Raw genomic sequence first — 57,671 nt, 5'->3', positions numbered from 1 at the left:
ATGTCCACCGAGCCCACGTAGGCGCGCACCGCCATGTTCTCCGCCTCGACCACCAGAATCGCCGCCGAGGTACGCTCCGGCAGCCGCGCCCGCCAGCCCATCAGCAAGTCTTCCATGCGCCGTTGCAGCGTGGCATCCAGCGTGGTGCGGATCAGCGGTGGGCTGTTCGGCCGATTCAGGCGTCGGGCCAGCAGTGGCGCAAGGCTCGGCTCTTGTCGCGGCGCCAGCCACAACGGTTCCTCCAGCGCTTCGTCGACGGCGCCCTGCGGCCATACCTGGAACTCGGCCAGTCGCTTGAGCACCTTGTCGCGGGCCAGTTGCGCGCGCTGCGGATGACGATCAGGGCGCAGACGGCTCGGCGCCTGCGGCAGCACCGCCAACAACGCGGCTTCGGCACGGGTCAGGTTTTGCGGCGATTTGCCCAGATACGTCCAACTGGCAGCGGCCACACCTTGCAGCGTGCCGCCAAACGGCGCGCGATTGAGGTACAGGTCGAGAATCTGATCTTTCGACAAATGCCACTCAAGCTGCAACGTGCGCCACAGTTGGCGAAATTTGCCGGGCAGGGTGCGTGAATGCGGGTCGAGCAGCCGCGCAACCTGCATCGACAGTGTGCTGCCGCCGGACACCACCCGCGTCCCGCTGAGGTTCTGCCAACTGGCGCGCACCAGCGCCAGCGGGTTCACGCCGGGATGACGGTAGAACCAGCGGTCTTCATAGGTCAGCAGCGCTTCAAGGTAGTACGGCGATACCTGGGCATGAGTGACCGGGTAGCGCCACACACCATTGGCATCGGCGAAACGCCATAACGGCGTGCCGTCTTCGGCCAGCACGACACGCGCCAGATCGTCCTTGGGCAGAGGCAACGGCCACAGGCGATCAGCGAGCCAGAGCAGGGCGATCAGGAACAACATGGCGCCTGTCAGCCATTTGATTTTTTGCACGAGGCGCATAAGAAATTCAGGTTTCAACGCAAAGAGCCTTTATGATCCACGGAACCTGAATCCCTGGCGACGGCCAAAGCGGACAGATCATTTTCTTCACGACCCCAATCAGGACGTACATATGCAGGTAGAAGGCTTTTTTGAATGGCTAGGGCAGGCCATCGGCGCGGTGATTCGTTTCTTCATCGACGGCTTTGCGTGGTTGTTCAACGGGTTTACCCATGCGGGAGGAAATTTTGTCGACGGCCTGTCGCGCACGCTCGGCATGGACACCTCTCTGATCAGCATCGTCGCCCTGATCATCGGCCTGATGCTGCTGTACTCGGCCGTCCGGGCGTTCATGCGGGCTTCTATCATCCTCGGGATCATCTGGCTGGCGCTAGGCCTCTGGTTGCTGAGCTGGATTATTCATTGATGTGCTAACTCTGCCCCACCTGTGGGAGCGAATTGGACCAGCGCAGTGGGCATTTGTAGGAGCGAACTTGTTCGCGAAGGCTCTATTCCGGCCGGTACATCTTCAGCGGATGTACCGGCCCTTTCGCGAACAATGCGGATCGCTCCTGCCCGTTCGCGAAGGCTCTGTTTCCGGCCGATGCATCATCAGCAGACGTACCGCGCTCTTTCTCTGTAGGAGCGAACTTGTTCGCGAAAGCTTCATTCCGGCCGGTACATTTTCAGCGGATGTACCGGCCCTTTCGCGAACAAGTTCGCTCCTACAGTGGCGCGTTCCAATCAATTAGCGATCACTTGCCCTTCACCACCATCTGCGCGGGCGCTTCGCCCAGGGCCTGCCAGTTCGGGCGGTACATCGATTCCACCTGTGGCGGCGGTACGCGATAAGTGCCCGGTGTGACTGCGCGTGCCAGATAGAGCAGGTGCACGCTGCTGCCGTCGATGTCCAGCGCAGCCACGTAACGGTCGCCGCGATATTCCTGATGCTTGATCCCGGCGTTTTCCATCGATTCACGAATGGTTTTCACCTCTTCGCTGGCATCCTCCAGGCTGGCCGAGCTTTGTGCGAGGTTCTGGTTTTCCAGTTCCAGGCCTGCGGGCAGCAAGTCCACCACCAAGGCATCCGGCACGCGCTGCTTGGCACCGATCTCCAGATGCACCAGCACCAGTTGCCCGGTTTTCAGCGCGCCGACGTTCAAGGGCGCGCCGCTCAGGCTCAGGTATTCGCGACGGATACTCAGGTTCTCGCCACCGGCCGCAGGTGGCTGGGTTGGATAACCGGAAACGGTCAGTTGCTGATACAGCGGCTCGCTGCCTTGATTGTGAACCGTAAGCGGTGAGCCCAGCAGTGTACCGTCCAGCTTGAGACCCGGCTGTTGGTTGCTCAGCTCACGGGTTTCGGTGCCGCTGGCGATGCTCGCGGTCCAGTCCTTCTCCGGTTTGCTCAACAGGTTGCGACCCGCCAGGAACAGCGAGTTGCTTTCCTGAGTGGACAGGTAGCGGCTGGCAGCCACTTCATCCGCCAAGGCAAACAGGCGCTCATCACGCTTGTCTTTGGCGAGGTCGTTTTCTTCCAGCAAGGCCAGAATCAGCGCTTGGTCACGCAGCGAGCTGCCGTAGTCGGCCAGCCATTCGTTCTTGCGACCGACCGCCAGACCTGCGGTCAAGGCCAGATCGGCACGCGGCTTGTCGCCCATTTTCTCCAGAGCCACCGCCAGTTGCACCAGCGGCAGGCCCGAGCGCGCATCGCTGCGGCGGTCGAACAGGCTGCGCAATGCCGCCAGCGGTGCCTGTTGGCTGCGTGACAGCACCAGCCCGGCGTAAGCCTGTACGGCAAAGCGGGTATGTTCGGCGTTCTGGCTGTAATTGACCTGAATCTGACCGGCATCCTGCAAATAACGCAGCAGGCGCTCGTTGGCTTTCTTCAGCGCATCCGGTGGCACAGCGAAGCCCTGATCGCGGGCGCGCAGCAGGAAGTCGGTGACGTAGGCGGTCAGCCAGTATTCTTCGTCGCCGTCCGCGCCCCACAGGCCAAAGCTGCCGTTGTAGCGCTGCATGCCCAGCAAGCGCTCGATACCGATTTCGACTTTGCGCTTGCGTTCGGCATCTGGCTCGCCAGTCAGGCCCAGGCGCTTGAGGGTTGCGGCATCGGCGTACAGCGATGGATACAGGCCGCTGGCGGTCTGTTCCAGGCAACCGTAAGGGTAGGCTTTCAGTGCGCGAATCTGTTCGCCGAGGTTCAGCGGCGGACGGCTCGACAGCGACAGCAGCGCTTCACGACCGGCAGGTTCGAACGCTTCCAGCGCGCCTTCCGGCAGGCTCCAGGTCTGATCGTTGAGGGTGGCGCGGTAATGCTTGAGCATCGCCGGGTAGGCAGGACGCACGCCAACCGTCCACTCGCGAGTGAAGGCAGGCAGGTTTTCGCCCGGCAGGTCCAGACCTTCCACCTGCACCTTGATCTTGCCCTGGCCCAGACCACCCTGCGCCAGCACCGGCACTTTCAGGGTCACGCGCTGGCCTTGCTTGAGCTGCAACGGCTTGCTCTGATCGCCGCCGGGCATGCTCAACTGGCCTTCGGCGCTGATTTTCACGTCCAGCTTCTGTGCCTTGCCCGACAGGTTAGAGATGTCCAGCGCAATGCTGGTCTGGTCACCACCGGCCAGAAAGCGCGGTGTCGACAGCTCGGCGATGATCGGCGCGGCCACCACGGTTTTCGCCTCGGCCATGCCGTAGCGCTCGTCGGTCCAGGCCTGCGCCATGATCCGCAGTTCGCCGTTGAAGTCTGGGATGTCGACGCTGACCTCACCTTCGCCCGCGTCATTCAGCGTGACCGGGGCACTTTGCAGCGCGACGATGGTGACACTGGTGTCCGGACGTTTGCCGCCCTTGGCCAGCGCATCGCCGCCGAACGCCATGCTTGCCAGACGCCCTTGGCCGGCTTCGATCAACTGGCCGTAGATATCCAGTTGATCTGCGCCGTATTGCTTGCGACCGAACAGGCTGGCAAACGGGTCGGGCGTGGCGTAACCAGTGATATTGAGGATCCCGACGTCCACCGCCGACACCAGCACGTGGACTTGTTTGGGCACGCTGCCGTCAGCATTCTTCGCGGCAACCTTGAGGGTGAGCGGCTGTTTGGGGCGCATCTTCTCCGGCGCGGTGACGGTCAGCGCCAGTTTGCGTTGGGCGCGGTCCAGCGGCAGGTGCAGCACACCCACGGCGCGCTTCGGCGTGACATTGGCCTTGCGCTCGCCGGGACGAATCACCAGCGCGGTGACATACAAGTCGTGACGCGCCCATTGCTTGTCGAGCGGGATGTCATACGACTTGCCTTCGGCCGGTACGTCGATTTCTTTCCACCACAGCGGACCTTCGCTGGACTCGATCAACAGGTAACCCTTGCCCGCGGCGGGCGGCGTCACTGTGACCTTGGCCGTGTCGCCATCGTTATAGGCAGGCTTGTCCAGCGCCAGTTTGACCTGATCAGGCCTGACCGCACCGCCGTCGGTATTGTCCTGCCAGCGATAACCGGCCCAGAAACGCAGGCTGCTGACCATGCCGGTGGACGGATCTTCCACTTCGACGCGGTAGGGGCCCCATTCGACCGGGAAGCTGATTTTGGCCGTGGAGTCCTTGGTGATCGTGACGGTTTCCTCGTTCAGGTTGAGGAATTTCTCGTTGAAATGGTAGCTCCAGCCATCATCGGCCGAGTAGTTCCAGTAGTAGTCGCGGCGCTCACGGATCAAACGGACTTTGATGTTATCGGCGGCCAGTTTGTTGCCTGCGGCATCGGCCATGACGATTTCGAATTCGGCCGGGCCATCGCCATTGGTCTGGGCCTCGCCCTTGCCGGCTTCGTCGTCGTAGTCTTCGCCGCCCGTGGTGCTGCCAAACAGCGCCCGCACGCCGGGCAGTTGCTCGGCAGGCCAGATGGGCTGCACCAGACGGCGAGTGATCGGACGACCGCCGGACTCTTGCAGGCTGGCTTGCAGAATCAGTTGCAACGGCGATTTGGCCTCTGCCCATTCGGTCTTCACCGAGAGCGTCGAATGGCCCTCGGCATCGAGGGTGACTGGCTCAAGCTCCAGATCATGCTTGAGGTCTTGTTCGGTGATGGAGCCGAACTGGTAGCCCGGCAATTTGGCCACCGCTTCGCGCAACGGACGCACGTAAACCTGACCGGTCAGGCTGTTGCCCGAGGCAGGCGCGCCGTACAGGTAGCGGCCGGTGATGTCGAACTGCGGGTCGTCGGCGGGTGCCACAGGCGTGTCGCTACCCTTGAGTTCCAGGGCCAGACGCTCGGGCAGGAAGTCTTCGACTTTGAACTCGTAAAGCTGCGGTTTGCCGTCGCCCAGATCGAACACCAGTTGCCAGCGGCCGGTCGGCGCTTCTTCAGCAAGCTGCAAGGGGTATTGGTAGAAGCCGTTGCTATCGGCTTCCCAGACAAATTTGCGGCTGACCTGATCGTCTGGGCGGCGCACTTCGACGGTGATCGGTTGTGGTTTGACGTGCTTGCCATCGCTGTCCCGCAGCAGGCCATTGAGCAGCACGGTCTCGCCAGGGCGATACAGGTCACGCGGGCCGAAAATGAAGAATTGCAGCGGGTGTGCCTGCGGGCCGGAGATATCGAATTCGGCCAGGTCCAGCGCCGAGCTGTTCAGGCGTAGCATGCTGGTTTGTTCGTCCTTGTGCGCCAGCACCACCGCAGCCTTGGCGGGCAGCGGCAATTGCGCATGGCCATCGCCGTCGGTCTTGCCTTGGGCGACCACTTTGCCGTTGTCGTCATAGACATCGACGCTCACTTCACCGAGGGCTTTGCCGCCTTCCAGCGCCTGAGTGAACACGTCCAGACGATTGCTGTAGCGGTGGACCGACAGGCCGATATCGCTGAGGGTGAACAGGGTGGCCGGTTGCGAGTAGCTGTAAGTGCCGGACGCGCGCATTACGGCCAGGTAGACGCCCGGTTGTTGCAGCGCCTTGATACCGGCAATCGGCAGCAGCACGGTTTCACGCGTATTGCGCGCGGGCTTGAGGTCGAAACGGCCGCCGTAGACCAGATCCGCCATGGGCAGCAGCTCTTCGGAGCCGTAGCTGGACAGGCTCGACGCGCCATCCCATTGGGCGAGGAAGTTGGGCATCGAATCGGGTTTGACCCTGAAGAACTCGACATCCACTTTGTCGACATTCAGGGCAATGACCGGCAGGCCTTCGGCCAGACGTGTCGGCAACAGGCTGCCACGGCTGGCGAAGCCGACAGTGGGCTGCAGGTCGCGGGTTTCCAGACGGCTGATGTATTCGGCCGCGAGTGTAGCCTTGTTAACCGCCAGCAGACCGGCATCGACGGTCAGTACCAGCTTGCGCTGCGGCTCCAGATGGCGCAGACGCAGCTCCATGAGGTTTTCCGACAGCTCCCAGGCGCCGTCGACCTTGCCGTTCTTGCTGTCCACCAGATGCAGTTTCTCAGCGAACTTCTGCTCCGGGTCCAGCGGAACCGAAAAGCTCACCGACAGCGTACTGGCGCCGTCTACCTGGATTTCCGAGACGTCGATGACCGTCAGCTCGCGCCCGGCATAGCGCTTGCTCAGCGCGGCGAGGTCGACCGCGGGTTTGGGCTGGGCCTCGGGAACCGCTGCCTGAGTGGCAGGGGCCGCGCTCGACGCGGGTTTGTCTGGCGTCGAGGAGTCGCAGGCACTCAGCAGCGCAAGCGCGCACGCCAGAAACAATCCTTTGTTTAACATGTGGGCACTCATCGGCAACGGTAGAGAGGAGGCGACTATATAACAGTCGAGGTGACAAGTATTACTCTCGGATAGAGCAGTGTGCGCCCTGACACCTTTGGCGCGCAGAGCGTCGGCACGATAGTTAAGCTACATAGCCCTTGCACTCTGGCTACAATGCCCGCCTTGCCGGGAGTTCTCATGTCCACGTTGCTTAACGATTGGCGTCATCGCTCAACCCATCGTCGCGTCTGGGCGCTGGCGGCGCCGATGATTCTGTCGAACATTTCCGTGCCGCTGGTGGCGTTGGTCGACAGCGCGGTGATCGGCCATTTGCCGCATGCGCATCAGTTAGGCGCTGTGGCGGTGGGGTCAACGCTGTATACCTTTCTCGCCTGGGCCATGGGCTTTCTGCGCATGGGCACCACCGGTTTTGCCGCGCAGGCGGCGGGGCGCAGCGACAGTGCGGCGTTGCGGCGGATTTTGTTGCAGGGGCTGTTGCTGGCCGTTGGCCTGGCGTTACTGCTGGGCGTGATCGCCTTGCCGTTCAGCCATCTGGCGCTGGCGATGATGCAGCCGTCTGCCGATCTGCAGCAGATGACCCTGGATTTCTTCCACACCCGGCTGTTCGGCCTGCCTGCCGCGCTGGCCACTTACGCGCTGGTCGGCTGGTTTCTCGGCACGCAGAACGCCCGTGCGCCGCTGGCGATTCTGTTGGTTACCAATGTGGTCAACATCGTGCTGAATCTGTGGTTCGTCATCGGTCTGGACTGGGGCGTGGTCGGCTCGGCCCGCGCATCGGTACTGGCGGAGTGGACCGGCGTGGTGCTCGGTCTGCTGCTGGCGCGCAAGACTCTGCGCGCCTGGCCCGGTCAGATTGTCTGGTCGGCACTGAAGCTGTGGAGCAACTGGCGGCCGTTGCTGGCGGTCAATCGCGATATTTTTCTGCGCACACTGGCGCTGCAATCGGTCATGTTTCTGATCACCGTGCAGGGCGCTCGTCTCGGGGATGCAACGGTTGCCGCCAACGCATTGCTGCTCAACGGCCTGCTGTTGACGGCCCATGCACTGGACGGCCTGGCGCATGCGGTTGAAGCATTGTGCGGTCACGCCATCGGCGCTCGCGACCGCAACACGTTGCGCCGCTCACTGGCGGTGGCAGGCGGTTGGTCACTGATTGCCAGCGTGGGTTTTGCACTGTTGTTTCTGGCGGGCGGGCATTGGTTCGTCAGCCTGCAAACCGACATCCCCGAGGTCCGTGAGACTGCGATCATCTATTTGCCGTATCTGGCGCTGATGCCGTTGCTCGCCGTCTGGAGCTATCTGCTCGACGGGCTGTTCATCGGTGCCACCCGGGCCCGCGAGATGCGCAACGCGATGCTGATCAGCGCGGCGGGCATCGCGCCGGTTGCCTGGCTGGCCTCCAGCCACGGCAATCATGCGCTGTGGCTGACCTTTCTGGCGTTTACCCTGCTGCGCGGTCTGAGTCTGGGCACGATTGCCTGGCGTCTGACGCGCAGCGATGGCTGGTTCACTCACTGAGCCGTTGATTTCGCAGGCGGGTGCTTTTGCGGCGTGTTGTTGACGAACATCTCCACCTCGTCCGCAACCGGTGCCAGGCGACTCAACAGTTTGGCAAATGCGCCCACCAGCGTGCCGTGGTTGGTGCGCGAGAAGTACAGGTCGCGAACCGGCACGTCCGCCGCGCGCAGCTTCTGTGCCAGGCCGCCGGTGTTGCGTTTGGGGTTGACCAGCGTGTCGGTATTCGACGCCATCAACAACGCAGGCGGTGCGTTCGAGCTGACGTGATTGATCGGCTGCGAATCGGGCGGTGAGTCGGGGAAGAAGAACACCGGTTTCACCTCCGGATTCTCGATGGGCAGGAAGTCGTAAGGCCCGGCCAGCCCGATCCAGCCACTGAGGATGGCAGGCGATAATCCTTCTCCGCCCAGCCAGCGCGGATCAAGCGCCAGCATCGCCGCGTTGTAGGCCCCTGCACTATGGCCCATCACGTACAGGCGTCCGGGGTCGCCGCCGTAGGTTTTGATGTGTTTATACGTCCAGGCCAGCGCCTGGGCCGAGTCTTCGAGAAAGCTCGGGTAGCGCACCTGTGGATAAAGCCGGTAGTCGGCAATGACGGTGACGATACCGCGTGCCGCCAGCGCCTGGCCGACGAATGCGTAATCAGTCCTGGAACCGGTGTTCCAGCTTCCGCCATAGAAAAACACCACCACCGGCGCATTGGCTGGTTTCGATTGCGGCGTGTAGATGTCCAGCCTGTTGCGCGGGTCCGGCCCATAGCTCAGCCCGGCCACCTGGTCGACGGGGCCGTTGGGGTTCAGGGTGTTGAGCAGCGTCAACGGTGAACAGCCCGCCAGGGCTGCCAGTAACGCGGTGCTCAGCAGTGTCAGGAAAATCACTCGGATCATGGTGTGGGCTCTGACAAATGGTTCGGATATACCTGAGACCGCCGCGATACGCCCCGGTTGCCGCAGTTTTACCGCTACGTCAGCCAGAGGCATCCGGATCACCCGGCTGGTCGTTTGTCTTGCCGGTAAAGCTGATGCGCGGGCTGCTCAGCGCAATGCCGTCGTGGTCAAAGCGCAGCGTGCTTTGCCCGGTTTTCACGGTCAGCTCGCTGCCTTTGCCGATCTCTACGTGGGTGCCGTCCTGCAATTGCAGGCGCCTTTGCTCGCCCGAAATCGTCTGCCAGTCGAGGCGCATATGAATGTTGTTGCCCGGTGAGGGCTCGTCGTTGTTATGGGGCGGCTCAAGACTGGCCAGTCGTTCCCCGCTCGGTGCCTGAAGGCAGCCGGTGATCAGCGGCGGCTGTGAATCATCCTCGGCAAAGCTCACCAGCACCGGCATGCCACCCAGGCAGGCGAAGTCCAGCCCCGGCACAATGTTCAGCCAGCAATTGGCACGGGCGTGTATGTCCCATTCGAACCGCACCTGCACCCGTCCTGATGCATCGCGCCTGACGTGTTCGCCACACGGGCCCATCAGCCAGGCCCGTTGCAGTGGTGCAATCGGCGGCCTTGGCGGTCGTGCAGGCGGTGCGAAGCCGTCCTTCCCGAAGACCAGTTGATGGTGGCGTCTCGAATGGACGAAGTGATAATGGATGTTTTCGTCTGCACACAGACGATGCACCAGTTGCAGATCGGATTCGTGATACTGCACGCAGCATTCGCGCTCTCGGCACTCGGTATTCAGGTCAAAGCGATAGCCGTTCCCCAGCCCGTGTTCGTCCAGCACCTGGGCGATGATGCGCGGCGCAGTCATGTGCTGAAAGATGCGTGAGGTATAACGCAGGCCCAGGCAGCTCAACCGCGGCCCCATGGTCAGCGTGTAGTACGCCGGGCCGGGTTGGTAATGACTGCGTGTTGCGCTGTGGATCTGCCCGTGAAAACCCGGCTCGTCGTCTGTGCTCAGGTAGGCCGGTTTGTACATCAGGCTGACCAGGTCCATATCGAAGCCGTCGCCGAGAATCTCGATTTCGAACAAAAACGGCTGGCTGATGGCCTCCTTCGCACTGAATGATATGACGTCGAAGCGGCGATACAGGCGGGCGATTTCCAAACGAAAAAACGGCGCGCTGGCTGGGTCGGGCATAAAGATGTCTCTACCGGGAATGCGGTCGCGGATTCTGGCGGAGAAGGCGGGTAGCGCAGTGCGCGGAGAGGCAGAAAAGGACGTTGCCTACAGAGGGAAGAGGCGGGGGACTACGTTGGTTGAGTTGATGTCGTTATGCACACGTCTGGACTTGATACCTGCTGACTGTCTTGCCAGAGCATTGACACGGTCGTTACGAAATGCTCGTGCCAATACTCCAGCATTGGCACGAGCGTCAGGATTACCGTCAGGAAGACAGGTACGAGGAACGCGTCAGGCCCAGGCGCAGGGCGTCGAGGAAGTAGGTGCGCTCGCGTGGGGTGATCTTGGCGCTGGCGACTTTGTCCCGGTAATGGGTCATCAGTTCTTCCGGCGACAAGTGCACGTAGCGCAGCATGTCTTCAATGGTGTCGTGGGTTTCGATACCGGCGTGGTACACGCTGCCGTCCGGGTTCTGGTAGATGTTCACCGAGTCGGTATCACCGAACAGGTTGTGCATGTCACCCAGAATTTCCTGATAGGCGCCCACCAGGAAGATGCCCAGCAGATAGTCTTCACCTTCGTTCAGCGAGTGCACCGGCATGCTGGTCTCGATGCTTTGCTCGTCGACGTATTGCTTGATCTTGCCGTCGGAGTCGCAGGTCAGGTCTTGCAGCACGGCGCGACGCACCGGTTCTTCGTCCAGACGATGCAGCGGCAGAATCGGCAGCACCTGGCCGATGGCCCAGGTGTCCGGCAGGCTCTGGAACACCGAGAAGTTGCAGATGTACTTGTCGGCCAGCTTGTCGTTGAGTTCGTCGAGCACCTGGCGGTGCGAGCGTTGCCGCGCCTTCAGTGAGTTGTACAGGCGGCGGCAGACGGCGAAATAGCATTGCTCGCCCAGTGCCTTTTCCGCCAGGCTGATCTTGCCGTCGGCGTACTGGGTGGCGATGTCGCTCATGTAGTGCGTGGCGCGCCAGTAGGTTTCGGTGACCATTTCTATGTCGGTCGGGCCCAGCAGGTCAACCAGCCATTGCACGGTTTCCGGCAGGCTTTCCTTGTCGGCGATCTTCGGGACTTCGTCGTTGTGCTTCTCGACGTCAGTCACCTGAACCACCAGCATGGCGTGGTGAGCGGTCAGCGAGCGGCCGCTTTCCGAGAAAATGTGCGGATGCGGCAGGCCCTGCGCGTCGCAGAATTCCTTGAGCATGCCGACCACGACACCGGCGTAATCGTCCATGTCGTAGTTGATCGAGCTGGCGTTGCGCGAGTGCGTGCCGTCGTAATCGACGCCCAGACCGCCACCGACGTCGATGTAATCCACCGGCAGACCGAGTTTGCGCAGTTCGCCGTAATAGCGGATCGCTTCCTTGAAACCGTGCTGGTAGTCCGCCAGGTTGGCGATCTGCGAGCCCATGTGGAAGTGCAGCAGGCGGATGCCCTGATCCAGCCCCGCCTTGCGGAAACGTTCGACCACTGACAGCAATTGCGCGGCGGACAAGCCGAACTTGGACTTCTCGCCACCGGTGTCAGCCCATTTGCTCGAGGCCAGGGACGACAGGCGCACACGCAGGCCGACCTGGGGAGCCACTTTCAGCTCGGCGGCTTCTTCGATGACCAGTTCGACTTCGGATTCTTTCTCGATGACGATGAAGACGTTGTGGCCCAGCTTCTGGCCCATCAGCGCCAGGCGGATGAACTCGCGGTCCTTGTAACCGTTGCAGACGATGGTGCCGCCTTTGGGCGCCAATGCCAGCACGGCCATCAGTTCAGGCTTGGAGCCTGCTTCCAGTCCGATGGACACGTTCTGCGTGGCAATGATGTTTTCCACCACCGCTTCCTGCTGGTTGACCTTGATCGGGTACAGCGCGGTGTACTGGCTCTGGTACTCCAGACGCGCGATGTTGCTGTCGAACGCACCGGTCAGCTGACGCACGCGGTCTTGCAGGATGTCAGGGAAGCGCACCAGCAAGGGCAGCGACAGGCCGCTCTTGCGCAGATTGTCGACCTGCTCGTAGAGGTCGATCGGCGAGCTGTCCGGCCCGTTCGGGCGAACTTCAACGCGACCTGCTTCGTTGATTGCAAAATAACCCGCGCCCCAATGGCGAATACCATAAACGCTGCGGCTGTCCGCAACTGTCCACTGGCTGCCATCGTCTTTGCGTGTGCGTCGTACGGACATCGAAGTCCCCTATAAAGAAGTCGTTACGCCAGCCTGAAGCGGGCTGCGCGCAGTGTAATGAGTGGAAGTGACGATTTGATGGGTGGCTTCAGCCGCCGGACTTTTTGGCCTTGAAGCCCTTTTTGACCAGTTCTGCCAACAGCAACTCGACATGATCGCCCTGAATCTCGATCACGCCGTCCTTGAGCGACCCGCCTGTGCCGCAGCGTTGCTTGAGGGCTTTGGCCAGCTCCTTCAACGGCTCTTCGGCCAGTGGCACGCCGCTGATGGTGGTGACGGTCTTGCCGCCACGACCTTTGCTTTCGCGGCGCACGCGCGCGATGCCATCGCCTTCCGGAACGGCAGTCTGCTTGCAGGTGCAGTCAGCGACAGGTTGGCGACAGTCGGGGCAATGACGCCCTGCGTCGGTTGAAAACACCAGGCCACCGAGGGCGGCGAGAGAAGCGGCTTTTTTAGCCACACAAAATCCTCTTGTTGAGGACTGAAGACGGGTCGGGCTCATACCAGCCATCGACCGCGAAGCCCCACTCTGGCAGGGGCAGCGCTACTGTGACGGCGGGGCCGACACAGTTTGAAAAAGGTCGCGCAGTGTAACGGCAAACAGGCCGATTGCTAAGGGGCTGGAGGCGCCAATTTACTGAACACTTGCTTTACCGGACCCGGGCTTTACTAAAAATGTGCAGCCTGATCCAGATAGCGTTTCAGCGCAGCCAGCGAGTCAGGGCAGTACGGAGTCTGTTCAGCCTCACGCAACACTTCGTCGACAGGCATGAAGCGCGCCTCCAGCACTTCTTCGGGTTGCAGCGTCAGCGGCCCGTCCCACACAGCCGAAAACACCGCGCACCACAGCCGGTTGCCCGTCTGATCAAAGAAAAACTGCTCATGGGCCTGCAACGGCACGCCGCTCACCCCCAACTCTTCTTCCAGCTCGCGAGCAGCGGACTCGGCATAGCTCTCATCCGCCTGCACCATGCCGCCTGCCGCCACATCCCAGTAACCGGGGTAAATGGCCTTGCTCAGGGTGCGTCGATGCACACACAGTTCGCCTGCGCTGTTGAACAGCAGAATATAGGTGCCACGCCCGATCAGACCTTGTTCGCGCAGCTCTGCGCGAACCCTGGAGCCGAGCAGTTGATCCTGCTCGTCGACCCAGGCGATCTGCTCGGCATCCGAGGCGGCGCGGTGCGCGGCCTCGTTCGGTGGGATGGACATATCAGCCCTGGTTCAGCAACTGGCGAAGGTCGATCACCGCAGCGTTGGCCCGGGAAATATAGTTGGCCATGACCAGCGAGTGGTTGGCGAACACACCGAACGGGCTGCCGTTGAGGATAACCGGGCTCCACATGGGCTCCTGCGAGGCTTCCAGCTCACGAATGATCTGGCGCACGCTGACCGTCGCGTTCTTCTTGGCCAGTACGTCGGCGAAGTCCACTTCGATCGCTCGCAGCAAGTGCGACAGTGCCCAGGCCTGGCCGCGTGCTTCGTAGAACACGTTGTCGATCTGCAGCCACGGTGTCTCGACGATTTCCTCATCGACCTGCGGCACTTCGCCCGGCTTGACTGAAATATTGCTCTCGGTTTTCAGCGTGCTGTTCAGTTTGACCCGGCCCACGCTGGCTGACAGACGTTGCGACAGCGAACCCAGACGAGTACCGACATCGCCCAGCCAGTTGTTCAGGTTGTCGGCACGCGCATAAAACAGCGCGCCTTTCTGGTTCGGATCGGACAACCGCGCCTGATAGCGGCTCAGAGCCTTGATGCCTTCGGCGTATTGAGACTCGCTGGAAGGGAACAGCCAGGTGTCGTCTTTCACGTTGAAAAGCGGCTCGGCACGTGCCAGATCGCCATCTTCAGCGGACTGCGACTGCGAGCGGGCGAAGTCTTTGCGCAACGCACGGCTCAGGTCTCGCACCTGCACCAGCACGCCGTATTCCCAGCTTGGAATGTTGTCGAGCCAGACACCCGGCGGCAGTTTGTCGTTCAGCAGGTAGCCACCCGGCTTGTTCAACAGCGTGCCCGCCACGGACTTCAGGGTTTCGACGGTGGTGTAGCCGATGACCATCTGCTTGCCTTCACGCTCGGCGGCCGCTTGCGCGTTCTGTTGCACCGGAAACAGCGCCGGTTCCTTGCTCCAGTACCAGCCGACCAGCAAGGCGACCAACAGATAAATCAAGATCAAGGCGCCCAACGCGCGGCTATAGAACAAATTACCCAGGTACCCTCGGCGTTTGGCCGATGAGGTATCAGCGGTGCGCTCGCCCGAGCTGCCTGCGCGGTTCTTCCAATCCAGCATGGTAGGGTCCTTTCGATCTTGAGTTGAGTGCTTCACGAGTCGTTCGACCGCAACGTCATTAAGCAGTTTCAAGCTATGAGGGGCAAGCTTCAAGCTATGAGCTTCAAGCTTCAAGCTTCAAGCTTCAAGCTTCAAGCTTCAAGCCTAAAGCGAATCTCTGTAGCTTTTAGCTTGCAGCTTGCAGCTTGAGGCTTATAGCTCTTATCTATCAGTCGATTGATTTTGAGTGATGGCTAAGCGCCATCCAAATGTTGTCAAATAAGTGACTTACGGCGCGCTGCCGTCGTATCGGAGGTGCTAGCATAGCGCCATCAGCCATGCTGCTCAGAAAAACCATAGTAGTCTGAATATGACAGAGCCCGAAGATCCCAGTCGCGATCGCTTGAAGCATCACTTTGCCCAACGGGTCATTCATCAGGCACGTCAGATTCTTGAGACATGGCAACGCCTGCAAAAAGCCGAATGGTCGCTCGCTGATATGGCCGAGCTTAATGAGTCGACCCTGCGTCTGCTGCGGTTTGCCGAGCGCTTCGAGCAGGTCGAGCATGTCACCCTGGCGCACGAGATCAGTCAGGCGCTTAAAGCCGTCGAAGCCAACCGTGGTCGCCTCAACAGCAGCGCCATCACCGAGCTCAATCGTTTGATGCAGCGCCTGTCGCGTACCGGGCTCAGGCACGGCGACAGGCTTGAACAGACTTCACTGCCGCCGCTGCGCAAGCCGGTGTATGTGGTGCTTCAGGATGACGAGCGCGCCGAGCGGCTGGCCAAGCAACTGGAATTTTTCGGTCTGGCTGCGCTTTCGTTGCACCATGTGTCTGACTTCCAGGCAGCGATGGCGCAACGACATCCGGCGGCGATTGTCATGGATGTCGACTTTGGCGGTCCGGGCCAGGGTTTGAAGCTGGCATCGATCGCCCAGGAAGGGCTGGAGCAGAAGCTGCCCTTGCTGTTTTTCAGCCATCACGAAACTGATACGCCTACCCGGCTGGCTGCGGTGCGGGCGGGCGGTGAAGAATTTTTGACCGGTGCGCTGGAAGCGTCGAGCCTGCTGGAAAAAATCGAAGTCCTGACCTGTGTAGCGCAATACGAGCCTTACAAGGTGCTGATCATCGATGACTCACGTGCCCAGGCGCTGCACACCGAGCGCGTGCTGAATGCTGCCGGTATCGTGACGCGGGTGTTGATCGACCCGATTCAGGCGATGGCCGAGCTGGCCGAGTTTCAACCCGATCTGATCATTCTCGACATGTACATGCCGGGCTGTACCGGAACGGAGCTGGCCAAGGTCATTCGGCACAATGACCGTTATGTCAGTGTGCCGATCATTTACCTGTCGGCTGAAGATGATCAGGACAAGCAACTCGACGCCATGAGCGAAGGCGGCGACGACTTCCTGACCAAGCCGATCAAGCCGCGCCATTTGATCACCACGGTTCGCAATCGCGCCGCCAGGGCCCGCAGCCTGAAGGCGCGCATGGTCCGTGACAGCCTGACCGGGCTCTACAATCACACGCACATCCTGCAACTGCTGGAAGATTGCAGCTTTCGTGCGCGGCGTGAAGACAAGCCACTGTGCTTCGCCATGCTCGATATCGATCACTTCAAGCGGGTCAATGACAGCCACGGGCATCCGATGGGCGACCGCGTGATCAAAAGCCTGGCGCTGTTTCTCAAGCAACGTTTGCGCAAAACCGATTTCATTGGCCGTTACGGCGGCGAGGAATTCGCGGTGGTCATGCCGGACACCGATATCCACAGTGCGCATAAAGTGCTCGACGAAATTCGTCACCGTTTCGCAGAAATTCATTATCCCGCGCAGCCTGTCGACCTGTTCTGTACCTTCAGTGCCGGTGTGGTCTGCCTCGGCACACATGACGACAGCCTGAGCCTGGCATCCCAGGCTGACATCGCGTTGTATCGCGCCAAGCATGCCGGTCGCAATCAGGTGCATTCCTCGCTGTCGGATGCGCCTTACCAGGTGGTGAAGGCGTAACCGGTAGCGTCATCCTGCTTCACTCCTGATTTTCGATGGCGCGCTGCCGTTCTGCGGTTTTGCCGGGTGAAAACGCCAGGGCCAGTTGCGTGCGATTGTGCATGTGAGTCAGACGCAGCACCTGCGATACGTAGAGTTTTACGGTGTTTTCAGTAATCCCCAATTCGCAGGCGATCTGGTAGTTGGTCAGCCCGGTACTGACCAGGCGGGCCACATCCACCTGGCGAGGCGAGAGCTTGGCCAGCGCCATGGACATCGGCGCGTTGTCTGGCGCCGCACTGCGCGTGCGGCGCTCGGTGGGTGGCGACGATCGGCTGTTGTCCAGATTCTGGTAGAGGTCGTCGATGGACGCCGCCAGATGCTGAAGCTTTTCGTTTAGCAGGCCCAACTGTTGCCGGTTCTTCTGCCGCTCGTCCAGCGCCTCCAGCTGGAGCCGCACGCCTTCCAGCAGATCCTCCAGATTGACCGGTTTCTGGTAATAATCGGCAATGCCTGCGCGCAAGGCTTTGATCACGTCCTTTTTTTCGGCCCGCCCGGTCAGCATGATGGCCTCGAACAGGTGCATCTTGCCGCCGATCTGCTTCATGGCCTCGACCATCTCGATGCCGTTCATGCCGGGCATTTCCAGGTCGCACAGGACAATTCCGATGCTGCTGTCATGGCTGAACTGTTCTATGGCTTCCAGACTTGAGCGGCAGCGCACACATTGAAAGTCGTTGCTCTCCAGAAACTCGCAGAGTTCTTCAACGACAAGAGGCTGGTCATCAACCACCAGAACTTTTGTAATTCGGGATATATTCACATGCTACTCCATGCTGTTATGCCTCAATAGTGAATCAAGGACTTAATCCATTCAGCAAAACATGATTGAGCTGTGTTTGAGCGTGAGTCTTTTCAGATAGACGCTTTAAACGTAGCTGCACTTTCTGACTATGTACATAGCATTAGCCGGACAGTCAGACTAGTGGATCAAGACAGCCGTCATCAGCAACCCGACAAACAAAAACGGCGAGAAGGGATATTTATCTGGCGCTTTCGGGTTCATGTACGTATAGCGTCGCGTAAGCCCTTGGTGAATAAGGTTCCATACTGCGCCTCCAATGACCAGCCATATCAGCAGGGCGACACCAGCGCCAATAAACGTACCCAGCAGATAAGTGCTGTTCGATGCAAGTGCCAGCGCCGCCAACAGCTTGACGTCTCCAGCGCCCAGACGGCCCAGCGCATAGCCAGGCAGCGTCAGGCCCAGCGCAATCAACACGGCCAGCGCGGCCTCTGCAGGCGCTGCACCCAGCCAGGTCCGGCCATTAACAATCAGATAGCCCGCGGCAATGGCAAATACGCCAATTGTCAGCAGGTTGGAGATTTCTTTCTTTCGAGCGTCCTGCTCGGCACAGAGGGCGCACCACACAAGTAGGAAACATAATTTCATCAATCAAAATACACCTTGTTTACCGGAAAGAATCTATGCTGTTGTGAGGTCGCAAGTGTCAGGGTAGACGTCGGCATGAAAACAGTCTTGCATCATTCTTCTCCGGGTAAACAACGGGGCGCCGCTGCTATTGAGTTTGCGGCGGTGTTCGTCATCTTTTTTGCCGTGTTCTACGGCATGGTGAGTTATAGCCTGCCGTTGCTGATGATGCAGTCTTTCAATGCGGCTGCCAGTGAAGCCGTGCGCCGAAGTGTCGCGCTCAGTCCGGCCATTGCCAATTACGACAGCCTGTTGCGCAGTCAGTCACAGAGTGTGGTCATGACACAGTTGGCATGGATGCCGGCTGCGTTGGGTTTCAGTTCTGCCTACACCAGCGTGACCTACACCGCTGGCGTGCTGACGGTGACGATCCAGTATCCCAAGACCCGGTTGACCCAGGTCTTGCCGCTGTTGACGCTGCCGGGCATTGGTGAAGTCCCGCGCTTGCCGAATAACCTCACTGCACAAGCGAGCCTGCAACTTGTCCCTTGATAAAAACCGCCTGAGCCGTTGGCTGGGCCGTGGTGAACCGTCGCCCGTGCCGCAGAGTGCGCCACAGAATGTGGCGCCAGGCAGCGAGCCTGATCCGATTGGCGCCGATCTCTACCTGCTGCTCGACGACGAGGGGCGGGTGCAAAGCCTCAGTGCGAATTTGCTTGCGCGGCTGGGTATCGCTGCGCCGGTGATTGCGACGCAACGGCTGATGAACCTGCTTTTGCCCAACAGCGCGCTGGTCATCGAAGGCGTACCGCATGACTGGCTGGGGCACATGCTCGACCTGGATTTCAAAAGTGCTGACGCGCACACCCTGCACGCCCGTGGCTGGGTGCAGGCGCATGGCAAGGGCTGGCTGCTGCAATTGCTCGATATCAGCGATTTGATGGAAGAGGCCAGCGCCGCACGCAGTCGCCAGCAGTGCCTGCGTTTCGCCGGGCAGATGGCGGAGCGGGTGCGGGTCTGCAACGTCGAGCGGCTTACCGCGGTGGTGACCGAGCAACTGGAGGAGCTGGCGCAGCTCTGGCGTATCCCTTGCGTCGCATTGGTGTTGCCGGAAACCAGCGGCGTTGGCTGGCGTGTCTACTGCCAGTACAGCGCCCACACTGCGCCGGAGCTGTGGCAGGTCGGGCAGCGCCTGGGCAGCGCACTGGATTCGTTCGACGCCAACAGTGCGCATCCATTGAAGTTCGGCAGCGACGCCGGACACGCCGGGCTGCAAAGCGCCTTCGGCAACGCCAACGGTTTTCTGATACCTCACAGTCGGGACAACGTGGCCAAGGCCTGGTTGATGTTCGGCTTTTATGACCCGCAGCAGCAGGCTCCGGATCTGGGCGAGCGCGAATGGCTGAACCTGTGTTCGGCGCTGGCCGGGCCGGTACTGTTTCGCCTGTCGGAGCAGCATAATCGTCATCATGTCGAGCGTCTGGCGGTGCTGCAGGATCTGCTGGGTACCGGCTGGTGGGAGTTGCTGCCGGCCAGTGACGAGATCCTGCTTGCCCCGCAGCTGGCGCGTAATCTGCGTGTCGGCGACCGGATCGAAAGCCTGTCGCGTACGGACTGGCTGGCGCTGATTCATCCGGCAGATCGACAGGAATTGTCCAGCCGCCTGGCCAGGCTGCGTGACAAAGGCACACCGATGTTGCTGTGCGTACGCTTGGCGCAGAGCGATCCGGCTCAGGAAACCCTGTGGTTTCGTATTCAGGGTCAGGCGCTGGTCAGCGGTCAGGTGCAGCGGGTGCTGGGCTTCATGCTTGACGTCAGCGATATCAAGAATCAGGAAACCGAAGCGGCCGCCGCGCACGCGAGGCTGGATAACCTGATTGCCAGTTCGCCCGCGGTGATCTACGTCCAGCGTTACGACCAGGGCAATCTGGAACCGACTTTTTTCAGTGACAGCCTCGCCCCGTTGCTCGGCTGGACGCTGGCGGATTGCGTAGACGGTCAACTGGCTGAATACATTCACCCTGAAGACCGTGACATCTGGTTCGAGCGCACTCGCCAGCTGCTGCGCGAAGGCTTCGTCAGTCGGCGCTATCGGCTTCGCGACCGGCAGGGCGATTATCACTGGCTGCTGGACGAAGCACGCCTGCTGCGCGATGACCTCGGTATTCCGGTGGAAGCGGTCGGCCTGTGGCTGGATGTTACCGAGGCGACCCTGGCGGCGGAGCAGGTGCGCAAGAGCGAAGAGCGTTACCGGATTCTGGTCGAGGACTCGCCGGCCATGATCTGTCGCTACACGCCGGACCTGGTGCTCAGTTTCGGCAACCGGCCGCTGGCCAACTATATGGAATGCACCCCGGAGCAGTTGACCGGGATCAACCTGGGCGACTGGCTTTCCGATGAGCAGCGCGAGGCGTTCATCAAGCGCATCGGGCTGTTGACCCCGGAGTCGCCATTGAGCACCGAAGAGATCTGCATCGAATTGCCCGGTCGTGAATACGCCTGGTGGGTGTGGGCAGACCGGGGTGTGTTCGACGAGCAAGGCAAGCTGGTCGAGGTTCAGGCGGTAGGGCGCGACAACACCGATGTGCGCCGCTCCCGAATGCAACTGAACCAGAGCGCCAAAATGGCCACCCTGGGCGAAATGGCCACCGGCCTGGCCCACGAGATCAATCAGCCGCTCAATGTCATGCGCATGGCGGTGGTCAACGTGCTCAAGCGTCTGGGGCGCGGCGACGTGGACATTGAGTACCTCACCGAAAAGCTCAATCGCATCGACGCCCAGGTGCAACGTGCTGCTCGGGTGGTGGACCACATGCGGGTGTTTGGTCGGCGCTCCGAGGTCGAAGAGCAACTGTTCGATCCGGTTCAGGCGGTCGAAGGCACGATCTCGATGCTGACCGAAGGCATGAAAGGCAAAGGCGTTCAGTTGCGTGTCGGGAGCATGCTTGAGGGCGTGCAGGTGCGCGGCCACGTCGATCAACTGGAGCAAGTGCTGATCAATTTGATGGTCAATGCCCGCGATGCGTTGTTGTCGCGTCGGGAAAAGGATCGGGGATTCGAGCCGTGGATCAGTGTCGAGGCCGAGCGCGATGAAAACATCATCCGTCTGGTGGTGCAGGACAACGGCGGCGGTATCGATCCGCGTCTGCTGGAGCGTATTTTCGAGCCGTTTTTCACCACCAAACCGGTGGGCGTCGGCACCGGGCTGGGGCTGTCGGTCAGCTACGGCATTGTCGATCAGATGGGCGGTCAGCTTACCGTGAGCAACGTGGACGAAGGCGCGCGATTCAGCATTGAATTGCCGGTATTCAACGCAGACTAGGTGAACCGCGCTAGATCACCAGCGTCGCCTGGCCCAGGTTGCAGCTCAGGTTGGCGCCGACGTCGGTGGCCCCCAGGTTCAGGCCCAGCGACTCGAAGAGCGGGTCAACAACCGATGTCAGCAAGCGGGTCAGCGTGTCGTCGACGATGGTATCCAGCGCAAGGGTCAGGCTGCTCAGCGTTGCAGCTGCTCCGGTGATGACATTGCCGAGCACGTTACTGGTCGCAGGTTTGTAGACATTCACCTTCACGCTTGAAACCGTGCCGTTGAGCAAGGTGCTCGGCTTGGTATCCGCAACGCGTGTCAGGAAATACGGCGAGTTGCTGATTTCCGGCAGATTGGGCGAACCGAAGGTGGTACTGACAACCGACGAGCTGCCCAGTGCTGACTGGCTGACCGTGTCGAACGTGAGGCCGATACCGCCACCGCCGAAGGGGACGCGGGTGGTGCAGTTGCCCAGTAGGCCAGCGATTTTCTGGCAGGTTTTGGTGCCGATATCAATCACCGGCAGGGGCAGGGCGGTGATTGCCGCTGGATCAGTGCTGGCCGGAAAAGCGTTGCTGTCAGATATCTGACCGACCTTGGCACTTAGCAAGGCTGCGTCGGTTTTGACGCTGAGGGTTTTGCTGGTGTTGCTGGTGCAGGTGAAGCCGGTGACATAGCTATCGGCACTGGCCAGCGACAGGCTCAGGTCGATACTGGGGCCAGATGTGCCTGAGGTCAGAAACTGGAAATCGGTCACCATGCAACTGGTCAGCCCCAGCGCGCAGGTAGCCGAAGTCGCCAGCCCGGCAATATTCAGATTCAATGCACTGTTAAGAATCGGCGTCAGGCTGCCGACCACCGAGCCCGCGCTGTTGACCAGCGACGTAATCGTGCCCAGCACCGGCAGGTTGATCGAGACCAGCGCGCGCATTTGCGCGGTGCGCACGTAAATCCGGTTGGCACCGGTCTTGGGGTTGGCCGGGTCGATCTTGCTCGGGTCGCCGATGGCTGATAGCTGCGGCGGCTCGATCACCTGAATGCGCGTCGTGACCTGCGCCAGATTGCCGACATTGATCTGCGCAGCGGTTGAAATACCGGTTTTGTCATTGGCCAGTTGCGCGATGCCCTGGACCAGGTCCATCAGGCGCAGATTGGCGTTCAAGGCGGCGATGTCCGGGGCGCCCTGTATCGATAGTAGGTCGCCCAATACCACCGTGGTTGCGCCGGAAGCCAGCTTCAGAGCCTGCAGGCCGGCAATGGTCGCGGTGCCGCCCAGCGTCGCGCCGGGGTCCAGCACATTGATTGCGCTTTGAATCAACTGGCTGACCGACACCGAGGTGTTGAGCACGCTGCTATAACCCACGGCCGTCAGATTGAGGTCGGTCTTGAGCCGGTTCAGGTAGCTGAGCAGGCTGAGATCGGTGCTGGCAAGACCTTGCCAGTTGGCAACGCTGAGGTTCAGCGTGCCGCCGAGCAGGCTGCCGATGACCGGGTTGAGGATCGCCGCCCGGGTGCTGTCTATGCTGACCGTCGCGCTGCGGATGGTCAGGGCTGCCAGTGGCGAGGCGCTCGCTGCGACGGCGGTGGCGCTGAGCGGAATGTTCACGGGCGTCGCCGAGCCGCCGAACAAGGCCCCGATACCGGCGGCGATGCTGCGCGGTACCGGGTGTGTGGCGACCACTTCAATGGCCAGCGCCTGTGTCGGGTCGACGCTGAACGTCCGCTGGCTCAGGGCATTCAACACCAGCGTGCCGCAACGGGTTGCCAGTGCGCGACTGTCGCTACCGGGGGTAAAGCCATTGCGTATGGCACTCTGCCTGGCAAAGTCGGCGGCGCTACTAGATATGCCGCTGCACGTGCCTCGGCGGCCAGCGGCTTCCAGTGCGGCAATGTCCGCGACCCTCTGCAGCGAACGCTTCTCCAGATAAAGCCTGCCGCTGTCGACCACTACCAGCGCGCACAGCAACGCCAGCCCCAGCGTCAGCGCGGCCATCAGGCCGATTGCACCGCGTTGCCGACGCCGCGAGGCGGTATAACGAATCAGGCGAGACATCAACACTCCTTCGGCAACGCCGTCGCTCACTCTCCTGTTTCGGGAGTGTAGACAACGCCTCGAAGGCGCGCTGGCAAGCTGTCAGCTTCTCTGTTTACGGTAAGTACTGATAACGCAACACCGCATGGGACAAGGCGCGCACGGCAAATATGCCGAGCAGCGCAGTCATCGCCGGAACCACCAGCCACCAGACCCGGACGGACATCGCAGGCAGCGATTCCTTGCGCTGGAAGAACGCCAGGCTGGCAGCGCAGACGCAGAACGCCAGGAGCATGCCGGCCAGGATATCCGTCGGCCAGTGAACGCCCAGGTACACCCGCGACAGGGCAATCGACAGCGCCGGAATGCCGCAGACCAGCATCCAGGTCAGGCGCAAGCGTACCGGCTGGCCACGTCCCGCCAGCACGGCAAGGGTCATGAACAGCGCGAAAGCCGCAGAGCTGTGGCCGCTGGGCATGCTGTAGGAGGTGATCGGATCAAGCAGCACTTCCGGGCGCGCACGGGCGAACAGCGTTTTCAGTGTGCCGTTCGCTACGGCGGTGCCCAGGGTAACGGTCAGTGCAAAAGCTGCATGGCGCCATTGTCTGGCCACCGCCAGCACGATGATCAGCAGGGACGCCGCCAGCAATTGAGCCTTGAAGTCACCGATGCTGGTGACGAACAGCACAATGTTCTGCGCGGCTTCACTGCGGTTTTCCTGGACCAGCGTCATCAGGCCGTTATCGAAATCGGCCAGGTGCGGCCAGCCGATGAACAGGGCGGCTACCAGGATCAGGCTGAGCGCGGAAATCACCTTGGTGGCATAGCGCTTCTGGCGAATGCTGCTCTGGATGCTCAGGCCGAACAGAATCGCCAGCCCGCCACCGACCACCGCAGCCTCAGGCCAGAAACCTTCCGGCAGCGGCAGGCGAATGGCCGCACCGGCCGCCCAGCCAGGCATCAGGTAGGCAATTGACCAGCCCGCGGCCGCCAGCACACTGACTGCTATAAAGCGTGGCAGCGGCATGTCGCACATACCGGCGATCATCGGCAGCATGGGCCGCAGCGGGCCGATGAAGCGGCCAACCAGCAGGCTGGCAATCCCGTAACGATGAAAATAGGTTTCGGCCCCGGCCATCCATTCCGGGTGCGTGCGCAGGCCCGGCAACTGGCGGATGCTCTGGTGGAAACGACGACCGATGAAGTACGACACCGCATCGCCGAGCAGCCCGCCCAGAAAGCCCAGCAACAGGACTTCGCTCAACGGCAGAATGCCGCTACCCGCGAGGGCGGCAATGGCAAACATGATCACCGTGCCCGGCACGACGATCCCGACAATCGCGACACACTCGGTAAAAGCGACTAAGAAGATCGCGACAGCCACCCAGGAGGGGTTTGCCGTCAACCAGCCGGTCATGCCATTGAGCAGGTCGCCCATGGGTCAGTTTCCTTGATCGAGAAGTAAGTAGTCGCGGCCTTCGACCTGACCGCGTCTGAGAGGGTTCCGTGTGCAGAATCGTGCGTAACCGGCGTCCACGAAGCGATACAGCAAATGCTCATCGCGTCCGCTGGGGATGCCCAGTCGGGTGGTCTGGATAATCCGTTCAGGTGTCTGGCCGACGTCCTCGACCAACAGGCGTTGTGGATCGAAACGCTTGGCGTCCCAGGCAGGCACTTTCAGGCCGAGTGCCTTGCACAGCAGCGTCTGGCCCGCGCAAAGCCGTTGCGCCGGGCGGATTTCGCCGCTGGCGTCGGGATTGTTCAGCTGCATCTGCGCCAGGGCGTTTTCGTCGCTGGTGGCATCGGTCCACGGGAATGCGGATTTGATCAGCACTGCATTGCCCGGCCCTTCGGCGCTGAAATTCAGCGAGTCGCCGCCGCGCGCGTAGTACATATAGATGTGGCCGCCTTCGAGGAACAGCGCCTTGCGTTTTTCGGTGTAGCCGAGCGAGGCGTGGCTGCCTTTCTCCGCGCAATAGTAGGCTTCGGTTTCGATGATCCGTGCCGCCAGCCAGAGATCACCGACCTTGTGGCGGATGACCTTGCCCAGCAGGTCGCGCGCCAGTAGCTGGGCATCGCGCTGGAAAAAACGGTCAGGGAGGGGAATGGGCGCAGCAGTGGGCATAATCGGACGGGCAGTTTGAGAAGATGCCCGATCATAGCAAGCGCAACTTTAATTGCAGCTGAATGTGTCGGTATTAACGACTTTGTTGTTTCTGAAAATGACGAAATCATGACAGCCCATCCGGCCTTCGCTTGGCATGGCCAGCCGAGTGCCACGTCGCACGACTGCTCGTCGAGTTACGCAGGCGGGCCGCGAACGGGCAGAAATCTGCGCACTGTTATTGACCATCCGCCTGTCTGCGCTGTCGTTCGTGCCCCACGACAGCTATAATCGGCCGCTTTCCTCTTTGCCAAGACCTCTGAGACCATGACCGAGTCCGTTCTTGACTACATGACCCGCCTGGGTCGCGCCGCCCGCGAAGCATCGCGCGTGATCGGTCGTGCCAGCACCGCGCAGAAGAACCGCGCCCTGCAAGCCACCGCCGCGGCGCTCGACGCCGCTCGCGACGAGCTGTCTGCCGCCAATGCGCTGGACCTGGCCAACGGTCAGGCGAGCGGGCTTGAGCCGGCCATGCTGGAACGTCTGGCACTGACCCCCGCACGCATCGACAGCATGATTGTCGGGTTGCGTCAGGTCGCCAGTCTGGCAGATCCGGTCGGTGCGATCCGCGACATGAGCTATCGGCCATCGGGTATTCAGGTCGGCAAGATGCGCGTGCCGCTGGGTGTTGTGGGCATCATCTACGAGTCGCGTCCGAATGTGACCATCGACGCTGCCAGTCTGTGCCTGAAGTCCGGTAACGCGACTATTCTGCGCGGCGGCTCCGAAGCGATTCACTCCAATCGGGCCATTGCGGCCTGTATCGAGCGCGGTCTGGCCGAGGCCGGTTTGCCAGCTGCCGTGGTGCAAGTGGTGGAAACCACTGACCGTGCCGCCGTCGGTGCGCTGATCACCATGCCCGAGTACGTGGACGTCATCGTCCCGCGCGGCGGCAAGGGCCTGATCGAGCGGGTCAGTCGCGACGCCCGGGTGCCGGTCATCAAGCATCTGGACGGTATCTGCCATGTGTATGTCAGCGCGCATGCCGACCTGCCCAAGGCGCAGAAGATCGCGTTCAACGCCAAGACCTATCGCTACGGTATTTGTGGCGCGATGGAAACCCTGCTGGTCGATCAGACCGTGGCAGCCGATTTCCTGCCGCCGATGTCGGCGCAGTTCCGCGAGAAGGGCGTCGAGTTGCGCGGCTGCGAACGCACCCGCGAGCTGATCGATGTCATTGCCGCAACCGAAGAGGACTGGCACACCGAGTACCTGGCGGCGATCCTGTCCATTCGTGTGGTCAGCGGGCTGGACCAGGCCATCGAACACATCAATGACTATGGCTCGCATCACAGCGACGCCATCGTGTCCGAGCATCAGGGCCAGATTCGCCGCTTCATGGCCGAAGTCGACTCCAGTTCGGTCATGGTCAATGCGCCGACTAGCTTCGCTGACGGCTTCGAATACGGATTGGGTGCCGAGATCGGCATTTCTACTGATAAGCTGCACGCCCGCGGCCCGGTCGGGCTGGAAGGCTTGACCTGCGAGAAGTACATCGTGATCGGCGACGGTCAATTGCGCGGACAAGCCTGACTTGAGCGAGCCCGTGGCTGTGCTGCCCAGACGTATCGGCATGCTCGGCGGGACGTTCGATCCGGTGCATATCGGTCACTTGCGCGGTGCGCTTGAAGTGGCTGAACTGCTGGAACTCGATGAGTTGCGCCTGACGCCCAGCGCCAGGCCCCCGCATCGTGACATGCCGAGCGTTGCCGCTCAGGACCGTCTGGCGATGGTCAGGAGTGCGGTTGCCGGTGTGTCGCCCTTGACGGTGGATGACCGTGAACTGAAACGGGACAAACCGTCGTACACCCTCGACACGCTGGAATCGATGCGCGCAGAACTGGCGCCTCAGGACCAGTTGTTCCTGTTGCTGGGTTGGGATGCCTTTTGCGGGCTGCCGACCTGGCACAGGTGGGAAGAACTGCTGGAGCACTGCCATATCGTGGTGCTGCAACGCCCGGACGCGGACAGCGAATCGCCGGATGCCATGCGCAACCTGCTGGCGGCGCGCGCAGTCAGCGATCCCAAGGCCCTGAAAGGGCCGGGCGGACAGATTACATTCGTCTGGCAGACGCCTTTATCGGTGTCTGCCACCCAGATCCGTCAACTGCTGGCCAGCGGTAAGTCGGTACGTTTTCTGGTGCCAGACGCGGTACTGGCCTATATCGATGCGCACGGGCTTTACCGTGCGCCGAACACAGATGGGTTGCCCTGAAACTGCTTTTATCGACAAGCGTTTGGGCGGTCCCACACATACGAGCTGAATGAGTTTTATATGACAAAGCAAAAAATGAGCAGTGAAGAAGTCGTCAAGGTTGCGGTTGCAGCCCTCGAAGAGATCAAGGGTGCCGACATCCTGACCATCGACGTGCGTGACAAGACCAGCATCGCCGATTACATGCTGATCTGCACCGGTACTTCCAATCGCCAGCTGAATGCACTGGTCGACAGCGTCCGTGACAAGGTCAAGGCTGCCGGTCTGAAATCCCTGAGCGAAGAAGGCAAGGGCGACAGCGACTGGGTTCTGCTGGACCTGGGCGACGTGATCGTTCATGTGATGACCGCTGCTGCACGCCAGTTCTACGACCTGGAGCGTCTGTGGCAGGGCGCCGAGCAAAGCCGTGCAGCCAGCGCTGCGCACCACACACCGGGCAACGAATAAGGGTTTGATGTGCGTCTGCGTCTGATCGCGGTGGGTTCGCGCATGCCCAAGTGGGTGGAGGAAGGCTGGCACGAATACGCCAAGCGCATGCCCTCCGAGCTTGCCCTCGAACTGGTGGAAATTCCGCTCAATACCCGTGGCAAGAACGCCGACGTCGCGCGCTTTATCCGTCAGGAAGGCGAAGCGATGCTGGCGAAGGTGCAGCCGGGCGAGCGGATTGTCACGCTGGAAGTGCATGGCAAACCCTGGAGTACCGAGCAACTGGCGGTCGAACTCGATCGCTGGCGTCTCGATGCACGCACGGTCAACCTGATGGTGGGTGGCCCCGAGGGCTTGGCACCTGAGGTCTGTGCGCGCAGCGAGCAACGCTGGTCGCTGTCGCCGCTGACTTTGCCGCACCCGCTGGTGCGCATCCTGATCGGCGAGCAGATGTATCGCGCCTGGACCGTTCTGTCCGGGCACCCTTATCACAAGTAGCATCGTCTTTACTGTGAACACGGCCTAAATGTCTCAACCGATCCGCCTCAAAGACCACGAAAAAGACGCACGTCTGGTGCGCGGCAGGGTCGTGTTCGGTGCTGTGGCGGTCGTGTTGCTGGTGTGTGTGCTGATTGCCCGGTTGTATTACCTGCAGGTCATCCAGTACGAGTACCACTCCACGCTGTCGGAAAACAATCGTGTTCACGTTCAGCCGATTCCGCCCAGTCGCGGCCTGATCTACGACCGCAACGGCGTCGTGGTGGCGGACAACCGGCCCAGCTTCAGCCTGACCATGACTCGCGAGCGCTCTGGCGAGTGGTCCAGCGTGCTCGACACCATTGTCGAGATATTGCAGCTCACCCCCGACGACCGGATCATTTTCGAAAAGCGTATGAAGCAGGGCCGTCGGCCATTCGAGCCGGTGCCGATCCTGTTTGAATTGAGTGAAGAACAGATCGCCCTGATCGCCGTCAACCAGTTCCGCCTGCCGGGCGTCGAAGTGGTTGCGCAACTGGTGCGTCACTACCCGCAAGGGCCGCATTTTGCGCACTCGGTCGGTTACATGGGGCGCATCAACGAAAAAGAGCTGAAAAGCCTCGATCCGATCAATTACAGCGGCACTCACCATATCGGCAAGACCGGTATCGAGCGTTTCTACGAGCCCGATCTGCATGGTCAGGTCGGCTACGAAGAGGTCGAGACCAACGCCCGTGGCCGCGTGTTGCGGGTACTCAAGCGCACTGATCCGATCCCAGGCAAGGACATCGTCCTGAGCCTGGACATCAATCTTCAGGAAGCTGCCGAAGCCGCGCTGGGCGGGCGTCGTGGTGCCGTTGTGGCGCTGGAGCCGAGTACCGGTGAAGTGCTGGCGATGGTCAGTGCGCCCAGTTTCGACCCGAACCTGTTCGTGACCGGCATCAGCTTCAAGGCTTACGCCGAACTGCGCGATTCCATCGACCGGCCGCTGTTCAACCGTATTCTGCGTGGCCTCTATCCTCCGGGCTCGACCATCAAGCCTGCGGTGGCGATTGCCGCGCTGGACGCCGGGGTCGTGACGCCCAGTACGCGGGTGTTCGACCCGGGCTACTACCAACTGCCCAATTACGATCACAAATACCGTAACTGGAACCGCACCGGTGATGGCTGGGTGGATCTGGATACCGCGATCATGCGTTCAAATGACACGTACTTCTACGACCTTGCGCACAAGCTGGGTATTGATCGGCTGGCGACCTACATGAACAAGTTTGGTATCGGCGAAAAAGTCTCGCTGGACATGTTCGAAGAATCGCCCGGCCTGATGCCGTCCCGGGACTGGAAGCGCGCCACTCGCCGCCAGGCCTGGTTCCCCGGCGAAACGCTCATTCTCGGGATCGGCCAGGGCTACATGCAGGCCACGCCGCTGCAACTGGCGCAGGCCACCGCGCTGGTGGCCAACAAAGGCGTCTGGAACCGGCCGCATCTGGCCAGAACCATCGAAGGCAAGCCGCCGGTGGACGAGAACCCGATGCCGAACATCGTGCTGCGTGACCCGGCCAACTGGGGACGGGTCAACCATGGCATGCAGGAAGTGATGCACGGCGCACGCGGTACGGCACGCAAGGCAGCCATCGGCGCGCAATACCGGATTGCCGGCAAGAGCGGTACGGCGCAGGTCGTGGCAATCAAGCAGGGCGAGAAGTATGACCGCACCAAGGTCCAGGAACGCCATCGCGACCACGCCTTGTTCGTCGGCTTCGCGCCGGCCGACAACCCGAAAATCGTCGTTGCCGTGATGGTCGAGAACGGTGAGTCCGGCTCTGGCGTTGCGGCACCGGTCGTGCGCCAGGTCATGGACGCCTGGCTGCTCGACGAAAACGGCCATCTCAAGCCTGAGTATGCCGACTCCCGGAATCTGGAGGCTGCGGCCCGTGAAGAGTAATTTTGACCGCATCCTGTCCAGCGAAGACGTGATGCGTCGCCGCGCCACGTTTCTGCAGCGCATTCACATCGACGGTCCTTTGCTGATTCTGCTGCTGACCCTGGCGGCGGGCAGTCTGTTCGTGCTGTATTCGGCCAGCGGCAAGAACTGGGACCTGCTGATCAAACAGGCCAGTTCGTTCGGCATCGGCCTGGTGGCCATGGTGGTGATCGCGCAACTGGAACCGAGATTCATGGCCCGCTGGGTGCCGGTGCTCTACGTCATTGGCGTGCTGTTGCTGGTGGTGGTGGATGTGATGGGCCACAACGCTATGGGCGCGACCCGCTGGATCAATATTCCCGGTGTGATTCGCTTCCAGCCCTCGGAATTTCTCAAGATCATCATGCCTGCGACCATCGCCTGGTATCTGTCCAAGCGCACACTGCCACCGCATCTCAAGCATGTTGCGGTCAGTCTGGCCTTGATCGGCGTGCCGTTCGTGCTGATCGTGCGCCAGCCTGACCTCGGCACTTCGCTGCTGATCCTGGCGTCCGGCGCCTTTGTGCTGTTCATGGCCGGCCTGCGCTGGCGCTGGATTCTCAGCGTACTGGCCGCCGCTGTGCCTGCCGCAGTGGCCATGTGGTTCTTCTTCATGCATGACTACCAGAAGCAGCGGGTACTGACCTTTCTCGATCCGGAAAGCGATCCGTTGGGCACGGGCTGGAACATCATTCAGTCCAAGGCCGCCATCGGTTCTGGCGGGGTGTTCGGCAAGGGCTGGCTGCTGGGTACTCAGTCGCACCTGGACTTTCTGCCGGAAAGCCACACCGACTTCATTATTGCGGTGCTGGGTGAAGAGTTCGGGCTGGTGGGCATCTGCGCGCTGCTGATCATCTATATGCTGCTGATCGGTCGCGGATTGGTGATCACGGCGCAGGCACAGACGTTGTTCGGCAAATTGCTGGCCGGCGCGCTGACCATGACGTTTTTTGTTTACGTTTTCGTCAACATCGGTATGGTCAGTGGCCTGATGCCGGTGGTGGGCGTGCCGCTGCCCTTCATTAGCTACGGCGGAACTTCGCTGGTGACGCTACTGTCAGCGTTTGGAGTTTTGATGTCGATCCATACACATCGTAAATGGATCGCACAGGTTTGATTAAGGTGAACAATTCAATGCAAGCAGTGCTTAACTGGGCTCGATATGCTCCAGTGGTCGGTCTGGTAGGCATCCTCGGATCAGTGCAGGAAGTGCTCGCCGGTGACTATGAAGGTTCGCCTCAGGTCGCTGAATTCGTCGGTGAAATGACCCGCGATCACGGCTTTGCCGGTGAGCAATTGATGGGCCTGTTCCGTGAGGTCGAGCGCAAGCAGGCCATTCTCGATGCGATTTCCCGCCCCGCCGAACGGGTCAAGCAGTGGAAGGACTATCGGCCGATGTTCATCACCGACGCGCGCATTGCCCGCGGTGTCGACTTCTGGCGTCAGCACGAAGCTGCACTGGCGCGTGCCGAGCAGGAATACGGTGTACCGGCGCAGATCATCGTGTCGATCATTGGTGTGGAAACGTTTTTCGGCCGCAATACCGGTAATTACCGGGTGATCGATGCACTTTCGACTCTCGGCTTCGATTATCCGCCACGCGCCCCGTTCTTTCGCAAGGAGCTGCGCGAGTTCCTGCTGCTGGCTCGCGAGCAACAGGTTGATCCGCTGACTCTCAAAGGTTCATATGCCGGTGCGATGGGGTTGCCGCAGTTCATGCCAAGCAGCTTCCGCGCCTATGCGGTGGATTTCGACGGCGACGGCCACATCAATATCTGGACCGACCCGGACGACGCCATCGGCAGCGTGGCCAGTTATTTCAAGCGCCACGGATGGGTGGCCGGTCAGCCGGTCGTCAGCCGTGCAACGGCACGCGGTGACCGCGTCGACGAGGGTCTGAGCCCGGCGCTCGACCCGGTAATGTCGGTTGGGGAGTTGCGAGGGCTGGGCTGGGCGAGTCATGATGCGCTTCGCGATGACATGCCGGTGACGGCGTTCCGTCTGGACGGCGACCAAGGTCCTGAATACTGGCTGGGTCTGAATAATTTTTATGCAATCACTCGTTATAACCGCAGCGTGATGTACGCCATGGCCGTGTATCAGTTGTCTGAATCGTTGGTTCAAGCTCGAGGCGTCAAGTAATGCGGGCATTGCCGATTCTTCAATCATTCAAGCTTCTGGCGTTGACCGGCCTGGCTGTGCTGATCGCCAGCTGCTCGTCGCCATCCCGCACGACCTCCACGCAGCCGCCGAAAGGCGGCGCAGTGGTGCGTTCGATGCCGGGGCTGGACATCAACCGTGCCCACAAGGACGGCGCGCCGTGGTGGGATGTGGATGTTTCACGTATCCCGGATGCGACGCCGACCCTGCACACCGGTGCCTACAAGGCCAACCCGTACACCGTGCTGGGCAAGACCTATTTCCCGATGAGCGATTCCAAGCGTTACGTCGCGTCGGGCACCGCCTCCTGGTACGGCACCAAGTTTCATGGTCAGAACACCGCCAATGGCGAGGTGTATGACCTGTACGGCATGAGCGCCGCGCACAAGACCCTGCCGTTGCCCAGCTACGTCAAAGTGACCAACCTGGACAACAACCGCACGGTGATCCTGCGCGTCAACGACCGCGGCCCGTTCTATTCGGACCGCATCATTGACCTGTCCTATGCTGCAGCCAAAAAGCTGGGCTATGCCGAAACCGGCACGGCCCGGGTCAAGGTTGAAGGGATCGATCCGCAGGAATGGTGGGCGCAACGGGGTCGTCCGGCGCCGCTGATGCTCAATCAGCCGCAGGTCGTGGCCCAGGCAACGCCGCCAGCGCTGTCGACCTCGACCGGCACCGTCGAACAATACACGCCGCCACCTCAGCAGCATGCTGCACCTGTCGTGCCGCTGCAGGTTGACGCAAAAAAAAACGCTTCAGGACAAGCCGCTGGGCTGTTTCTCCAGGTGGGAGCTTTCGCCAACCCGGACGCTGCGGAACTCCTGAGGTCGAAACTGAGCGGGATGGTTCGAGCGCCGGTTTTCGTCAGCTCGATAGCACGCAATCAGCAAACGCTCTATCGGGTGCGGATGGGACCGATCGACACGCAGGGTGAAGCCCAGCAGCTGCAAAACAGCGTCAGGTCGGCCAATCTGGGCCAGCCGAGCGTAGTGACATCGGATCAGTAAAGTTTTTTGACCGTCGCCCTCCGGCAACAATGGAGGGCGAGATGCAGTCGCAGGCAGCGTGGATTTGCCATCGGGCAAGCGTTGCAGGCAACTGTCCACAAAGTCGTGTGTCGAACAGGCGACTTTGTCAGCCAGGGCTACAGCCTGGCGCCACGAGCCGTACCGAGGCGCTTTCGCTTCGCCGGTCTGTTCAGCTTTGCCCGCAAGGGCATGTTTGCCCATTAGGATTCTCGAGAGACGGATGAACATCACCACCTTTGCAAAACGCTTATGCCTGCTTGTACCACTGATAATCACCCCGGCTGCCTGGGCTGCAGAGCAGATGACGCCTGCCGCCCCGCAACTGGCGGCCAAGGCCTATGTGCTGATGGACGCCACCAGCGGCAACGTGCTGGTCGAGAACAACGGTGATCAGCGCCTGGCACCTGCCAGTCTGACCAAGCTGATGACGGCCTACATCGCGACCCTGGAAATCCGTCGCGGCCAGATCGGCGAGAACGATCCGGTGACCATCAGTGAAAACGCCTGGCGCACAGGCGGTTCGCGGATGTTCATCAAAGTGGGCAGCCAGGTGACCGTCAGCGATCTGCTGCACGGCATCATCATTCAGTCGGGCAACGACGCCAGCGTCGCGATCTCCGAGCACATTGCCGGCAGCGAAGATGCCTTCGCCGACATGATGAACAAGACGGCTGCCGATCTGGGCATGACCAACAGTCACTTCATGAACCCGACCGGTCTGCCGAACCCGGAGCATTACTCGTCGGCTCACGACATGGCGATCCTGGCCCGCGCGATCATCCACGAAGACCCGGCTCACTATGCGATCTACTCGCAGAAAGAGTTCTTCTGGAACGGCATCAAGCAGCCTAACCGCAACCTGCTGCTGTGGCGTGACAAGACCGTTGATGGTCTGAAAACCGGTCACACCGACGAAGCCGGCTACTGCATGGTGTCCTCGGCTGTGCGTGACGGCATGCGTCTGATTGCTGTCGTATTCGGCACCAACAGCGAGCAGGCCCGTGCGGCTGAAACCCAGAAGCTGCTGACGTACGGCTTCCGTTTCTTCGAAACCCAGAACTTCTATCAGAAGGGCACCGAGCTGGCCCAGGCGACTGTCTGGAAAGGCACTGAGCGTCAGGTCAAGGCCGGTCTGGCTGAAGATCTGAGCATGACCATGCCCAAAGGCGACATGAAGAAGCTGTCTGCCAGCATGACCATGAACCCGCAACTGGTTGCGCCAATCGCCAAGGGCGACGTGATCGGCAAGGTTGAAGTCAAGAAGGACGATCAGGTGGTTCACACCGCTAATCTGATTGCGCTTGAAGCGGTTGAGGAAGGTGGCATTTTCCGCCGCGTGTGGGATAGCATCCGCCTGTTCTTCTACGGCTTGTTCAACTGACCCTCCAGTAACTACTGCCGACCTTCTCGCGGCCTGCTCATGATCTGAGCGGGCTGCGTGTCCGTCGTCACGGCTTGTGAGACCTTTACTGCCATGACTGATAACGACGTCAAGTCGCACAAAATCGAATTCCCCTGCAACGACTACCCGATCAAAGTGATCGGTGACACCAGTGTGGGCTTTACTGCCGCCGTGATGGAAGTGCTTGAAAAGCACGCCACGGTCGACCTCAAGACGCTTGCCGAGCGTCAGAGCAGCAACGGCAAATACACCACCGTCCAGCTGCACATCATCGCCACTGGCGAAGACCAGTTGCGCGATATCAATAGTGCCCTTCGCGCTACGGGTTTCGTGCACATGGTGCTCTGATGAGCGGTGCCCTTGGCTTTCGTGATCTGGGTCTGATCGATTACGAAACCGCCTGGCACGCCATGCAGCGCTTCACCGACGGGCGCGGTCGAGAGGCCGCAGACGAAGTCTGGCTGGTGCAGCACCCGCCGGTTTTCACCCAGGGGCAGTCCGGTAAACCGGAGCATTTGTTGCTGCCGGGTAATATTCCTGTCGTACAGGTCGATCGTGGCGGCCAAGTGACTTATCATGGCCCGGGCCAACTGGTCGCTTACCTGATGCTGGACGTCAGGCGCCTTGGCTTCGGTGTTCGCGATCTGGTCACCCGGATCGAGAACACGCTCATTGCCTTGCTGGCTGATTACGGTGTCACGGCAGCGGCCAAGGCCGATGCACCGGGCGTCTATGTCAACGGCGCAAAAATCGCGTCACTCGGCCTGCGTATTCGCAACGGCTGTTCGTTCCATGGTCTGGCGTTGAACGTCGACATGGATCTGGAGCCGTTCCGCCGCATCAACCCTTGCGGCTACGCCGGGCTGGCCATGACCCAACTGAGCGATCAGGCAGGGCAGATAGAATTTTCCGAGGTTAGTGCCCGACTGCGTGCGCAGCTCGTCAACCACCTCGACTACGCTGAGCAGGCGACCCTTACGGGCGGAATAAACCAATATGACTGACACCGTGCAAACCCTGATCCCGACGCTTGACGTTTCCGAGCGTGTGGCCCGTCCGAAAGTCGAAGCCGGCGTCAAGCTGCGCGGAGCGGAGAAGGTTGCGCGCATCCCGGTCAAGATCATTCCGACTGTCGATCTGCCGAAGAAGCCTGACTGGATTCGCGTGCGCATCCCGGTTTCCCCGGAAGTCGACCGTATCAAGCAACTGCTGCGCAAGCACAAGCTGCACAGCGTCTGCGAAGAGGCATCCTGCCCGAACCTGGGCGAGTGCTTCTCCGGTGGCACGGCGACCTTCATGATCATGGGCGACATCTGCACCCGTCGCTGCCCGTTCTGTGACGTGGGCCATGGTCGCCCGAAGGCGCTGGATGTCGACGAGCCGAAGAGCCTCGCCATTGCAATTGCCGACCTGCGCCTGAAGTACGTGGTCATCACCTCGGTAGACCGGGATGACCTGCGTGATGGCGGTGCTCAGCACTTTGCCGACTGCATTCGCGAGATTCGCCTGCTGTCGCCGGGCGTGCAGCTTGAAACGCTGGTACCGGATTACCGTGGGCGCATGGACATCGCGCTGGAAATTACCGCTGCCGAGCCGCCGGATGTGTTCAACCACAACCTGGAAACCGTGCCACGCCTGTACAAGGCCGCGCGCCCGGGTTCGGATTTCCAGTGGTCGTTGACCCTGCTGCAACGCTTCAAGCAGATGGTCCCGCATGTACCGACCAAATCCGGTCTGATGCTGGGGTTGGGCGAGACAGACGAAGAAGTCATCGAAGTCATGAAACGCATGCGCGAGCATGACATCGACATGCTGACTTTGGGCCAGTACCTGCAACCGTCGCGCAACCACTTGCCGGTACAGCGCTTCGTCCATCCGGACACCTTCGCCTGGTTCGCCGAGGAAGGTTACAAGATGGGCTTCAAGAACGTCGCTTCGGGCCCACTGGTCCGCTCCTCGTACCACGCTGATGAGCAAGCAAAGATCGCCAAAGCGATGCTCTGATAACGAGCCGCAAAACAACAAGGGCCAGGTAGTGATACCTGGCCCTTCTTTTTACGGTCGATTATCGTGCCGACGCTCTGCGTTGGCATGCAGTTCTTGACGCTTCGCGTCACACTCTTCGCCGCATCGTGGGTCGAGACTGGACGCGGAGCGTCCGGAAATGCATTCCCACGCTGGAGCGTGAGGAACGATAGGCGTCCGTAGAACACTATCGTGCCCATGCTCCGCGTGGGCATGCCGTTCTGGACGTTCTTGATTGCACAGATTTGCGCAGATTTTTGACGCGGAGCGTCACGAAGGGCATGCCATGCTGGAGCGTGAGGAACGATAGGTGTCCGTAAGAACACTATCGTGCCCACACTCCGCGTTGGCATGCCGTTCTGGACGTTCTTGATTGCGCGGATTTGCGCAGATTTTTGATGCGGAGCTTCACGAAGGGCATTCCCACGCTGGAGCGTGAGGAACGATAGGCTTCCGTAAGAACACTATCGTGCCCACGCTCCGCGTGGGCATGCCGTTCTGGACGCTCTGCGTCCATCTCGCGCGCCAGTTACTGCCCTGCAGGCTTGCGCAGGTTCTCCAGCAGTTCATGCGTCGGGTAGCCATCTGCCGGCCAGCCGAACGACTGCTGAGCGCTACGGATCGCCTTGCGCGTATTGGCGCCGATGATGCCGTCTGGCGCGCCTGCGTCGTATTGGCGGGCCGAGAGCAGGGTTTGCAGCTCGATGCGCTCAGAGCGGCTCAGCGGCAGGTCTCCACGCGGCCATGCGCCTACCACGTACCCTGCACCCTTGAATCGATCGGAAAGCAGGCTGATCGCCAGGGCATAAGATGTGGAGTTGTTGTACTTCAGAATCGCGCGGAAGTTATCCAGCACCAGGAATGCTGGCCCACGGTAACCGGCAGGCAACAGCAGCGCGGCCTGCTGCTGGCTAGCTGCCACCGGGATCGCCGAGCCGTCGGGCTGCTTCAGGCCCAGTTGCTGCCATTCGGCCAGGCTCTTGCGGGTCGTCGAGTCGGCCAGCGAGTAATCGAACCCTGTGCCGAGTACCACCTCGAAGCCCCAAGGCTGGCCGCGCTGCCAGCCGGAGCTTTGCAGGTAATGCGCCGTAGAGGCGAGCGCGTCGGCAGGGGTGTTCCAGATATCGCGGCGGCCATCGCCGTCAAAATCCACGGCGTGGGTGTTGTAAGTGGTCGGAATGAACTGTGTCTGGCCCATCGCGCCAGCCCACGAGCCGAGCATCTTGTCGGGCGTGATGTCGCCATGCTGGATGATCTCCAGCGCGGCCAGCAGCTGGCTCTGCGCAAAACCCGGACGGCGGCCTTCATAGGCCAGTGTGGCGAGTGAGCGGATGACCGACTGCGTACCCTGGAACGAGCCGAAATTACTCTCCATCCCCCACACCGCAACCAGTGCCTGACGGTCCACGCCGTACTGCTGCTCGATCTTCAGCAGATCGTCAGCGTATTGCGAAAGCAATGCCTGACCCTTGCGCACACGGGCCGCGGAAATGGCACCGTCGAGGTATTCCCAGACCGGGCGGCTGAACTCGGGCTGGCTGCGGTCGGCCTTTACCACGCTCATGTCCGGCGTCACGCCAGCGAATGCCAGGTCGAATACATCCGCACGAATGCCTGCCTTCAGCGCCTGCGCGCGAAAACCGGCCTGCCATTCGCTGAAGCTGACGGCGGGCTGAATCGTAAGGGAGTCATCGACGACCACCGTTGGCGTAGGCGCAACAGCTGGAGGGTTGATCTGTACTTTGCTGGATTGAAGGGGCGTTGCATCGGCTGCAGTGGGTTTTTCTGCGCAGGCTACCAGGGCAATGAGGCTGGAGGCAGCGATGAGTTGGCGCAGCTGCGGGCGATGGGTAAAACGAGAAGGCATGCTTGAGTCCAAGGGTATTACCGTTAGGTGCAGACCATAACACGGCTAAGCGGTAGAAAGCGCCTCGGAGATGTTGCTCGATATCAGGCCGCCATAAAGCAGGAAGCCTCCCAGCTTTTAGACTGGAAGGCTTCGCGGCGGTAGCTGCCTTTGCCCTTGGAAGGTTGTTCCTGACGACTGCGGAACAAGGGCTGGGCGATGATGGATTTGGCCTTGTTCGGCCGCTTTGGCTTGCTCATGGCGAGGTGCTCCTGATGGGTGTTGTGACGCGACACAAATCATCCGGCAGATGGGCAGTTGTGTCTAATAGTTGTGTGCTATGGCACTGGGAAGAGGTGCGGACGGCCATGATTATCGTGCCGACGCTCCGCGTTGGCATGCAGTTCGTGACGCTCTGCGTCACAAGAAGACGCGGAGCGTCCTGAAGGGCATTACCACGCAGAGCGTGGTAACGAGAGGTGCGGGTGCGCAAGTCTCACTGGTTATCGTGCCGACGCTCCGCGTTGGCATGCAGTCCGTGACGCTCTGCGTCACAAGAGGACGCGGAGCGTCCTGAAGGGCATTACCACGCAGAGCGTGGTAACGAGAGTCAACAACGCCTCGACAGCCCCTCACTCCGCAGGCAATGCCAGCCGCTGTCCGGCCATCAGCAGCGCCAGCCGGCTCAGGCTGCTCCATGGCGAGCCTGCCGCCTGGCCTTTGATCTGCGCATCGATGCGTTGGGCGTCCATGAGCAACTGGCTCCAGCGTTTCGCCGAGTGGCGTTGCAGGGCTTTGCTCATCAGCGGTTTGCGCTTGTCCCAGATCGGCGGGCGCGCCGAGCTGAAAATCTTGTCCAGCGGCACGCCCTGGCTGAATTGCTGGGACATGTTGGCCAGCGCACGCAGCTCGCGGGTCAATGCCCAGAGAATCACCGGTGTTTCGACGCCTTCGCCGCGCAAACCCTCCAGCATGCGCAAGGCATGGGCGGCTTCGCCATTGAGCACCGCATCGGTCAGGCCAAACACGTCGAAGCGCGCACTGTCGGCCACCGCTGCCTGCACCGTCTCGACGGTGATCTGACCTTCTTCGGCCATCAGCTTGAGCTTTTCGATTTCCTGCGCGGCGGCCAGCAGGTTGCCTTCGACCCGAGCGGCGATCAGTTCGACCGCATCCTGAGTGGCGGCGAGCCCGGCTTGAGAAAGGCGCTGGCGAATCCATTGCGGCAACTGGCCGATGTCCACCGGCCAGATCTGTACGAATTGAGTCTGTGCGCCTTCAATCAGTGCCTTGCCCCATTTGGTCTTCTGCGCGCTGCCGTCGAGCTTGGGCAGGCTGATCAGCAGCAGGGTGTCTTCGGCGGGTCTGGCGCAGTACTCCATGAGCGCCGCAGCGCCTTTGTCACCGGGCTTGCCAGAAGGCAGACGCAGTTCCAGCAGACGCCGCTCGGCAAACAGCGACATGCTGGCACCCGCCTGGAGCAGCGTGCCCCAGTCGAAGCTGGCATCGGCGCTGAATACCTGACGTTCGTCGAAGCCTTGCTGGCGTGCTGCTGCGCGGATGGCATCGGCCGCTTCCTGGCAGAGCAGCGGGTCGTCGCCGCTGATCACATAGACGGGCGCAAGCGTGCCTTGCAAGTGCTTGCCGAGCTGGGCGGGGGCGAGTTTCATGGGTCAGAGGATGCCGGGGCCAGGTGACTGGCCCCAGACACTTACCTGGATGGAATTTCGACAGGCGACTGCTGAGGCGTCTCGTCGCGGATTCGCTGAGCCGCTTCCAGTGCGTCGGCTTCTGCCTTGGCAACCGCATCCGCCTTGGCCTGAAGCTCTTCCAGACGGGCTGGTGTCAGCTGTTGCAGGCGTGCGATCAACTTCTGGATCAGGTCGTTGCGCATTTCCTGACGAACCTGGGCAGCTTCCTGATCAGAACCGGTCAGGTTGTTGCCGTCGTGCACGTAGGAACGGTCCGCGGTGACCTTGCTGTCCATCAGCGTGCGGTCTCTGTCGCCGTGTATTTCATAGTTGAGCGTGGTGGTCAGCTGGTATTCCGCCGAACGGCCCGAGCCCGAGTAGCTGACGGTGCGCTGGTTTTCGGCTTCGTTGGTCAGGATCAGCTTGTAAGGCGCGCCGGTGTAGACCTTGACGCCGGAGCTGGTCAGCACACGTGTCAACTGCGTCACGGTTTCGCCGTAGGCATTGCGTGCGCTGACGTCCAGTTCCTTGAGCGCCAGCTCGGTGGTGCCGGTGCCACGCAGCTGGAAGCCACAGGCACTCAACAGAACAGCCAGGCCCATTACCAGCAGATTGCGTTTGATCATCTTGATGCTCCCCTTGAATCCGTTTGGGCCGACTTGGCGTGCCCTGGAAATATGTTCGACGCCCGGCATCTGCCGGGCGCCCGATCCAATCAGCTTGCGACGATGTTGACCAGCTTGCCAGGCACGACGATCACCTTGCGAATGGTCAGGCCATCAGTGAAGCGCAAAACGTTTTCGTTGATGCGTGCGGCCGCTTCGACTTCTTCGCGGCTGGCGCTGGCGGGCATTTCGATATGCCCGCGCAACTTGCCGTTGACCTGAATGACCAGTTGCAGGCTGTCCTGCACCAGAGCATGTGCGTCGAAGACCGGCCAGCCGGCGTCGATGACGGGCTCGCTGTGGCCCAGATGCGTCCACAGCTCATGGCTGATGTGCGGCGTGATCGGTGCCAGCAGCAGAGTGACCGTTTCCAGGCCTTCCTGCAGCAGTGCGCGATCCTGCGCCGTGGCCTGCGGGGCTTTTTCCAGCACGTTCATCAGCGTCATCACTTGCGCGACAGCGGTGTTGAATTTCTGGTTCTGGCCAATATCCTGGCTCGCCTGCTTGATGGCCTGATGGATCGAGCGGCGCACAGCCTTCTGCTCATCGGTCAATGCCGCAACATCCAGGCCGGTCGATGGACCCTGGCCGACATGGCTTTGCGCCAGACGCCAGACGCGACGCAGGAAGCGATGCGATCCTTCGACGCCGGAGTCGGACCATTCCAGGCTCATGTCAGGCGGCGAGGCAAACATCATGAACAGGCGGCAGGTGTCAGCGCCGTACTGGTCAATCATCATCTGCGGGTCGATGCCGTTCTTCTTCGACTTCGACATCTTTTCCGTGCCGCCGATTTCCACTGGCAGACCGTCGCTGGTCAGCGTAGCGCTGATGACCTTGGCCTTGGCGTCTCTTTCGAGGGTCACGTCGGCAGGGTTGATCCAGGTCTTCTTGCCGCTGGTTTCCATGCGGAAATAGGTTTCGGCGTTGACCATGCCCTGGGTCAGCAGGTTCTTGAACGGTTCGTTCGAGGTCACCAGGCCTTCGTCACGCATCAGCTTGTGGAAGAAGCGAGCGTACAACAGGTGCAGAATGGCGTGTTCGATACCGCCGATGTACTGGTCGACCGGCAACCAGTGGTTGGCCGCGTTCGGCTCGACCAGACCGCCCTCGTAATGCGGCGAGGCATAACGTGCGTAGTACCAGGAGGACTCGACGAAGGTGTCCATGGTGTCGGTTTCACGCTTGGCCGGGGCGCCGCATTTCGGGCAACTGCACTCGTAGAACTCTGGCATGCGCGCCAGTGGCGAGCCTGCACCATCGGGCACGACGTCTTCCGGCAGCACGACGGGCAACTGGTCTTCCGGGACCGGCACGTCACCGCAGGTGTCGCAATGCACGATGGGGATCGGGCAGCCCCAGTAACGCTGACGGCTGATGCCCCAGTCACGCAGGCGGAACTGGGTACGCGACTGGCCCAGTGCTTTCTTGACCAGCGCGGCTTCGATGGCATCGAAGGCGGCCTGGAAATTCAGCCCGGTGAACTCGCCGGAATTGATCAGTTCGCCGTGTTCGCCGTATGCAGCCTGCCACGGTGCAGGCGTTTCATCGCCAGCGCTGGTGCGTACCACCGGCTTGATCGGCAGGCCGTACTGGGTGGCGAATTCGAAATCGCGCTCGTCGTGCGCCGGTACGGCCATAACCGCGCCGTCGCCGTAGTGCATCAGCACGTAGTTGGCGACCCACACCGGCAGTTTCTCGCCCGTCAGTGGATGCTCGACGAACAGCGAGGTGGGCTGACCTTTCTTTTCCTGAGTGGCTACATCGGCTTCGGCGACGCTGCCGCCCTTGCACTCATCGATGAACGCTTGCAGGGCAGGGGTGTTTTGCGCCGCCAGGGTGGCCAGCGGGTGCTCGGCTGCGACGGCGACGTAGGTCGCGCCCATCAAGGTGTCAGGACGGGTGGTGAAGACTTTCAGTGCGCCTGCTTCGCCGATCGATGCCTGATCGTAGGGGAACTGCACTTCCATGCCACGCGATCTGCCGATCCAGTTGCGCTGCATGGTCTTGACCTGTTCAGGCCATCCCGGCAACTCGTCGAGGCTTTCCAGCAGCTCGTCGGCGTAGGCGGTGATCTTGAAGTAGTACATCGGGATTTCGCGCTTTTCGATCAGCGCGCCGGAACGCCAGCCACGGCCGTCGATGACCTGCTCGTTGGCCAGTACGGTCTGGTCGACCGGGTCCCAGTTCACGGTGCCGTTCTTGCGGTAAATCACGCCTTTTTCGAACAGGCGAGTGAACAGCCATTGTTCCCAGCGGTAGTAATCAGGTTTGCAGGTGGTCACTTCGCGAGACCAGTCGACCGCCAGACCCAGACTCTTGAGCTGGTTCTTCATGTAGGCGATGTTTTCGTAGGTCCACTTGGCGGGTGCGACGTTGTTGTCGATCGCGGCGTTTTCAGCCGGCATGCCGAATGCGTCCCAACCCAGAGGTTGCAGGACATTCTTGCCCAGCATGCGCTGATAGCGGGAGATCACATCGCCAATGGTGTAGTTGCGCACATGGCCCATGTGCAGCTTGCCGCTCGGGTAAGGAAACATCGACAGGCAATAGAAAGTGTCCTTGCCTGGCTGTTCACTGACTTCAAAAGACTTTTGCTCATCCCAGAAGGTTTGGGCGGCGGCTTCGATTTCGCGGGGCTGATAGAGTTCGTGCATGGCTACTTTTTGCTAAAGATTAGTGACCCTTGACCTCTTCATTGCTCTGCCGAGTCAGGTCGGCACCGCTTGCCGGACAATTGCCTCTGTCTGTGCGGTGCGTTCGGGCTCAAGAGCGCGGAAGTGGAATTACAGGAAGCGCCGTAGCATACATGAGGGCCGTCTATCGAGGGAAACCCTGATTGCCTCTCGACAGGGCAAAGCCCGTCTGACAGCTCTATCTGGCCGTTGGTCGCAGTTCTCTGCCTGTTTTTAAAGCGGCGCTAAGCTCAACGGCGAGGGTAATGACTATCTTCGAGGAGGTGAGCGGATGACAGAGTTGCAGCACGTAGTCAGCACATCTGAGCTGTATGAGCGTTTGATCGATCGCTTGGGGCTTGCGCTTGAAACGGCAAGTACTGCGGTTCGGCTCCGAAACGAGTCGCCCGCCGAGCTTGAACTCAAGGGATTGAGCTGTGCCGAGTTCCAGCTGATAGAGGCCTATCTTGAAAAGGACTCGACGATGGCAAATGTTGCCGTCGCGGGTGGGCCCACAGGCATTGATACGATTCTGCCGGAGCATAACCGGTTGATCAGAGCGCCCAAACAGTCAGCCACTATCATCTGGCTGAAGGACAAGCGGCGCGCCAAGTCATCGGCACGGCTGGGCCGTATCGTTTAGCCCTTACATTTCTGCTTCCACGCGCAGGCGTCGGGGCCTGCTTAAACGCAGTGTTTAGACATTGTTGCCAGGCTTCAAACATTTTAGGCTTCGGGCATCTCTGGAGATGTCCCGATGCCTTTGCGCTACCTGCTTAAAACGCTCTTGCTGCCGCCCGGCGTCCTGTTTCTGCTGCTGATCGCGGCCTGGTGGCTGCGTCGTTCCCGCCCGCGTCTGGCTGCTGGCTGTTTTATCCTCGGGCTGGGCGGGTTGTGGCTGATGAGTCTGCCGGTCGTCGTGGAGTTTTCAGCCCGCCAGCTGGAGCAGATTCCGCCTTTGCCACCGCAACAGTGGGCGACACTGGCGCAGCAGGCTGACGCGATTGTGGTGCTCGGCAACGGTCGCGAGCGCAATTCACCCACCTGGGGCGCCGATGCGCCGACCGGTCTGGGCCTGGAGAGACTCAGGCTGGCAGCCCGGTTGTCGAAAGCATCCGGGCTGCCGATTCTGACCACCGGCGGCTTGCACTTTGATCAGCCGCCCAGCGAGGCGGCCATCATGGCCCAGTCGCTGCAACAGGACTTCGGCGTGAGCGTGCGCTGGCAGGAAGGGCTCAGCCGCACGACCTGGGAAAACGCGACCATGACCGCCAGGGTGCTGCAACCGTTGGGCATCAAGCGCGTGGTACTGATCACGCAGGCCTGGCATATGCCACGGGCGCGCTGGAGTTTCGAGCAGGCGGGTTTTGCGGTGGTGAGTGCGCCGGTCGGCTTCCTCGGTGTGGACAACGCCCGGCCTTTTGGCGGCTGGCTGCCCGAGAGTCGGGTGTTCACGCAGAGCGGGGTGCTGCTTAATGAAGCGGCAGGCTTGCTGGTTTATCCGTGGATGTATCGCGATAGCCGCTGAAAGAGCGCCGATTCCGCCTCGATACAGGCGAAATCGGCGTTTACCTATGCATCAGACCGTCTTGGAAATCCGCGCCGCCATCAGGGCCCAGCCAAACAGCAGCAGGCAGACAATTGCCAGTGGCCAGGAACGCCAGTGCAGATAAGGCGTAAGTTGGTGCATCGGCACGACCTCGCCATACAGTACGCCGCGTTCGAACTGCGGGATCTGCACCGTTATCTTGCCGAACGGGTCGATCAGCGCAGTCACGCCATTGTTGGTGGCGCGAATCATCCAGCGGCCCGCTTCAAGCGCGCGCATCTGGGCCATCTGCAAATGCTGCAACGGACCGATCGAGGTGCCGAACCAGGTGTCGTTGCTGACCGTCAGCAACAGGTCGCTTTGTGCCGACAGGCCCGCCGCGAACTCCGGATAGACCACTTCGTAGCAGATGAACGGCGCAATCTGATAACCCTTGGCCTGCAACAGCGCCTGATCATTCGGGCCGCGTGCGAAGTCTGACATGGGCAGGTCGAAGAACGAGATCAACCCGCGCAGCACGTCCTGTAGCGGTACGTATTCACCAAACGGAACGAGTTTCTGCTTGTAGTAGGTGCCGTCGCCCTGACCGGTGACCGTGATGCCGTTGTAGTAGCGATACTCGCCACGCCCGTTCGGTTCACGCACCGGAACGCCGGTGATCAGCGCCGCGCCCCGGTCCGAAGCGAATTTGCCCATCATCGACAGGTAGCCTTCCGCGCTTTCCTTGAGCACCGGCACGGCGGTCTCGGGCCAGACAATCAGATCAGCCTGCTGTGAGCGAAAGGTCATGTCCCGATACAGCGCCAACTGATCGTTGAGCTTTTGCGGGTCCCATTTCATGCTTTGTTCGATGTTGCCTTGCATGGCCGCGACTTTCAGCGGCGGCCCGGAAGGCGATGTCCAGGCGTGATCTTTCAGCGCCAAGCCTGCGATCCACGGCGCCAGCAGCAACAGTACGCCCATGGCCAGAAACGATTTGCGTGCCCGCAAGCGGTGCAGGTTGCACAACAAGGCGGCAGTCAGGCCCAGCGCGAACGAGATCAGCCATACACCGCCCAGAGGCGCGAGCCCGGCAAGCGGCCCGTCGAGCTGGCTGTACCCGGAGTAGAGCCAGGGGAAACCGGTGAGAAACCAGCCGCGAAACGCTTCCTGACCCAGCCACAGAGCAGCAAATGCCAGTGCATCGGCCAGCGGGGCTTCATTGCGACGTATCCAGCGCGCCCAGACAAAGGCGGGCAGGGCGAAGAACAGCGCGATGGCGGCGATGAACAGCAGCATCAGCAAACCTGCCAGCAGCACCGAAGCGCCGCCGTAGGTGTGAATGCTGACGTAGATCCAGCTGGTACCGGCACCGTACAGGCCGAAGCCGTAACACCAGCCGCGGGTCAGGGCCTGACGCGGATTCAGCTCGCGCAGGCCCAGATAGAACATCGCCACCGCCACCAGCACCAACGGCCAGATGTCGAAGGGCGCCAGGGCCAGGGTCGTCAGTCCGCCAGCCGCCAGGGCCAGCAGATTACCGGGCCAGCCGGGGCGGGTTATCCAGCGCATGTAGATTCCTTAGAGCGACATCAGGTGTTTACGGGCGTGAAATCGGGCTCACGCGCAGCAAGTGAATGCGCCGGCTGTCAGCGCTCAGAATGCGAAAACGATAGGCACCGATTTCGGTGATTTCGTTACGCTTGGGCAGATGGCCAAAGGCGTTCATTACCAGACCGCCCACCGTATCGAACTCGTCATCCGAAAAGCTGCTGTCGAAGAACTCGTTGAAGTTCTCCACCGGCGTCAGCGCCTTGACCAGGAAGTCGCCGCTGGGCAGTGGTTTGATGAAGCTGTCTTCCTCGACGTCATGCTCGTCTTCGATGTCGCCGACGATCTGCTCCAGCACGTCTTCAATGGTCACCAGACCCGCCACGCCGCCGTATTCGTCGATGACGATGGCCATGTGATTGTGGTTGGCGCGGAATTCACGCAGCAGCACGTTGAGGCGTTTGGACTCGGGCACAAACGTGGCCGGGCGCAGCAGCTTCTTGACGTCGTCGCTGTCGCCGTCAGCCTTGAGGATCAATGGCAGCAGATCCTTGGCCAGCAGCACGCCGAGCACGTCGTCATGGCTCTCGCCGATCACCGGGTAGCGCGAGTGCGCGGCATCGATGACGGCGGGCAGGAACTCGCGGGGTGTCTGGGTGGCCTTGATGCTGATCATCTGCGAGCGCGGCACCATAATGTCGCGCACTTGCAGGTCAGCCACCTGAATGGCCCCTTCGACGATGGCCAGCGCTTCGCTGTCCAGCAGTTTGTTCTGGTGGGCTTCGCGCAGCAGCTCTAGCAGCTCCTGGCGGTTTTTCGGCTCATGGACAAAGGCCTGGGTCAGTTTACCCAACCATGACTTTTGCCCGTTGCTCGATCGGTCTTCGCTCATAGCCCTTACTCGTGGTCCTTGCTGGGTGTGTCTGAATGTGGATGGTCGGCACTTTCGTCGTCGGCGTAAGGATCGGGGTAACCCAGCTCTTCAAGCAACGTTCGTTCCAGCGCTTCCATTTCTTCGGCTTCTTCATCATCGATGTGGTCGAAACCCAACAGATGAAGGCAGCCATGAATGACCATGTGCGCCCAGTGCGCGTCGACGGATTTGCCCTGTTCAGCAGCTTCACGGTTGACTACCGGGACGCAGATGACCAGATCGCCCAGCAACGGGATGTCCAGCATGTCGTCTGGAACATCCGCCGGGAATGAAAGCACATTTGTGGCGTAATTCTTGTGTCGCCAGGTGTGATTAAGCTCACGGCCTTCGGTTTCGTCAACCAGCCGGATAGTCAGCTCGGAATCGGCACTGCGCTGGCGCAGGCCCATTTCACACCACAGGCGAAATTGCTCTTCACCAGGGGCGGGCGTTTCGCTCGCAACCTGCAAGTCCAGCTCAAGCATTGCGATTCTTGTCCCGTGAGTAACCGTTGTTGCCCGACGGGCCATCGCTGAGCTGGTCATCGAAGCGCTCATAGGCTTCAACGATGCGCTGCACCAGCGGGTGGCGAACCACATCCTTCGGTTTGAAATGCGTGAAACTGATGCCAGGCACGTCCTTGAGCACATCGATGACATGCGTCAGGCCCGACCGGGTGCCCTTGGGCAAGTCGACCTGGGTGATATCGCCAGTGATCACGGCGGTGGAGCCAAAGCCAATACGGGTCAGGAACATCTTCATCTGCTCGACGGTAGTGTTCTGACTTTCGTCGAGAATGATGAAGCTGTTATTAAGGGTGCGTCCGCGCATGTAGGCCAGCGGTGCAACTTCAATGACTTGTTTCTCGATCAGCTTGGCGACGTACTCGAAGCCGAGCATCTCGTACAGTGCGTCATACAGCGGGCGCAGGTACGGGTCGATCTTCTGCGCCAGGTCACCGGGCAGGAAGCCGAGCTTCTCGCCAGCCTCGACGGCCGGGCGCACCAGCAGGATGCGGCGTATCTGCTCGCGCTCCAGCGCATCGACTGCACAGGCCACGGCCAGGTAGGTCTTGCCGGTGCCCGCAGGGCCGATACCGAAGTTGATATCGTTGCTGAGGACTTCCTTGACGTAACGCTGCTGATTCAGGCCGCGCGGACGAATCATGCCCTTTTTGGTGCGCAGCGAGACGCCCGCTTCGGCGGCAGGGTGATTGTCCAGGCCGTCAACGCCCGATTCCTGAAGGAACAGGTGCACCATGTCCGGCGTCAGCTCGGTACCTTTGGTTTCCCGGTACAGGCGGCGCAGAAGATTTTCGGCGGATTGGGTTTGAGTGGTCGCACCAATAAGCTCGAATTGATTGCCGCGATTGCGGATCTCGATGTCCAGGCGTTGTTCGATCAGGCGCAAGTGCTCGTCGAGTTGCCCGCACAGATTGGCGAAACGATGGGCCTCGAAAGGTTCGAGGGTGAAACGATGAGGTTCTATGGGGGCGTTCAAGGTCTTTTAATGGCCGTCCGGCGGCAATTGAGATGTATTGAAGAATACCTCTAGCGGTGGTTGTGCGAAAGCTTTGCCTTGTTAAAGGCCGCGCTGGAGGTTTCACCGTGCTCAAGGGTAGGGACCGCGCAGAATCGAATTCATTCGGATCTTCGTTTCTACGCGGGACGCGAGGCCTGCTTTAGCGGCGCAAGATTTACTGTAGCAGCGAGCCGCGCAACGAGTGTGGCTGCGCGTCATCGATGTGCACATCGGCAAATTGCCCGATCAGCCTGGGATTGTCGCAGCGGAAATTGACGATCCGGTTGTTTTCGGTGCGGCCTTGCAGTTCTCCGGGGTCTTTTTTCGAGTAATCGGTGACCAGGATACGCTGGATGCTGCCGACCATCTGTCGGCTGATCTCGAAACCCTGCTGGTTGAGGCGATGTTGCAGGGCGGCCAGGCGCTCTTTTTTCAGGGCTTCCGGCGTGTCGTCTTTCAGATCGGCGGCCGGTGTGCCGGGGCGCGGGCTGTAGACGAACGAGAACGAGAAGTCGAAGCCCACGTCCTCGATCAGCTTCATGGTGTTGTCGAAATCTTTTTCGGTCTCGCCGGGGAAGCCGACGATGAAGTCGGAACTGATGCTGATCCCCGGGACGGCTGCCCGCAGCTTGCGCAGCCTGGACTTGTATTCCAGCGTGGTGTGGTTGCGCTTCATTGCCGCCAGAATGCGGTCCGAGCCCGACTGCACCGGCAAGTGCAGGTGTTTGACCAGTTCCGGCACTTCCGCATGAGCCTGAATCAGGCTGTCGGAAAATTCGAGCGGGTGCGAGGTGGTGTAACGAATACGGTCGATGCCGTCGATTGCAGCGACGGCCCGGATCAGGTCTGCCAGGTCGGCGAGCCGCCCGTCGTGGGTGGTGCCGCGATAACCGTTGACGTTCTGCCCCAGCAGCGTGACTTCGCGCACGCCGTGCTCGGCCAGGTGCATGACTTCGCTCAGCACGTCATCGAACGGGCGGCTGACTTCCTCGCCGCGCGTGTAAGGCACCACGCAGAACGTGCAGTACTTGCTGCAACCTTCCATGACCGACACGTAAGCGCTCGGGCCATCGACGCGAGGCTCGGGCAAATGGTCGAATTTTTCGATTTCCGGGAACGAGACGTCGACCTGCGGTAGGCGGGTGGTGCGTGCTGCGTCGATCATTTCCGGCAGGCGGTGCAGAGTCTGCGGGCCGAAGACCACGTCCACATAGGGTGCGCGGTCGCGGATGGCCGCGCCTTCCTGGCTGGCCACACAACCGCCAACGGCAATCACCATCTCGGGGTTGGCCAGTTTCAGCTCACGCCAGCGGCCGAGCTGCGAATACACCCGGTCCTGGGCGCGCTCGCGAATCGAACAGGTATTGAGCAGGATCACGTCGGCGTCTTCCGCGCGAGCGGTGACCTCCAGAGCCTGATGTTCGCCCAGCAGATCGACCATGCGCGAGCTGTCGTACTCGTTCATCTGGCAACCGTGGGTTTCAATGTAAAGCTTCTTGGCCATGCGTGATCATCAACCGATTCAGTGAACCGCGCATTATAGGGACGAAGGGCTCGGGTTCCTAGCGTTCGCTGTCCGACGATGCGGGTGGGCATGCTATAGTCCGCGCCCCTTTTTCATCTCTGATCGTTACCCGCCCGTTATGACCAAACGCGAAGCTCCAATCTACAAGGTGATTTTCCTCAACCAGGGACAGGTGTTCGAAATGTACGCCAAGCAGATCTATCAAAGCGATCTGTGGGGCTTTCTGGAAGTGGAAGAGTTCGTCTTCGGCGAGCGCACGACTGTTGTGGTAGACCCGAGCGAAGAGAAGCTCAAGGCTCAGTTCGAAGGTGTGGTGCGCAGTTTCGTGCCGATGCATTCGATTGTGCGTATCGATGAAGTCGAGCGCATGGGCACACCAAAGATCAGCGAAGCGCGCGGCACCAGCAATGTGATGCCGTTTCCCATGCCGATGCCGGAAAAATAGGTGTTGGGGGAGTGACCAGCGATTGCCCTGAGCGAAACCGGATCAGGGCAATGGGGAGAACGGACTGCGCCCTTCGGCGGTTTGCAGTTCAAGCAGGTATTTGCGGAAAATCTGGCCCAGCACCTGAGTGGCAACTTCCAGCTCATCGCGCTTCATCTTCGCCGCGACTTCGTCGGCAGCGTCCAGTGCGTCTTCCGAACCATTGACGGCGGCCATCTTCAGGACGATATACGCCTGAATGTTATTGGCCTGCACGCCCTCGCCACGGCTGAACATCAAGCCCAGTTGATATTGCGCCTGGGCATGGCCCTGCAATGAAGCCTGCTCGAAGTAGTTCAGCGCCTGCGGCAAATCGCGAGGTGCATTCTTGCCCTCGTAATAGAACTCACCCAACTCGTATTGCGCCTGCGCATCCCCGCCCTGAGCGGCCTGCTGACACGCGGCGAGCGCAGCGGGCAGGTTCTCTGGCTGAGTATTCAGGGTGCAACGACCCATCGCTGGGACTAGCAACGAGTTGCCGCCGGCAGTCGCCAGCAGGGGATAGACAAGCAACAGGCAGCCCAATACAAGGGTGCGGCCGGTGCGGTTCATGGGAGTCGACTTACCTCTGAAAAAGGTGCGGGCATGCCCGACCAGCTAAACGTGCTGGCTGCGCATTATGAAATAAGCAGAGCCAACCTTACAAAGTCTTTACGGATTTTCTGCTGCGCGGCGATGAAATAACCTTGTTTGCAGGGTTGTGACCTGAAACAGAACTTCCAACGGCCCTGCGTTTGCAGTTATCGCAGTGCATTGTAGAAGCAAAATACGGGGTTATCGCGCTGTTTCATGTTCGGACATCACTTGCGCCGGTTCAATGACACCCTGCGCAAGTGAGTCTGAAGGGCTTATTTCAGAGCGGCAAAAGCCTTTTCGGCAGCATCCAGCGTGAGTTTCAATTCGGCATCGCCATGGGCAATGGACGTGAAACCGGCTTCGAATGCGCTTGGCGCCAAGTACACGCCGCCGTCCAGCATCAGGTGGAAGAAACGCTTGAAGCGCTCTGCATCGCTGGTCATCACATCTTCGAAGGTGACGATTTCGCGCGCTTCGCTGAAGTACAGGCCGAACATGCCGCCTGCCTGAGTTGTCACGAACGCAATGCCGGCAGCGTCGGCGCGCTGTTGCAGGCCTTCGAGCAAGCGACGGGTGTAGTCGCTGAGTTCATCGTGGAAGCCGGGACGGCTGATCAGGCGCAGGGTGGTCAGACCTGCGGCCATGGCCAGCGGATTACCGGACAAGGTGCCGGCCTGATAGACCGGGCCGAGCGGGGCGATGTGCGACATGATTTCGCGTTTGCCACCAAAGCAGCCGACCGGCATGCCGCCGCCGATGATCTTGCCGAACGTGCTCAGGTCGGGCTTCACGTCGTAATAAGCCTGCGCGCCGCCAAGGGCCACGCGGAAACCGGTCATCACTTCGTCGAAAATCAGCACCACGCCATGCTCGTCACACAGCGCGCGCAGCCCTTGCAGGTAACCCGGCGCAGGCGGCACGCAGTTCATGTTGCCGGCGACGGGTTCGACGATGATGCAGGCCACTTCCTGACCCACTTCGGCCAGCAGGTCACGCACGGCGTTCAGGTCGTTGAAGGGCACGGTCAGGGTGTGCTTCGCGAATGCAGCCGGTACACCCGGCGAGCTTGGCACGCCCAGAGTCAGCGCGCCGGACCCTGCCTTGACCAGCAGGCTGTCGGAGTGACCGTGGTAGCAACCTTCGAACTTGATGATGCTGTCGCGGCCGGTGAAACCACGGGCCAGACGGATCGCGCTCATGGTCGCTTCGGTACCCGAGCTGACCATGCGCACCATTTCCATGGACGGCACCAGCTCGCAGACCAGGTCGGCCATTTCGGTTTCCATCGCCGTCGGCGCGCCGTATGACAAACCGTGTTCCAGCTGGCTGCGCACGGCGTCGAGGACGTCCGGGTGACTGTGGCCGAGGATCATCGGGCCCCAGGAACCGACGTAATCGACGTAACGCTTGTTATCTTCGTCAGTCACGTAAGCGCCGGCAGCGTGCTTGAAGAACAGCGGCGTGCCGCCCACACTCTTGAAAGCGCGAACCGGCGAATTGACGCCACCGGGAATGTGTTTTTGGGCATTGGCGAACAGTGTTTCGGAACGGGACATGATCGGGTCTCTGCTTTGAAACGGGGAATTCGTGTCTACGCTGGGGTCAGCCGAGGCGGGCAGCTTCAGGGCAGGCTGCTTTATTGAGTGGCATGAGCCAGAGAAGGCGCAGGAGTGCGCACTATAACAAAAGCAGCGCACACATATGACCCTCGCGCCCATAGTCTGAGCGAGCACCTCTCGTGCCCATGCTCCGCGTGGGCATGCCGTGCTGGACGCTCTGCGTCCGCCGTTGAGTATGCGCGCCCTGCGTCGGTTGGAGTTGTGGATGAGCTCTACAGCAACGCCATGAAGGCTTTCGCCCGACGCGTCACTTCCTGGGGGGTTTCAGCGCCGAACAGGCCGTGCACCACGGCCAGCAGGTCGGCACCGTGCTCGACCAGTTGCGGGGCGTTTTCCAGGGTGATGCCGCCGATCACCGCGATGGGCAGGTGAACCTTGGCGCGCACCTGAGCGATCAGGTCCAGCGGCACGGCCGGTGCGCCGGGTTTGGTCTGCGAGTTGAAGAACCTGCCGAACGCCACATACGTTGCCCCATCGGCCTTGGCGCGCTCCGCCAGCTCCAGCTTGCCGTGGCAGGTAGCCCCGACTATTGCCTTGTGTCCGAGAAGCGCGCGAGCATCCGGCAACGAGCCGTCGGTCTGGCCCAAATGCACGCCGACGCCCAGCCGCGCCGCCAGTTCGGCGTCGTCGTTGATGATCAGGCGCGTCTTGTAGCGGTCGCACAACTTGAGCAGCTCAGTGGCCTCACGCAGGCGACGGGAATCATCACCCGTCTTGTCGCGATATTGCAGCAGGGTTACGCCGCCATCCAGAGCCGCTTCAACGTAGGCAAGAAATTTTCCGCTCAGCAACTGGCTGTCGGTAATGGCATACAGGCCACGTAGTTTCATGAATCTAGCCTCATGGCAGCGTGTTACGAACAAAAGTCCAGTGGCAGGCGACGGGGCACGAATTGCCCTTTGCCCAGCTGTTCGGCATCACGTAGTGTCCGCCAGGTGTAATCCAGCGCCGATTTGACCGCGCTGACCAGTGCTTCGCCTTGCGCAAGACGCCCGGCCAGGGCGCTGGCCAGTGTGCAACCGGAGCCGTGATAGCTGCCCGGCAAACGCTCGCAGACAAAGGTGTGTGTCTGACCGTTGCGCATATACAGGCGATTATGGATCTGCTGTTCGTCGCCATGCCCGCCGGTGATCAGCAGGTGTTCACAGAAAGGCAGCAGTTTGTGTGCGCACTCATCCGCTGTGCCCTCCGGCAACTCCGCCAGAATGCGTGCTTCCGGCAGGTTGGGCGTGGCGATGATCGACAGCGGCAGCAGCCGTTCGCGCATGGCGTAACCGACTTCATCCTTGCCCAGCGCGCCGCCCCCGCCTGCGCGCAATACCGGATCGCAGACCACCGGCAAATGCGGATGAGCCAGCAGCAGTTCGACCACCGTATCGACCATCTCCAGCGAGCCAAGCATGCCCAGCTTGACGGCGGCGACACATGAGTCGTCGAGAACGGCGTTGGCCTGAGCCATCACCCATTCGCGATCGAGCACCCGGAAATCGCTGACATTCACGGTGTCCTGCACGGTGAGCGCGGTGATCGCCGGAGCGGCGTGGCAACCCTGAGCGAGCAGGGCTTCTATATCCGCCTGCAGACCGGCGCCGCCACTTGGGTCGTGGCCGGAGAGACAGAGGACAACGGGGCGGGAACTATAGATATTCATGGTGTGCGAGCTTATCACTAACCTTTCGCGAGGCGCGTGCCGATCCCCGGTTTTTATTGCCTTGCTCAGTGTCCCGATGGTCTCCCCGACACCTGGACGAACCGGGGAAAATACTCATGTTTGCCTTGAGATGGCCGATATAGAGCTATTGCCTTGATTTTGAAGGCGATAACGTCTTTACGTTATTAGCAGCTATGCTTCACGAGTACGGCGAAAAGTAGAGCGTTTGTAACTATTCTCTTACTCATCCCTGCCTGTTCACGTAAAAAGGTCTGTATTGAATCATCAGCCTGTTTCAAGGATAGAAATCAGCGGACGTCGTCATCAACGGATGGATTGAAAACGACGACCTACCTTGGGGCTTCAATGCGCTATCTGTGGATCATTCTGGCTCTTTGGCTGCCGCTGCAGGTGCACGCGGTCGAGTTTGATGAAAACACCCGGTTTCTGCCTCTGGGGCGTGCCGTTCAGGTGTTCGAAGACCCGACCGGTGAGGCGACCATCGAGAGCGTCAGCTCTGCGGCGGGAATACGCGCATTTCGCGACCTGAATACAGGCACTTTCAATGCCGGGTATTCGCATTCTGCTTTCTGGCTGAAAGTCGAACTCACTTATCGTCCTGACAGCGCCCGGATGCACAACGACTGGCTGCTGGAATTGGCGTATCCGCCGATGGATCGCATCGATTTCTATGGGCCGGATGCCAGCGGCAGCCTGAAAGCGGCCTGGCGTACAGGCGACATGCTGCCGTTTTCCAGCCGTCAGTTCGCCCAGAACAACTACCTGTTTCAACTGGATCTGCCGCCGGGCCAGATGCGCACGTTCTATTTGCGCGTCAGCAGTGAAGGCCCTGTTCAGGCGCCGCTGAACCTCTGGTCCACGCATGCCTATATTGAAGCGCAACCGACCAAGATTTACGTGTTTGGCCTGATGTACGGCGTGCTGCTGGGGATGCTGGTCTACAACCTGTTTATCTATATCAGCGTCCGCGAGCCCGATTATCTTTATTACCTGTTGTATGTCGCCTCGTTCGGGCTGTATCAGATGTCGATCAACGGGGTTGCGATCGAATACCTGTGGCCCGACAGCCCTTGGTGGGCCAATGCAGCAACGCCGTTCCTGATGGCAATGGCCATGCTGTTCGCTTGTCAGTTCACGCGCAGTTTTCTGGTGACGGCCCGTTTGAGTCGCTGGCTTGACCGGCTACTGAAGGCCGTTATCGGCGCCGCGGTGCTGGTGATGGGTATCGCCTTGTTTCTGGGCTATGGACCGGCCCTGCGCGCCGCGACCTATCTGATTCTGCTGGGGACCCTTTCGATTTATCTGGCGGGCATCGTCGCTGTGGTCAAAGGCGAACGTGTCGGTCGCTACTTTGTGCTCGCCTGGTCGGTGTTCCTGGTCAGCGGCGTGGTGTTCACGCTGATGTTGCTCGGCTATCTGCCCAATACCTTTCTGACCATGTATGCCATTCACATCGGCACCGTGCTGGAAATGGCGTTCCTGTCCATGGCGCTGGCAGATCGCATCAACCATGCCCGGCGTCAACAGGCGCAGACGCTGCTGGCGGCGGGTCAGGACCTCGAACGGCTGAACAAGCAACTGGCCACCAGTAACCGATTGAAAGACGAGTTTCTCGCCACGCTGACCCACGAGTTGCGCACTCCCATGATCGGCGTCATCGGCTCGCTTGAGGTCATGCAGACGCTCGACATGGACGATGAAGTGGAGATGTATCACCAGACTGCGGCCAGTTCGGCGCGTGACATGATGACCATGATCAACGGCATTCTGACCCTGACCGAACTTCAAGCCGGTGTGCTGTCTGCCGAGTACAACGCGTTTGTGCTTGAAGACCTGGTCGACAAGGTGCGTGAGCGTTTCAGCCTTGCCGCGCAATCAAAAGGCCTGACCCTGACGCTGGACCTGAACGATAAACTGCCGCCAAGTGTTCGCGGGGACGTCGGCAAGCTGTACCAGTGCATCGAGTGCCTGGTGGACAACGCGATCAAGTTCACCCGTAAAGGCGCGGTGCAGGTGCGATTCAGCGGCCAGCCGCAGGATCTGGAACGCATGCACCTGCGCATCGAAGTGATGGACAGCGGTATTGGTTTCGGGCAACTCGACGAAGCCATTCTCTATCA

At 60.7% G+C, this 57,671-nt stretch carries 48 protein-coding genes (2 of these 48 cut by a window edge); 21 read left to right on the top strand and 27 right to left on the bottom strand.

Annotation, left to right across the window (positions count from 1 at the left end; translation table 11 throughout):
* On the bottom strand, positions 1-971 hold the beginning of the coding sequence (pbpC, locus tag I9H07_RS20950) for a peptidoglycan glycosyltransferase PbpC (RefSeq protein ID WP_236423725.1). The gene continues 1,378 nt to the left of window position 1, outside the view; only the first 971 of its 2,349 coding nucleotides appear in the window; its start codon is at positions 969-971; the stop codon falls past the left edge of the window.
* A gap of 94 nt (positions 972-1,065) precedes the next feature.
* Between pbpC and I9H07_RS20945 the strand changes: the two genes are divergently transcribed.
* Complete coding sequence (locus I9H07_RS20945) at positions 1,066-1,359, top strand: hypothetical protein (RefSeq protein WP_024644152.1); 294 nt, start codon at positions 1,066-1,068, stop codon at positions 1,357-1,359.
* Between the two features lie 328 nt (positions 1,360-1,687).
* Here the strand turns inward: I9H07_RS20945 and I9H07_RS20940 are convergent, their stop codons facing one another.
* Positions 1,688-6,634 carry an alpha-2-macroglobulin family protein gene (locus I9H07_RS20940; protein WP_236423726.1) on the bottom strand — a complete coding sequence of 1,649 codons (4,947 nt, stop codon included), beginning with the start codon at positions 6,632-6,634 and terminating at the stop codon, positions 1,688-1,690.
* Between the two features lie 180 nt (positions 6,635-6,814).
* Between I9H07_RS20940 and I9H07_RS20935 the strand changes: the two genes are divergently transcribed.
* Positions 6,815-8,155: an MATE family efflux transporter gene (locus I9H07_RS20935; RefSeq protein WP_024674557.1), complete on the top strand. Its 1,341-nt coding sequence runs from the start codon at positions 6,815-6,817 to the stop codon at positions 8,153-8,155.
* Here I9H07_RS20935 and I9H07_RS20930 read toward each other — a convergent pair.
* From I9H07_RS20930 to I9H07_RS20905, 6 genes are all read right to left on the bottom strand, one after another.
* Complete coding sequence (locus I9H07_RS20930) at positions 8,149-9,042, bottom strand: alpha/beta hydrolase (protein ID WP_058392507.1); 894 nt, start codon at positions 9,040-9,042, stop codon at positions 8,149-8,151. The genes I9H07_RS20935 and I9H07_RS20930 overlap by 7 nt on opposite strands.
* A gap of 79 nt (positions 9,043-9,121) precedes the next feature.
* Positions 9,122-10,225, bottom strand: a complete 1,104-nt coding sequence (locus I9H07_RS20925; RefSeq protein ID WP_058392506.1) for a contractile injection system protein, VgrG/Pvc8 family — start codon at positions 10,223-10,225, stop codon at positions 9,122-9,124.
* Between the two features lie 247 nt (positions 10,226-10,472).
* Entirely contained in the window at positions 10,473-12,386 is a 1,914-nt protein-coding gene (gene speA, locus I9H07_RS20920; protein ID WP_024674554.1) for an arginine decarboxylase, read from the bottom strand.
* 88 nt (positions 12,387-12,474) lie between these two features.
* The gene (locus I9H07_RS20915) at positions 12,475-12,846 is read right to left on the bottom strand and encodes a translation initiation factor Sui1 (protein WP_058825274.1); all 372 of its coding nucleotides are present in this window, start codon (positions 12,844-12,846) and stop codon (positions 12,475-12,477) included.
* Positions 12,847-13,055: 209 nt separating this feature from the next.
* Entirely contained in the window at positions 13,056-13,598 is a 543-nt protein-coding gene (locus I9H07_RS20910; RefSeq protein ID WP_024674552.1) for an NUDIX hydrolase, read from the bottom strand.
* Position 13,599: 1 nt separating this feature from the next.
* On the bottom strand, positions 13,600-14,679 hold the full coding sequence (locus tag I9H07_RS20905; RefSeq protein WP_024674551.1) for a DUF2333 family protein: 1,080 nt from the start codon (positions 14,677-14,679) through the stop codon (positions 13,600-13,602).
* Between the two features lie 349 nt (positions 14,680-15,028).
* Between I9H07_RS20905 and I9H07_RS20900 the strand changes: the two genes are divergently transcribed.
* The gene (locus I9H07_RS20900) at positions 15,029-16,672 is read left to right on the top strand and encodes a response regulator (protein WP_024674550.1); all 1,644 of its coding nucleotides are present in this window, start codon (positions 15,029-15,031) and stop codon (positions 16,670-16,672) included.
* 19 nt (positions 16,673-16,691) lie between these two features.
* Here I9H07_RS20900 and I9H07_RS20895 read toward each other — a convergent pair whose 3' ends face one another.
* Together I9H07_RS20895 and I9H07_RS20890 are read right to left on the bottom strand one after the other, a co-directional pair.
* Positions 16,692-17,474, bottom strand: coding sequence for a response regulator transcription factor (locus I9H07_RS20895; protein ID WP_024674549.1), 783 nt, complete (start codon positions 17,472-17,474; stop codon positions 16,692-16,694).
* Between the two features lie 159 nt (positions 17,475-17,633).
* Positions 17,634-18,104: a prepilin peptidase gene (locus I9H07_RS20890; RefSeq protein WP_024674548.1), complete on the bottom strand. Its 471-nt coding sequence runs from the start codon at positions 18,102-18,104 to the stop codon at positions 17,634-17,636.
* Positions 18,105-18,179: 75 nt separating this feature from the next.
* On the opposite strand from I9H07_RS20890, the gene I9H07_RS20885 reads away from it, so the two are divergent.
* Positions 18,180-18,635 (top strand): TadE/TadG family type IV pilus assembly protein, encoded by a 456-nt coding sequence (locus tag I9H07_RS20885; RefSeq protein ID WP_236423729.1) that lies wholly within the window; start codon positions 18,180-18,182, stop codon positions 18,633-18,635.
* A complete protein-coding gene (locus I9H07_RS20880; protein WP_024674546.1) occupies positions 18,625-21,405 on the top strand; it encodes a PAS domain-containing sensor histidine kinase in 2,781 nt (926 codons plus the stop codon). Before I9H07_RS20885 ends, I9H07_RS20880 begins: the two co-directional genes overlap by 11 nt.
* A 10-nt stretch (positions 21,406-21,415) precedes the next feature.
* On the opposite strand, the gene I9H07_RS20875 is transcribed toward I9H07_RS20880, so the two are convergent.
* The 3 genes from I9H07_RS20875 to I9H07_RS20865 all read right to left on the bottom strand — a co-directional run bounded on the left by I9H07_RS20875 (position 21,416) and on the right by I9H07_RS20865 (position 25,547).
* Positions 21,416-23,443 carry a pilus assembly protein TadG-related protein gene (locus I9H07_RS20875; protein ID WP_024674545.1) on the bottom strand — a complete coding sequence of 676 codons (2,028 nt, stop codon included), beginning with the start codon at positions 23,441-23,443 and terminating at the stop codon, positions 21,416-21,418.
* Positions 23,444-23,537: 94 nt separating this feature from the next.
* The gene (locus I9H07_RS20870) at positions 23,538-24,860 is read right to left on the bottom strand and encodes a bifunctional DedA family/phosphatase PAP2 family protein (RefSeq protein ID WP_024674544.1); all 1,323 of its coding nucleotides are present in this window, start codon (positions 24,858-24,860) and stop codon (positions 23,538-23,540) included.
* A 3-nt stretch (positions 24,861-24,863) separates the two neighbouring features.
* Complete coding sequence (locus I9H07_RS20865) at positions 24,864-25,547, bottom strand: DNA-3-methyladenine glycosylase (RefSeq protein WP_024674543.1); 684 nt, start codon at positions 25,545-25,547, stop codon at positions 24,864-24,866.
* Positions 25,548-25,853: 306 nt separating this feature from the next.
* On the opposite strand from I9H07_RS20865, the gene I9H07_RS20860 reads away from it, so the two are divergent.
* From I9H07_RS20860 to lipA, 12 genes are all read left to right on the top strand, one after another.
* Positions 25,854-27,119 (top strand): glutamate-5-semialdehyde dehydrogenase, encoded by a 1,266-nt coding sequence (locus tag I9H07_RS20860; protein ID WP_024674542.1) that lies wholly within the window; start codon positions 25,854-25,856, stop codon positions 27,117-27,119.
* Between the two features lie 22 nt (positions 27,120-27,141).
* Positions 27,142-27,801 carry a nicotinate-nucleotide adenylyltransferase gene (nadD, locus tag I9H07_RS20855; RefSeq protein WP_161632882.1) on the top strand — a complete coding sequence of 220 codons (660 nt, stop codon included), beginning with the start codon at positions 27,142-27,144 and terminating at the stop codon, positions 27,799-27,801.
* 60 nt (positions 27,802-27,861) lie between these two features.
* Positions 27,862-28,248, top strand: a complete 387-nt coding sequence (gene rsfS, locus I9H07_RS20850; protein WP_024647032.1) for a ribosome silencing factor — start codon at positions 27,862-27,864, stop codon at positions 28,246-28,248.
* Between the two features lie 9 nt (positions 28,249-28,257).
* A complete protein-coding gene (rlmH, locus tag I9H07_RS20845; RefSeq protein WP_002555336.1) occupies positions 28,258-28,725 on the top strand; it encodes a 23S rRNA (pseudouridine(1915)-N(3))-methyltransferase RlmH in 468 nt (155 codons plus the stop codon).
* Between the two features lie 28 nt (positions 28,726-28,753).
* Positions 28,754-30,649: a penicillin-binding protein 2 gene (mrdA, locus tag I9H07_RS20840; RefSeq protein ID WP_024674540.1), complete on the top strand. Its 1,896-nt coding sequence runs from the start codon at positions 28,754-28,756 to the stop codon at positions 30,647-30,649.
* Between the two features lie 31 nt (positions 30,650-30,680).
* Positions 30,681-31,784: a rod shape-determining protein RodA gene (rodA, locus tag I9H07_RS20835; protein WP_007250893.1), complete on the top strand. Its 1,104-nt coding sequence runs from the start codon at positions 30,681-30,683 to the stop codon at positions 31,782-31,784.
* A gap of 17 nt (positions 31,785-31,801) precedes the next feature.
* Positions 31,802-32,809, top strand: coding sequence for a lytic murein transglycosylase B (gene mltB, locus I9H07_RS20830; RefSeq protein ID WP_024674539.1), 1,008 nt, complete (start codon positions 31,802-31,804; stop codon positions 32,807-32,809).
* Entirely contained in the window at positions 32,809-33,837 is a 1,029-nt protein-coding gene (locus I9H07_RS20825) for a septal ring lytic transglycosylase RlpA family protein (RefSeq protein ID WP_024674538.1), read from the top strand. Before mltB ends, I9H07_RS20825 begins: the two co-directional genes overlap by 1 nt.
* Before the next feature lie 241 nt (positions 33,838-34,078).
* Positions 34,079-35,239 carry a D-alanyl-D-alanine carboxypeptidase family protein gene (locus I9H07_RS20820; RefSeq protein WP_007250889.1) on the top strand — a complete coding sequence of 387 codons (1,161 nt, stop codon included), beginning with the start codon at positions 34,079-34,081 and terminating at the stop codon, positions 35,237-35,239.
* A 93-nt stretch (positions 35,240-35,332) separates the two neighbouring features.
* On the top strand, positions 35,333-35,608 hold the full coding sequence (locus I9H07_RS20815) for a DUF493 domain-containing protein (RefSeq protein WP_024674537.1): 276 nt from the start codon (positions 35,333-35,335) through the stop codon (positions 35,606-35,608).
* The gene (gene lipB / locus I9H07_RS20810) at positions 35,608-36,264 is read left to right on the top strand and encodes a lipoyl(octanoyl) transferase LipB (RefSeq protein ID WP_024674536.1); all 657 of its coding nucleotides are present in this window, start codon (positions 35,608-35,610) and stop codon (positions 36,262-36,264) included. The genes I9H07_RS20815 and lipB overlap by 1 nt, the downstream gene beginning before the upstream one ends.
* Positions 36,257-37,264: a lipoyl synthase gene (gene lipA, locus I9H07_RS20805; RefSeq protein ID WP_024674535.1), complete on the top strand. Its 1,008-nt coding sequence runs from the start codon at positions 36,257-36,259 to the stop codon at positions 37,262-37,264. Before lipB ends, lipA begins: the two co-directional genes overlap by 8 nt.
* A 550-nt stretch (positions 37,265-37,814) precedes the next feature.
* Here the strand turns inward: lipA and I9H07_RS20800 are convergent.
* From I9H07_RS20800 to leuS, 5 genes are all read right to left on the bottom strand, one after another.
* Complete coding sequence (locus I9H07_RS20800; protein WP_058391287.1) at positions 37,815-39,152, bottom strand: lytic murein transglycosylase; 1,338 nt, start codon at positions 39,150-39,152, stop codon at positions 37,815-37,817.
* An 83-nt stretch (positions 39,153-39,235) separates the two neighbouring features.
* A complete protein-coding gene (gene arfA / locus I9H07_RS20795; protein WP_003376569.1) occupies positions 39,236-39,391 on the bottom strand; it encodes an alternative ribosome rescue factor ArfA in 156 nt (51 codons plus the stop codon).
* Positions 39,392-39,763: 372 nt separating this feature from the next.
* Positions 39,764-40,801 carry a DNA polymerase III subunit delta gene (gene holA, locus I9H07_RS20790; RefSeq protein ID WP_236423730.1) on the bottom strand — a complete coding sequence of 346 codons (1,038 nt, stop codon included), beginning with the start codon at positions 40,799-40,801 and terminating at the stop codon, positions 39,764-39,766.
* A gap of 41 nt (positions 40,802-40,842) precedes the next feature.
* Positions 40,843-41,448 carry an LPS assembly lipoprotein LptE gene (lptE, locus tag I9H07_RS20785; protein ID WP_058825288.1) on the bottom strand — a complete coding sequence of 202 codons (606 nt, stop codon included), beginning with the start codon at positions 41,446-41,448 and terminating at the stop codon, positions 40,843-40,845.
* 89 nt (positions 41,449-41,537) lie between these two features.
* Positions 41,538-44,144: a leucine--tRNA ligase gene (gene leuS, locus I9H07_RS20780; RefSeq protein ID WP_236423732.1), complete on the bottom strand. Its 2,607-nt coding sequence runs from the start codon at positions 44,142-44,144 to the stop codon at positions 41,538-41,540.
* Positions 44,145-44,454: 310 nt separating this feature from the next.
* Here leuS and I9H07_RS20775 point away from each other — a divergent pair, with 310 nt between their 5' ends.
* Both I9H07_RS20775 and I9H07_RS20770 read left to right on the top strand, forming a co-directional pair.
* Positions 44,455-44,805, top strand: coding sequence for a hypothetical protein (locus I9H07_RS20775; protein WP_236423734.1), 351 nt, complete (start codon positions 44,455-44,457; stop codon positions 44,803-44,805).
* A gap of 114 nt (positions 44,806-44,919) precedes the next feature.
* Entirely contained in the window at positions 44,920-45,690 is a 771-nt protein-coding gene (locus I9H07_RS20770; protein WP_058825282.1) for a YdcF family protein, read from the top strand.
* A gap of 51 nt (positions 45,691-45,741) precedes the next feature.
* Here I9H07_RS20770 and lnt read toward each other — a convergent pair whose 3' ends face one another.
* The 5 genes from lnt to miaB all read right to left on the bottom strand — a co-directional run bounded on the left by lnt (position 45,742) and on the right by miaB (position 51,179).
* Entirely contained in the window at positions 45,742-47,262 is a 1,521-nt protein-coding gene (gene lnt / locus I9H07_RS20765; protein ID WP_236423736.1) for an apolipoprotein N-acyltransferase, read from the bottom strand.
* A 28-nt stretch (positions 47,263-47,290) separates the two neighbouring features.
* Positions 47,291-48,133, bottom strand: coding sequence for an HlyC/CorC family transporter (locus tag I9H07_RS20760; RefSeq protein WP_024671855.1), 843 nt, complete (start codon positions 48,131-48,133; stop codon positions 47,291-47,293).
* 5 nt (positions 48,134-48,138) lie between these two features.
* Positions 48,139-48,639, bottom strand: a complete 501-nt coding sequence (gene ybeY / locus I9H07_RS20755; protein ID WP_024671856.1) for an rRNA maturation RNase YbeY — start codon at positions 48,637-48,639, stop codon at positions 48,139-48,141.
* A complete protein-coding gene (locus I9H07_RS20750) occupies positions 48,632-49,654 on the bottom strand; it encodes a PhoH family protein (RefSeq protein ID WP_024671857.1) in 1,023 nt (340 codons plus the stop codon). Before I9H07_RS20750 ends, ybeY begins: the two co-directional genes overlap by 8 nt.
* A 196-nt stretch (positions 49,655-49,850) precedes the next feature.
* Positions 49,851-51,179, bottom strand: coding sequence for a tRNA (N6-isopentenyl adenosine(37)-C2)-methylthiotransferase MiaB (gene miaB / locus I9H07_RS20745; RefSeq protein ID WP_024647652.1), 1,329 nt, complete (start codon positions 51,177-51,179; stop codon positions 49,851-49,853).
* A 139-nt stretch (positions 51,180-51,318) separates the two neighbouring features.
* Here miaB and I9H07_RS20740 point away from each other — a divergent pair, with 139 nt between their 5' ends.
* A complete protein-coding gene (locus I9H07_RS20740) occupies positions 51,319-51,645 on the top strand; it encodes a DUF1820 family protein (protein WP_003313868.1) in 327 nt (108 codons plus the stop codon).
* Between the two features lie 42 nt (positions 51,646-51,687).
* On the opposite strand, the gene I9H07_RS20735 is transcribed toward I9H07_RS20740, so the two are convergent.
* The 4 genes from I9H07_RS20735 to I9H07_RS20720 form a co-directional block, all read right to left on the bottom strand.
* Entirely contained in the window at positions 51,688-52,236 is a 549-nt protein-coding gene (locus I9H07_RS20735; protein ID WP_024647650.1) for a tetratricopeptide repeat protein, read from the bottom strand.
* A 296-nt stretch (positions 52,237-52,532) separates the two neighbouring features.
* Positions 52,533-53,816: a glutamate-1-semialdehyde 2,1-aminomutase gene (hemL, locus tag I9H07_RS20730; RefSeq protein WP_058825285.1), complete on the bottom strand. Its 1,284-nt coding sequence runs from the start codon at positions 53,814-53,816 to the stop codon at positions 52,533-52,535.
* 275 nt (positions 53,817-54,091) lie between these two features.
* Positions 54,092-54,709 carry a thiamine phosphate synthase gene (gene thiE, locus I9H07_RS20725; RefSeq protein WP_024672370.1) on the bottom strand — a complete coding sequence of 206 codons (618 nt, stop codon included), beginning with the start codon at positions 54,707-54,709 and terminating at the stop codon, positions 54,092-54,094.
* 23 nt (positions 54,710-54,732) lie between these two features.
* Entirely contained in the window at positions 54,733-55,530 is a 798-nt protein-coding gene (locus tag I9H07_RS20720) for a hydroxymethylpyrimidine/phosphomethylpyrimidine kinase (protein ID WP_024672369.1), read from the bottom strand.
* A 366-nt stretch (positions 55,531-55,896) separates the two neighbouring features.
* Here I9H07_RS20720 and I9H07_RS20715 point away from each other — a divergent pair, with 366 nt between their 5' ends.
* Positions 55,897-57,671, top strand: the 5' portion of a protein-coding gene (locus tag I9H07_RS20715; RefSeq protein WP_236423739.1) for a sensor histidine kinase. The gene runs 220 nt beyond the window's last position; 1,775 of the gene's 1,995 nt are visible here — the first part of the coding sequence; its start codon is at positions 55,897-55,899; its stop codon lies off the right edge, out of view.

The organism is Pseudomonas syringae (assembly GCF_023278085.1).
Lineage (GTDB): Bacteria > Pseudomonadota > Gammaproteobacteria > Pseudomonadales > Pseudomonadaceae > Aquipseudomonas > Aquipseudomonas syringae_Q.
Note: the sequence above shows the minus strand (reverse complement) of the source record. Positions and strands in the feature narration are given on the sequence as shown.

Coding starts and splice junctions, on each gene's coding strand:
- I9H07_RS20815 (WP_024674537.1), top strand. CDS start 35,333: ATGACTGATAACGACGTCAAGTCGCACAAAATCGAATTCCCCTGCAAC.
- I9H07_RS20905 (WP_024674551.1), bottom strand. CDS start 14,679: ATGCTGGATTGGAAGAACCGCGCAGGCAGCTCGGGCGAGCGCACCGCT.
- I9H07_RS20720 (WP_024672369.1), bottom strand. CDS start 55,530: ATGAATATCTATAGTTCCCGCCCCGTTGTCCTCTGTCTCTCCGGCCAC.
- lptE (WP_058825288.1), bottom strand. CDS start 41,448: ATGATCAAACGCAATCTGCTGGTAATGGGCCTGGCTGTTCTGTTGAGT.
- I9H07_RS20770 (WP_058825282.1), top strand. CDS start 44,920: ATGCCTTTGCGCTACCTGCTTAAAACGCTCTTGCTGCCGCCCGGCGTC.
- I9H07_RS20885 (WP_236423729.1), top strand. CDS start 18,180: ATGAAAACAGTCTTGCATCATTCTTCTCCGGGTAAACAACGGGGCGCC.
- miaB (WP_024647652.1), bottom strand. CDS start 51,179: ATGGCCAAGAAGCTTTACATTGAAACCCACGGTTGCCAGATGAACGAG.
- rsfS (WP_024647032.1), top strand. CDS start 27,862: ATGACAAAGCAAAAAATGAGCAGTGAAGAAGTCGTCAAGGTTGCGGTT.
- I9H07_RS20740 (WP_003313868.1), top strand. CDS start 51,319: ATGACCAAACGCGAAGCTCCAATCTACAAGGTGATTTTCCTCAACCAG.
- ybeY (WP_024671856.1), bottom strand. CDS start 48,639: ATGCTTGAGCTGGACTTGCAGGTTGCGAGCGAAACGCCCGCCCCTGGT.
- I9H07_RS20760 (WP_024671855.1), bottom strand. CDS start 48,133: ATGAGCGAAGACCGATCGAGCAACGGGCAAAAGTCATGGTTGGGTAAA.
- I9H07_RS20825 (WP_024674538.1), top strand. CDS start 32,809: ATGCGGGCATTGCCGATTCTTCAATCATTCAAGCTTCTGGCGTTGACC.
- I9H07_RS20800 (WP_058391287.1), bottom strand. CDS start 39,152: ATGCCTTCTCGTTTTACCCATCGCCCGCAGCTGCGCCAACTCATCGCT.
- lnt (WP_236423736.1), bottom strand. CDS start 47,262: ATGCGCTGGATAACCCGCCCCGGCTGGCCCGGTAATCTGCTGGCCCTG.
- I9H07_RS20890 (WP_024674548.1), bottom strand. CDS start 18,104: ATGAAATTATGTTTCCTACTTGTGTGGTGCGCCCTCTGTGCCGAGCAG.
- I9H07_RS20925 (WP_058392506.1), bottom strand. CDS start 10,225: ATGCCCGACCCAGCCAGCGCGCCGTTTTTTCGTTTGGAAATCGCCCGC.
- mltB (WP_024674539.1), top strand. CDS start 31,802: ATGCAAGCAGTGCTTAACTGGGCTCGATATGCTCCAGTGGTCGGTCTG.
- I9H07_RS20945 (WP_024644152.1), top strand. CDS start 1,066: ATGCAGGTAGAAGGCTTTTTTGAATGGCTAGGGCAGGCCATCGGCGCG.
- mrdA (WP_024674540.1), top strand. CDS start 28,754: ATGTCTCAACCGATCCGCCTCAAAGACCACGAAAAAGACGCACGTCTG.
- I9H07_RS20900 (WP_024674550.1), top strand. CDS start 15,029: ATGACAGAGCCCGAAGATCCCAGTCGCGATCGCTTGAAGCATCACTTT.
- thiE (WP_024672370.1), bottom strand. CDS start 54,709: ATGAAACTACGTGGCCTGTATGCCATTACCGACAGCCAGTTGCTGAGC.
- arfA (WP_003376569.1), bottom strand. CDS start 39,391: ATGAGCAAGCCAAAGCGGCCGAACAAGGCCAAATCCATCATCGCCCAG.
- lipA (WP_024674535.1), top strand. CDS start 36,257: ATGACTGACACCGTGCAAACCCTGATCCCGACGCTTGACGTTTCCGAG.
- I9H07_RS20735 (WP_024647650.1), bottom strand. CDS start 52,236: ATGAACCGCACCGGCCGCACCCTTGTATTGGGCTGCCTGTTGCTTGTC.
- I9H07_RS20940 (WP_236423726.1), bottom strand. CDS start 6,634: ATGTTAAACAAAGGATTGTTTCTGGCGTGCGCGCTTGCGCTGCTGAGT.
- speA (WP_024674554.1), bottom strand. CDS start 12,386: ATGTCCGTACGACGCACACGCAAAGACGATGGCAGCCAGTGGACAGTT.
- I9H07_RS20930 (WP_058392507.1), bottom strand. CDS start 9,042: ATGATCCGAGTGATTTTCCTGACACTGCTGAGCACCGCGTTACTGGCA.
- I9H07_RS20860 (WP_024674542.1), top strand. CDS start 25,854: ATGACCGAGTCCGTTCTTGACTACATGACCCGCCTGGGTCGCGCCGCC.
- I9H07_RS20875 (WP_024674545.1), bottom strand. CDS start 23,443: ATGTCTCGCCTGATTCGTTATACCGCCTCGCGGCGTCGGCAACGCGGT.
- I9H07_RS20820 (WP_007250889.1), top strand. CDS start 34,079: ATGAACATCACCACCTTTGCAAAACGCTTATGCCTGCTTGTACCACTG.
- I9H07_RS20870 (WP_024674544.1), bottom strand. CDS start 24,860: ATGGGCGACCTGCTCAATGGCATGACCGGCTGGTTGACGGCAAACCCC.
- hemL (WP_058825285.1), bottom strand. CDS start 53,816: ATGTCCCGTTCCGAAACACTGTTCGCCAATGCCCAAAAACACATTCCC.
- leuS (WP_236423732.1), bottom strand. CDS start 44,144: ATGCACGAACTCTATCAGCCCCGCGAAATCGAAGCCGCCGCCCAAACC.
- I9H07_RS20935 (WP_024674557.1), top strand. CDS start 6,815: ATGTCCACGTTGCTTAACGATTGGCGTCATCGCTCAACCCATCGTCGC.
- I9H07_RS20775 (WP_236423734.1), top strand. CDS start 44,455: ATGACAGAGTTGCAGCACGTAGTCAGCACATCTGAGCTGTATGAGCGT.
- I9H07_RS20865 (WP_024674543.1), bottom strand. CDS start 25,547: ATGCCCACTGCTGCGCCCATTCCCCTCCCTGACCGTTTTTTCCAGCGC.
- I9H07_RS20910 (WP_024674552.1), bottom strand. CDS start 13,598: ATGTCCATCCCACCGAACGAGGCCGCGCACCGCGCCGCCTCGGATGCC.
- holA (WP_236423730.1), bottom strand. CDS start 40,801: ATGAAACTCGCCCCCGCCCAGCTCGGCAAGCACTTGCAAGGCACGCTT.
- lipB (WP_024674536.1), top strand. CDS start 35,608: ATGAGCGGTGCCCTTGGCTTTCGTGATCTGGGTCTGATCGATTACGAA.
- rodA (WP_007250893.1), top strand. CDS start 30,681: ATGCGTCGCCGCGCCACGTTTCTGCAGCGCATTCACATCGACGGTCCT.